Origin of the sequence: Mesorhizobium sp. M1169 (genome assembly GCF_040318345.1) — a bacterium.
Taxonomy (GTDB): domain Bacteria; phylum Pseudomonadota; class Alphaproteobacteria; order Rhizobiales; family Rhizobiaceae; genus Mesorhizobium.
Genome location: NZ_JAMYME010000005.1, coordinates 57,672 through 113,769 on the forward strand (window position 1 = coordinate 57,672; position 56,098 = coordinate 113,769).

Below are 56,098 nucleotides of genomic sequence, written 5' to 3' on the forward strand. Positions count from 1 at the left end.
CGCGAGGCTTTCGACATGCCCGGCGTGCCGATCCGCATCGCCTTGCGCACCTCGGACAATCCTTTCGCCGGCAAGGCAAAGAAGCGCCACTGAACCTCTGCCTTTACGCTACGTTGCGCAGAACGGGCGCCGGTTGCGTCTGCGGCAAGGCTTCCAACGCTGCCTGCAGCAGGATGTCGCCAAGCCGCGCTGCCACGGGGTCGGGCTCGGCCTCCTTGCGATGCAGGAACAGCGCCATCTTGGGCAAGGCGGGCAGCCCGGCGATCTCCGGCGTCATCGCCCTGACGCTGGCCGGCAGGCCGATATCGGTGCGGATCGTCAGTCCGAGCCCGGCGGCGACGGCTGCCCAGATGCCGCCAAGGCTCGGGCTGGAGAAGGCCATCCGCCATGCCAGTCCGGCGCGGTCGAGCGTTTCGGTCGCCACGCTGCGCAGCAGGCACGGCGCTTCGAGCGCCACCAGCGGCAACGCCTCGCCATCGCGCAGGCTGGTCTCGATCTGTTTTGCCGGGCCGATCCAGCGCATCTGGACGTCGGCGACATGCCGGCTGTAGGGCAGCGTCGCGCCATTGTGCCAGGCAAGCGCGATATCGAGGCTGCCCGAAATGATCCGTTCGGCAAGCTCATGGCTGCGTGCGATCCTGGCCTCGATCTTGACCTTGGGATGGGCGCGGGCGAAGCGTCCGAGCACCTCCGGCAGCACCGCCTCGCCGAAATCCTCCTGTAGCCCAAGCCGCACCCAACCCTCCAGCTCGACATCGTGGATGGCGGAGGCGGCCTCGTCATTGAGCTCGATCAGCCGCCTCGCGTAGCCGAGCATGGTCTCGCCCGCGTCCGTCAGCGCCAGGCCACGCCCAGATTTGCGGAAGATCGGCATCGCCGCCTGCTCCTCCAGCTTCTTCAATTGCGCACTGATTGCCGAGGTCGAGCGGCCGAGCCGGTCGGCGGCCTTGGCGAAGCTGCCCAGCTCCATGCCGGTAACGAAGCTGCGCAGAACGTCGAGATCGAATGTCACGCGTCGCATGCCAATAATCCTGATATTCGGGACATTACGTCAAAAACTTCCTGATATTCAGTACGAAGCTATGGCGGTAGAGAGAGCGCGTCAAGACCGAATGCAGCCGACCCATGCAGGAGCTGAACCATGTCCGCTGTCGCCACACGAGCAGAATGCAAACCGCTTCGCCCGGCCGCCGTTACCACCCCGTCAGAGGCGGCGGTGCTTCGAGCCAATCATCGCTGGAAGGTGCTGGGCATCGGCGTCGCCGCCAATGCCTGCTTTTCCGCGACCTTCTCCGGCATTCCGGCCACGGCGGTGTTCCTGCGCTCGGGCTATCATCTCTCCAATGGCGAGCTCGGCCTGGCGCTTGGTCTTCTCGGCCTGGGTGTGGCGCTGAGCGAATTGCCGTGGGGGCTGCTGACCGATCGCTGGGGCGACCGCCGCGTGCTGCTGACGGGGCTCGGCGCAACCGCGGTCTGGCTGCTTGTCATGGCCGCGCTGGTCGTGCCGTCATCGGCCCATATTCCCGGCATCGCGCTTCTCGCCGCTGCCCTGCTGGTCACCGGATTGCTCGGCGGCAGCGTCAACGGCTCCAGCGGCCGCGCCATCATGGCCTGGTTCGGCGAAGGCGAGCGCGGCTTTGCCATGAGCATCAGGCAGACGGCGGTGCCGCTTGGCGGCGGGCTTGGCGCGCTGGTGCTGCCGTCGCTCGCTTCAGCCCATGGCTTCACGGCAGTCTTCGGACTTCTGGCGGCTGCATCCGCGGTCTCGACCTCGCTCGCCTGGCGCTGGCTGCATCAGCCGCCGGCGCATGACGACGCCCGTTCGAGCAGCGCGGCAAAGCCGGCCGGCCCGGCGCCGCTGCGCAACCCAGCCGTCTGGCGCATCGCAACAGCCATCGGCCTGCTTTGCTTTCCGCAGGTGGCGGTGCTCACCTTTGCTTCCGTGTTTCTCCATGATTTCGCCGGCATGGGAACAGCTGTGATCAGCGCTAGCCTGGCTGCCGTGCAGGTCGGCGCCATGGTCATGCGCGTCTGGAGTGGCCGCTACACCGACCGTCACGGCAACCGCCGGTCGTTCCTGCGTCTGTGCAGCATGCTGAGCGTGGCCGCCTTCACCGTGCTTGCGGCGCTCGTCTTGTTTTCGGCCCAATTCTTGTCAGGCCAAGCGCCGATGCTGTCGCCGGCGATCGTCGCGGTGCTGGTCGTGGCCGGCATCTGCGTCTCCTCCTGGCACGGCGTTGCCTACACCGAGCTTGCAACGCTGGCCGGCGCCAGCCAGGCCGGGACGGCGCTCGGCCTCGCCAACAGTCTGGTCTTCATCGCCTTCTTCCTGGTGCCGATCGCCATTCCCGGGCTTCTCGTGCTCTGCTCGTGGGCAGGCGTCTGGCTGGGTGCGGCTATTTGCGCGCTGATCGCGTGGCCGATCTTTCTTCCGCCAACGGATAGCCGCAAAAGCGCCTGACTTCGACACGAGATGGGAAAACAACGTTCTAAGCTGTTAACGCCCCATCAAGGTTAATGCATCATTGTAGCTCTCCAGTGGGGTCCGTCGCGTTTCTGGAGAGTTCCGTGCATCGACGTGTTTTGACGCGGCTTGTCGCCGCCGCCGGTGAGAAAAAGCGTTCCTTCCTGTCTCCCCTCGTTATTGGCCTTGGCATCTGGATCGGCTTTCCGACGGTCGCTGCCTATCAGGACATGACCAGCCTCGTCTCCGGCCTGGAGGCGCCGAGCGTCCGCTGGAACGCCTATGTCGAGAAATCCGTCGCCGGCTCCGTTCACGCAGCCGAAATGCCCTTCCTCGATTCCAGCAGCACCGGCTCACTCTCCGGGTCCGGTGTCCAGTTGCCCGGCATCGGCGCCGTTTCGTTTCGCGGCAAGGGCGGCATCGCCGGCACGACGCCGGACGAGGACCGCATCACGCGCGCCGACAAGAAGGGCCGCATCATCCAGGTCTCGCCCGTCTCGCCGCCGAAGAACTTCAACGCCGGCTCGATCTTCGAGCGCACCTCTTCGCTGCTCCGCCCAAGCATGGACAGCGGCCTGAGGATGGCCTTCGCCAAGCCCGAGATCAAAGGCAAGGAAATCCAGATCGCCGCCGCCTTCCACACGCGCATCGACAAGAAGCCGGATTCCGGCGTACCGGCGATGCTTGCCGCGCTGGTCAACAATGATCATCCTGACGTGCTGGCGACCGCCTACGCCTCGTCCGCTCCCGATTATGCACAGGCGTCGCCCTTCGAGGCCTTGCTGCAGGACGAGGACCCGAACGACGGCCGCTTCATTCCGCCGCTGAGCAAGGGCGATCATTCCTGGATGCAGACGCCGCTGCCGGCGAGCGTCTTTTCCAAGCCGGAGCAGGCCTGTCTCGCCAACGGCATCTATTTCGAAGCGCGCGGCGAATCCGTGCGCGGCCAGGCCGCCGTCGCCCAGGTCATCCTCAACCGCGTCCGCAACCCCGCCTATCCGAACTCGATCTGCGGCGTCGTCTACCAGAACGACAACTGGTTCAACCGCTGCCAGTTTTCCTTCGCCTGCGACGGCAGGAAGAAGCGCATCGACAACCCCGCTGCCTACAAGACCGCCCAGGATGTCGCCATGGCCGTCACAGCCGGCAAGATCTTCATTCCGGAAGTCGGCTCGTCGACCCATTATTACGCCAACTACGTCCATCCGGGCTGGGCGCGGACGATGCAGAAAATGACCAGGATCGGCCTGCACATCTTCTACCGCACCTATGGTGGCGGCTGGAGCTGAGCGCTCGGGCAGCCCTTGCGTCTTTCGCGCGAGAGCGGCCGATCGAAGACGCATCGCCGCGGGGATTCGGCCGCAGCCCGCCAGAGACCGCGTCGGGCACGATGTCGCACCCGAGCAAGTGGCTGATTTATAACGAAAAAATACTTGAGCTTGAACGTCCGCCCGTGGCTTGACGGGCGCGGACCCTCTAACTATGTTGCCGGCGACTTTAAGAAGCGGACGGACGGTGACGGTCTGACCGGGCAGGGGGGTTGCGTGGCCGACAAGAATGGGCCAGACGGAACCGGCAAAACCGGCCGCGGCAAGCAGCATGAAGCCGACATCCGCGACGACGATCTTGAGCGCCGCCGGCGCGACCTTGAAGCATCACTTGCGACAAGGCGGCCGGACCGGCTCGAGGGGAAAGACGACGCGAAAACGGGCAGTGTGGCCGGGTACGGCCAGGCGCTCAAGCTGTCCAGCGAGTTCATCGCCGGGATAGTGGTCGGTGCGGCTCTCGGCTGGTTTATCGATCGCGTGGCGGGGACATCGCCATGGGGTCTGATAGTCGGGCTGCTGCTGGGTTTTGTCGCCGGCGTGCTCAACGTCCTGCGTTCAGCCGGGCTTGTGTCGGAATTCGGAACGGGCGACAAGCCGCGCGATCCGAAAGAATGAATTGAGGCGCCGCATGCCGGCGCATTGAACAGAATGCTGAAGCCGTCTGCGGCTTTGATGGGGATTTAAAGTGGCTGCTGACAAGGTCGATCCGATCCACCAGTTCCAGATCCATCCGATCATTCCGATTCACATCGGCGGCTACGACCTGTCCTTCACCAATTCGGCTCTGTTCATGCTTGCGACGGTCGCTGTCGCATCGGCGTTTCTCTACCTCAGCACGTCGAGCCGCAGCCTGGTTCCGGGCCGCCTTCAGTCGGTCTCGGAAATGGCCTATGAATTTGTCGGCAATATGCTGAGGGACGCCGCGGGCACGCAAGGCATGAAGTTCTTCCCCTTCGTGTTCTCGCTGTTCATGTTCGTGCTTGTCGCCAACCTGCTTGGCCTGTTCCCGTATTTCTTCACCATCACCAGCCACATCATCGTCACTTTCGGCCTCGCTGCGCTGGTGATCGGAACGGTCCTCGTCTACGGCTTCACCAAGCACGGCCTTGGCTTCCTGAAGCTGTTCGTCCCGCATGGCGTGCCGGTCTACCTGCTGCCGCTGGTGGTGCTGATCGAGGTGATTTCCTTCGTCTCGCGTCCGGTCAGCCTGTCGGTTCGTCTGTTCGCCAACATGCTCGCCGGTCACATCACGCTGAAGGTGTTCTCGGGGTTTGTCGTCAGCCTGAGCGCGCTCGGCGCGGTCGGCGTGGCGGGTTCGGTTTTGCCGCTGGCGATGGCCGTGGCGCTGACGGCGCTGGAGCTGCTGGTCGCGTTCCTGCAGGCCTACGTCTTTGCGGTGCTGACCTGCATGTATCTCAACGACGCCCTGCATCCCGGGCACTGACAAGGTTTCCGGCATTGCCGCCGGATCGATTTTGCAACGGAATTTTAGATCCAAAGGAGTTGAACAAATGGACGCAGAAGCAGCAAAGTACATCGGTGCAGGCATCGCATGCCTCGGCATGGGCGGCGCGGGCATTGGCCTCGGCAACATTTTCGGCAGCTATCTGGCGGGCGCGCTGCGCAACCCGTCGGCAGCCGACGGCCAGTTCGGCCGCCTGATCTTCGGCTTCGCCGTGACCGAAGCGCTGGGTATTTTCTCGCTTCTCATCGCGCTTCTCGCCCTGTTCGGCTGAATGCTTGTTCGGCTGAACATTGGGAAGAATTGAACAGGCCGGCCGCGATCCTGCGGCGGGCCTGAATTTCGGGGATAGTCCATGTTCGTGACATCTGCCTTTGCGCAAGAGTCCGCGCCCGCCGTCGAAGGCGGCAGCGCTGGCACCGGCGTGCCTGCCGAGGCGCACGGCACGTTCCCGCCATTCAATCCGGCGACGTACCCCTCGCAGCTTCTATGGCTGGCAATCACCTTCGGGCTGTTTTATCTCTTCTTGAAACGGGTGGTGATGCCGCGCGTTGGCGGCATCATCGACGTGCGCAACGACCGCATTACCCAGGATCTCGACCATGCTGCCCGGCTGAAAAGCGAGGCCGATGCCGCCGTTGCCGCCTATGAGCAGGAATTGGCGGAAGCCAAGGGCAAGGCCAATGCGATCGGCCAGCAGGCCAACGATGCGGCCAAGGCGGAAGCCGAAGCTGCCCGCAAGACGATCGAGGCAGCGCTTGACCAGAAGCTTGGCGAGGCCGAGGCGCGTATATCTTCCATCAAGGCCAATGCCATGAAGGAAGTCGGCACGATCGCCGAGGACACCGCTTCGGCCATCGTCGAGGCGCTTGTCGGCGGCAAGGCCAGCAAGGCCGAAATCGCGGCCGCGGTCAAATCCGTGGCCGGGTGAGGAGCGCATCATGGACGCCACATCTCTCGCGACGCTTTGGGCAACTGTTGCCCTCGTAATCTTCCTCGGCATCGCCATCTACATCAAGGTGCCGGGCATGATCGCCAAGACGCTCGATGCGCGTGCCGACAAGATCAGCTCCGAGCTCGAGGAAGCGCGCCGGTTGCGCGAAGAAGCCCAGCAGCTGCTTGGCCAATACCAGCGCAAGCGCAAGGAAGCCGAGCAGGAGGCCGCGGCCATCGTCGCCGCCGCCAAGCGCGAAGCCGACATGCTTGCCGCCGAGGCGCACAAGAAGACCGAGGACTATGTCGCCCGGCGCACCGCCTTGGCCGAGCAGAAGATCGGCCAGGCCGAGCGCGAAGCGATCGGCGAAGTGCGTGCCAGCGCTGTCGACATCGCGGTCGAAGCCGCGCGGGCGCTGCTGGCCGGCAAGATCGACGCCAAGGCCGGCGCCGACCTGTTCAACGCCTCGCTGCAGGATTTGAAGTCGAAGCTGAATTAAGCGACTTCGTCGGGAAATTCATCGAAAGCCGCCCGGGAAACCTGGCGGCTTTTTTGTGGGCGAAAGCGACTGAGCGCGTGATCTCCCCCTCGAGGGGGAGATGTCGCCAAAGGCGACAGAGGGGGTCGGCACGTCCTGGCGCGACGCCCTATGGAACGAAAGAGAACGTTGGCGCTTCACGCGAGGCGACCCCCTCTGGCCTGCCGGCCATCTCCCCCTCGAGGGGGGAGATCACACCTTGCCGAATCGCTCAATCCAAATCCGAAAAACCCTCTTCCTCCAGCACCTCGGTGCCGCCGAACCGGAACGGCGCGAAGGAGGCGCGGTGCAGCCGTGCCACTGGCCCGTGCAGATCGATCGCCGTGCGATGGCGCACAGTGGCGTAGCCCATATGCAGTTCGAAGCCGTAACGCGCATGATGGCTGCCGCAGCCGCACATCATGCGGTCGCGCATCACCTTGGCGACGATCGAGGCTGCGGCGATCGACTGCGAGCGCTGGTCGCCCTTGATCAGTGCTTTGCCCTCGCAGGGCAGGCCGGACGGCACGTCGCGGCCGTCGGCCAGTGCCAGCTTCGGCCGGATTGACAGGCCGGCCACGGCACGGCGCATCGCCTCCAGGCTGGCCTTGAGGATGTTGGAGGCATCGATGCCTTCGGCGCTGACCGAGGCCATCGATACGGCGAGCGCGGAGCCGAGGATTTTCAGGAACAGCGCCTCACGCTGCAAATGCGTCAGCCGCTTGGAATCGTCGAGGCCGTCGGGGATGTTGGCGGGATCGAGCACCACCGCTGCCGCCACCACCGGCCCGGCGAGCGGGCCGCGGCCGGCCTCGTCCATCCCCGCCACCGGCCAAAGGCCTTCGGCCATCGCCCTCGTCTCGAACGAGAAGTCGGGTTTCTCGACGATTTCGAAGAGAAGCGGAGAATCGGAACGCGGGCGAGCCATGGTGCGGCGAGGTTCGCATCGGCTCCGATTCTCCGCAAGTCCCCTCCGGGTCGGGCGGGGCACCGGACCAGGAGGGGGCTACCGTCTGCAAGCCCGGGGACAGGACAGGCGGGACGGGATTTTTTGCCTGTTGCCGGCCGTTTCAACCGGCTGGCGCGAGACGCTTTGTCACAGCAGCATCAGCTGCTCGGTAGCCTTGGCGGCGGGGACGAACTGGTCGGTCCTGAGCGAGCGCCGCTCGGCGTTGAGGCCGAGCCGTTTGGCAGCGATCTCGAAACGCCGGCCGATCTGCCAGGCATAGGGACCGGAGCCTTTCATGCGCTTGCCCCATTCCGAATCGTAGTCCTTGCCGTCGCGCATCGAACGGATCAGCGACATGACGTGGCGATAGCGATCGGGATAATGGCGCAGCAGCCAGTCCTTGAAGATCGGCGCGACCTCCAGCGGCAGGCGCAGCAGCACATAGCCGGCCTCGCGCGCGCCCGCTGCCTGCGCCGAATCGAGGATGCGCTCCATCTCCGGGTCGGTCAGTCCGGGGATGATCGGCGCGACCATCACCGAGGCCGGAATGCCGGCGTCCGAAAGCTGCCTGATCGCCTCCAGCCGCTTGGTCGGCGTCGACGCTCGCGGCTCCATCGTTCTGGCCAGCATCCTGTCCAATGTCGTCACCGACAATGCCACCTTGGCCAGCCCGCGTTCGGCCATGCGTGACAGAATGTCGATATCGCGTGTCACCAGCGCCGACTTGGTGACGATGCCGACCGGATGGCCGCGCGCCTCCAGCACTTCGAGGATCTCGCGCATGATCCGGTATTGCTTCTCGATCGGCTGATAAGGATCGGTATTGGTGCCGATGGCGATGGTGCGCGGCTGGTAATTATCCCTGGACAATTCCTTGTCGAGCAGCCGCGCCGCATCCGGCTTGGCAAACAGCTTCGATTCGAAATCCAGCCCCGGCGACAGGCCCATGAAGCTGTGCGTCGGCCGCGCGAAACAATAGACGCAGCCATGTTCGCAGCCGCGATAGGGATTGATCGAGCGGTCGAAGGAGATGTCGGGCGATTCGTTGCGCGTGATGATGGTGCGCGGCTTCTCGACCTGTACCTCGGTCTTGAAGGGCGGCAGCTCCTCCAGCGAATTCCATCCATCGTCGAACACATGCCGGCTGACCGGCTCGAAACGGCCGGACGGATTGATGCCCGCCGACCTGCCGCGATTGCGGTCGGGACGGACGCGCATGCCGCTCTGCTCGATCATCGCATTCGCCATCTCGGCCCTGCCAGCGCCGAAGGCTGCAATATCGGCACGCACGATCTGTTCCATCTTGGCCCTTTCCCAGGGACTGTCCGCCCGCTGTCGAATCGCTCTGCTCATGAATGTATTCCTATCGTATCGATGAGAACAAAGCAAGAACTTTCTCGCGGCACGCCGCAAAAACTGGCGCTACCCACCGCTTTCCGCTATTCGGCTAAACATGCTCAGCGTCCTGATCGAAACCCTGAATGACGAGGAGGGCCTTGCCCGCACGCTCGCCTCGCTGATCGGCGGCGCGGTCGAAGGCGTGGTGCGCGACGTTCTCGTCTGCGACACCGGCTCGACCGATCAGACGCACCGCGTCGCCGAACATGCCGGCTGCCACTATGTCAGCGGCGGCATCGCCGCCGGGATCAGGCAGGCCAAGGGCGACTGGCTGCTCTTGCTGGAACCGGGCGCGCGGCTGGGAGAGGGCTGGATCGACGAGGTCGTCGCCCATACCGCCAGGCAAACCATGGCGGCGCGGTTCTCGCGGGCACGCGGCAGCCGCGCGCCGTTCCTGTCGCGTGTCTTTGCCGGAAATCGCGCTCTCGCCGAAGGCCTGGTGATCAGCAAGCGTCAGGCCGCGGCGCTGTCGAAGAACGCCCGCAGCGCCGAAGCGATCGCCCGCGGCCTGGCGACCAGGAGGCTCCACGCCGAGATCTGGGTCGCGCCGCGGAAGTGACGGCTTACCGTCCCGGTTATGGGAACTCCGCCCAAGCACATTTTCTGGCGGGTCGTCGTTTATTGTGCATTGCACAAAATCTGGCCGGGGGTTACCATTCCCGGCGATATGGGCGAATAGGGTTTGGGGTGTGCCGGAGCGGCGACGACTAACGTCGATGCTGTTCCCTCGACATTTTGAGGACCCCGATGACCCTTTCAAGCCCTGACAAGTCCGGCGCTGCAAGCCTCGAGGCGATCGCACGAAACGGCGGCACGCTGCGCCGCATCGCCGCCCGCATCCCGACCTATCTTTCCGACCTTCGCGAGAATCCGGCATGGCTGCCGATGTTCATGCTGGCCCGCACCATGCCGGCGCGGCGCCTGCACTGGCGCGGTGCGAAGCCGGTTCCGCCGGCGCGCAATGTCGGTGAAACGATGTTCGCCGGCGTCGATCGCGATGCCGTCGTCGGCGCGCTGCGGACGGAGGGGCTCTATTCGGGCCTGATGCTGCCGGCCGCCATCCATGACGAGATCGCCCGCTTCGCCGAGCGCACGCCATGCTTCGGCAATTTCGACCGCCGGCTGGAATTCCTGCCCGAAAAACACGCCGATGCCGAAAAGCATTTCGGCCGCCCGCTGCTCAGCGGTCACTATTTCGAACGGGTCCTCGACTGCAACGCTGCGGTCGCCGTGCAGCGGGATCCGCTGCTTCTCGATATCGCAGCGCACTATCTCGGCAGCCAGGCCAAGCTGATCACCACCCGCGTCTGGTGGAGCTTTCCGACCGGTGGCGTCTCGGACGCCGACAAGAACATGGCCTCGCTCGGCAAATACCATTTCGACCTCGACGACTGGCGCATGCTGAAATTCTTTTTCTACCTGGTGCCGGTCGACGCCGACACTGGGCCGCATGTCTATGTCCGCGGCTCCCACAACCGCCGCATCCTGAAGCATCAGCTGACGCTGCTGGTAGGCCATTCGGCGGAAGAGGTGCTGGGCGTCTACGGCGAGCAGAGCCCGGTCACGCTGACCGGGCCGGCCGGCCTCGGCTTTGTCGAGGATCCGTTCGGCTTCCATATGGGCACCGTGCCGACGCGCACGCCGCGGCTGATGATGGAAGTCGGCTTCGGCGTCTCGCCGCCGTCGCGCCGGCGTTTTCACGGCGAGCCGGTCATTCGCTAAACCGACGTCGCTTGGCTGATACCTCGGTTCTCAGCCGCGCCGCAAATGCTCGTCCAGCCGCGGCATGATCTCGACGAAGTTGCAGGGCATGTGCCGATAGTCGAGCTGCGGCTTCAAGATGCCGTCCCAGGCGTCCTTGCAGGCGCCGGGCGAGCCCGGCAGCACGAAGACGAAGGTGGCATTGACGACGCCGCCGGTTGCCCGGCTCTGGATCGTCGAAGTGCCGATCTTATCGTAGGAGATGCGGTGGAACACTTCGGAAAAGCCGTCCATGCGCTTTTCGAAGATCGGCTCCAGCGCTTCCGGCGTCACGTCGCGGCCGGTGAAGCCGGTGCCGCCGGTGGTGATGACGACATCAATCGCTTCGTCCCTTGACCAACCCAGGACCTTGTCGCGGATCTTGTCGCGGTCGTCGGTAACGATGTCGCGGGCGGCCAGGACATGGCCGGCCTCGGCAATGCGGTCGGCCAGCGTCTGCCCGGATTTGTCGTCGGCGAGGCTGCGCGTATCGGAAACGGTCAGTACCGCGATGCGCACGGGAACGAAGGGGCGGCTCTCGTCAATCCTGGCCATGGGCATCAACCTCCGATGTCACGCTTCGCGTCGCCGCGACAAACCAGTCGGGATGGCGGCTGCGAATATCGACGGCCGCGCGCTTGGCCACATTGCCGGTCTCGAACAGCCCGAAGCAGGTGGCGCCGGAGCCGGACATCCTGGCAAAACCGGCTCCGGCCTTGTTGAGCACGGAAAGCGCCTTGCCGATCGCGGGCTGGATTGCGCGCGCCGCAGGCTCGAGATCATTGCGGGTGATCTCCAGCCAGTTGCGGATGCTGTGGAAGTCGAGGTTGCGCGGCAGCGGCGGCAGTCCCGCATTGTCGCGGCGGCCAAGCGCTTCGAACACGTCGGCCGTCGAGACGGCAGTGCCGGGATTGACGAGCACCAGACCCAGCGCCGGGAAACCCGGCACGAGCGTCAGCTCGTCGCCGATGCCGCGGGCTATCAGCGGCTTGGCTGCGAGGCACATCGGCACGTCGGCGCCGAGCGACAGACCGATCCGCGCCAGTTCGGCATCGCCGATGTCGAGGCTCCAGGTCTGGACCAGGGCGCGCAGCACAGCCGCCGCATCGCTCGACCCGCCGCCGACACCGGACGCGACCGGCAGGTTCTTTTCGAGCCTGATGGCGACAGCCGGTGCGTGCTGGGGACCGGCCTCGCGCCGCAGTGCATCGCGCGCTCTCACCACCAGATTATTGTCGTCGACCGGCACCGCGGAGGCGTATTTGCCGGACATGGAAAACCCATCGCTGTCGGCAAGTTCCGTTTCGATGCGGTCGCCGAAGCGCGTGAACACAGCCAGGCTTTCGATCGTGTGATAGCCGTCGGCGCGCTGGCCGGTGACGTGCAGCGCGAGATTTATCTTGGCGTGCGCATGCGACACCCGGATGCCGGCCTCGGCGTTCACTGGCTCGGCCGCGAGGGGGACGACGGTCAATCCTTGGCCAGACGGTATTCGCCGGTCTTCGGGTCCTTGACCAATGTTCCCATTGTACCGTTGGCGGCCTGCCTTTCGGTACGCCGCACCTTGGCGGTCACACGCTCGGCTTCCCTGACGAAGGAGCGGTAGCCGAAATAGGCGGCAATGCCGACGACGGCGAAGAAAATGATCTGCGGCATGTCAAACTCCTCCCTCGCAAGGCCGGCAAGGCCGCCGGTCGGGTCGGTTGATGATTTATGCTAGACGCTTTCACCGGCTTTTCAAAGCCCGAAGCGCGCCCACAGCGCGCGCTCTTCCGCCGCATCGATGACGCCGCTTGCCGCGGCGGCGGCGATATCGGGCGCCGAAAAGCTCGAGCCGAACAGGCCGAAGCGGCCGAACAGGCCGCGCGGCGCGGTGATCAGCTTGAGCTGGGTTTTCGGCCCGAAACGGCTCTTCAGCACGCTGCGCATGTCGCCGAGCGCATCGACCAGTCCGAGTTCAAGCCCCTTCTTGGCCGTCCAGAACAGGCCGGTGAACAGGTCGGGATCGTCCTTGAGCTTGCTGCCGCGCCTGTCCTTGACGAGGTCGATGAAGGTCTCGTGGACCTCGAGCTGCAGCGCCTTCAGGCGCTCGACGTCCTCCTTCTTTTCCGGTTTGAACGGGTCGAGCACCGCCTTGTTCTGGCCGGCGGTGTGGACGCGGCGCTCGATACCGATCTTCTTCAACAGCTCCGGAAAGCCGAACGAGGCCGACACCACGCCGATCGAGCCGACGATGGAGGACGGGTCGGCAAAGATCTCGTCGCCGGCGACCGCAATCATGTAGCCGCCCGACGCCGCCACGTCCTCGACGAAAACCAGGACCTTCTTGTTCTTCTCGCTCGCCAGGTCGCGGATGCGCCTGAAGATCAGCCGCGACTGCACCGGCGAGCCGCCTGGCGAGTTGATCGAGATGGCGACCGCCGGCGCGTCGAAGGAAAACAGCTTTTCGAGAAGGCCGGCGGTGGAAGCGAGCGACAGGCTCGGCCGGAACTGGCCGCCGCCGGGCATGATCGTGCCGTGCAGCCGGATGACCGGAATGGTGACGACGGCGGAGCGCCAGGATTTCGGCAGCAGGCGGTTGAAAAGGCGTTTCACGAGGGGGCGGTCTCCGGTCGATTTGCTTGAGGCATGTAGGAATTCGCCGGCCAACGGCAATGCCGTCACGCCGGCAATCAGAATGGATCAGTCTCCGAACAGCGACGCCAGCCCGTTATTGATCAGCTCTGCCCGCTCCGAAGGGCCATTGCCTGAATAGGCATGCAGCATCAGCGGCGGCTGGATCGACAGTTTGCCGCGTGCGCCGAGTGCTGCCCGGACGACGATGCGGATCGCCGCCGCTTCGGGGCGAGGATGGACGGCCAGCATCTCGGCATCGCCGAAGCGGCCGGCGATGGCATCGAGGATGGCGCCGAGCTGTTCCGGCCGGGCGATGACGGCCAGCCCGCCGCCCGGCCTGACCACCGCGGCCGCGCTGCGGATCCAGCTGTCGAACAGCCCATCCTCCGAGACATGCGCGGCCTTTCTCAGCGGATCGGGCGTCGCGCGATCCTCGGCGGCATTGAACGGCGGGTTCATGATGACGAAATCGAAGCTGTTGTCCTCGAGGCCGGCGGCCGTTCGCGCCCGGCCCGACAGCGCGACATCGGCGACGAGCACCGAGGCGCGGTCGCTGAGATGCGCATTGCCGGGATGGGCAAGCGTGGTGGTGGCGAAGGCCGCCATTTCCGGGGAACGCTCGACAAGCACGGTCTCTGCAGCGGGGCAGCGCGACAGTACCGCCAGGCCGGCGGCACCGGCACCCGCGCCAAAGTCAGCAAGCCGCCCGGCGAAGGAGGACGGCACGGCAGCCGCCAGCATCATCGCATCCATGCCGGCGCGGTGGCCCGCCTTTCTCGGCTGCACCAGCCAGAAGCGACCGCGATGAAAGGCATCGACCGTATGAGCCGGCATGTCCGGGACAAGGGCAGCGGGCGACGCGGACATTATTTTTGGCGGATCTCGTTGGCGATGCCGGCATCCGTCAGGATGCGCCGCGCCGCATCGGCCTTGTCGGCATCCACCATGACACGGCGGGGCAGGATGCCGATCGAGCCGTCGAGGACGCTCATGTTCTGGTCGGCGACGAAACAGCCGATGCCGGCATCGCGCATCAGCGATTCGACAAACGAAATGATGACGGCGTCGTTGGTGCGGATGAGCTCTATCATCGGATTAGGGCCATGATCTATCGATATGGTCGAAATGGCGCCTGAAACGGCAAGAAGATGCGAGGAGAAGCGTGAAGGTCGGGGTCTTTCCCCCGGCCGAGCGGTTCGACGACGCAGCTTGCAGCCGTTTCGGCGTCCGGAGGATGTGGTCCATCTGCCCGGCTACTTTGTCGCGAAGGACTTGAAAGCCGAATGGCTTCCTGCGCCTTCGCTCCGCGTATCCGGACGGATGGCCTCACACCATTTCGATCATATCGATAGATCATGGCCCTAAACTCGCAGTTTGCGGCGTTGATGTAAACGTAGGCGTGATCATGTACCAGAGCCGGCGCGCCAATTCGCCTCTTGCCGCAGCAGTGGGTGACACCCTAGAGTCTGTCCAGGGACCATGTTGCCGTCGTGCATATCGAGGTTGGGAGTTTTGCCGTGGGTGTCGTTCTCAACATTGAAAACGGGAAGCGCGAAGCCGCCTCGATAAAGGACCTCATCGACCTGACCGCGGCCGACATGGGGCGCGTCAACAAATTGATCCTGTCGAAGGCCGGCTCCGATGTCGAGATGATCCCGGAGATTGCCAACCATCTGATCTCGTCGGGCGGCAAACGGCTGCGGCCGATGCTGACGCTCGCCGCCGCCCAGATGTTCGGCTATTCCGGCGACGGCCATGTCAAGCTCGCCACATCGGTCGAATTCATGCATACCGCGACACTTCTCCACGACGACGTCGTCGACGAAAGCGGCATGCGGCGCGGCAAGAAGACGGCGCGTATGATCTGGGGCAACCAGGCCAGTGTTCTGGTCGGCGATTTCCTGCTCGGCCAGGCCTTTCGCATGATGGTCGACGTCGGCTCGCTGGAAGCGCTCGACATCCTGTCCAGCGCCGCTTCGGTCATCGCCGAAGGCGAGGTGATGCAGCTTGCCGCCGCCAAAAACCTCGAGACCACCGAGGACGAGCATTTCGCGGTGATCAAGGCCAAGACCGCGGCGCTGTTCTCCGCTGCCGCCGAGGTCGGCCCGGTCATCGCCCAGGCGACGCGCAATGATCGCGCGGCACTTCGCTCCTACGGCATGAATCTCGGCCTTGCCTTCCAGCTGATCGATGACGCGCTGGATTACGGCGGCACCAGCAAGGATCTCGGCAAGAATGTCGGCGACGATTTCCGCGAGGGCAAGGTGACGCTGCCGGTGATCCTCGCCTATCGGCGCGGCACCAAGGCCGAGCGCAGCTTCTGGAAACGCGCCATCGAGGACAATGCCGCCGACGATGCCGGGCTGGAAAAGGCCATCGGCCTGATGCTCCGCCACGGGGCGATTGCCGACACCATCGGGCGCGCCCGCCATTTCGGCGAGATAGCCCGCGACGCGCTGGCGCCGCTCGAGGCGACGCCGCAGAAGTCTGCACTGATCGACGTCATCGATTTCTGCATCAGCCGGGTGAATTGACAGGCGTCGCGGCGCGAGGCCGGGACGCCGCCTGCTCTCATCGAGCCTTTGCCGGAAGCACTATTGCTGCCAGCAAACTGACGACGATGCCCGCCGCCGCGAGCCGGAAGGCAACCTGGATGCCGTCGGCGACGGCAATTTTCAACGCATCGCCGGACAATTCGCCGATTTGGCTGTTCGCAATCGCAATCAGCACGGCCATGCCGATGGCGTTGCCGACATTGAGCGTCGTCGAAGCCATCCCCGAGGCGACGCCTTGCTGGTCATGGGCAACGCCGGAACCGGCGGCAATCCACATTGCGGTCCAGACGATGCCTTGTCCGACGCCGGAGACGATCAGGCCGAGTACGAGGGGCAGATAGCTGCTGTCGGCAGTCGCGCCTGATACCATCAATGCTGTGCCGACCGCGCCGACGATCATGCCGCCGACCAGGGTTCGGCGCGTCGAAAAGCGCGTTGCCAGACGCTCGCCGAGTTGCGTGCCGGTGGCGATGGCGACCGACGGCACGAGAAAGGCGAGGCCCGTCTGCAAGGCAGTGAAGCCGTGCACGTTCTGCAGCAGCACGGTGAGGAAGTAGGGCAGCGCGCCGAAAGTGGCCATGTAGAGGAAGGTTATCGTCATGCCGGCGACGAGGCTGCGGTTGTGGAACAGGCGCAGCGGCATCAGCGGGTCGGCGCTGTTGGCCTCGATCACGGTGAAGGCGATCAGGAAGAATGCCGCCAGTGCTGCGCTGGCGATGATTGCGCCAGAGCCCCAGCCATATTCGGGCCCCTGAACCAGGGTGAAGACAAGCAGCGTCGCGCCGGCGGTGACGGTCAGCGCGCCCGGCAGATCGAAGCTGCGCTGCTCGTGCCGCTTGCGATCGCGCGGGATGATGGCGAAAGCCGCGATGATGGCGATCCCGGCCAACAGCACGTTGACGTAGAAGACCGACGGCCAGCCGAAGGCGCTGGTCAGAAACCCGCCGGCAAGCGAACCGAGCGTCAGGCCGCTGGCGCCCGCGCCGCCCCAGACGGCGAGCGCCCGGTTGCGTTCCGGTCCCTCGGCGAACAGGCGGTTGATCAGCGACAACGTCGCAGGAAACAGGAACGCGGCGCCGATGCCTTGCACGGCGCGGGCCGCGATGATGATTTCCGGCGACCAGGCGAGGCCGCCGACCAGAGATGAGAGCGCGTAGAGCCAGAGCGCGAAGATGAAGACGCGGCGCTGGCCGATCAGGTCGGCGGCCCGGCCGCCGAACAGCAGGAAGCCGCCGGTGAAGACGGTGTAGGCGCTGACCACCCACTGCAGGGTCTGGCCTGAAAATCCGAGGCCGGCGCCGATCTCCGGCAACGCCACGAAGACTATGTTGAGGTCGAGCGAGATGATGAGCTGCGCGAAGGCGAGCAGCGCCAGCGTTGCGCCATGTTTCGCCCTGCTTGCTCCCTGCGTTATCGCCCCGAGCGGCGCGCCTTGATCCAGTGAACTCATGCCGGTCTCCTTGTCGACAATTATTTAATGATCGACAAAGAATTGAGATTTGCAATCCGAAGTCAAGCGGATTATTTGTTGATCGACAAAAATTGGAGACCGCCATGGCGGGAAGGCCAAGGGAGTTCGACCGCGACCAGGCGCTGGAGAAAGCCCGCGACGCCTTCTGGAGACGCGGCTACGAGGGCACCTCGATGGCCGATCTCGTATCGGCGCTTGGTCTCGCATCGGCGCGCATCTATGCCGCCTTCGGCTCGAAGGAGGATCTGTTTCGCGAAGCGGTGGCACTTTACGAGGCCAATGAGGGCGGCTTCGCCACACGCGCACTGCAGGAAGAACCAAATGTCCGGCGCGTCATCGAGCGCATGCTTCGCGACGCCGTCGAAATCTATACGCGGCCGGGGCAGCCGCAGGGCTGCATGGTGGTGACGGCCGCGACCAATTGCGCCGTCGAAAATGACGCCGTGCTGCAATGGCTGGCGGAGCATCGGCTGGCGCGTACCGCATCGATCGTCGAGCGGTTGAAGCAGGCGGTGCGCGATGGCGAATTGAAGCCGGACACCGACGCCGAGACGTTGGGGGATTATTACGCCACGCTGCTGCACGGCCTTTCGGTGCAGGCACGCGACGGCGTGCCGAAAAAGCGGCTGCACGATCTTGTCACCGTCGCCATGCAGGCGCTTGACGCAAGCCTTTCGCAAACGTCCTGAGTTTCAGGGCCGTGATGCCTCACTTGCCGGCTTGTTCGGCGGCCCTTCTGGGATTGACCGCCGGCGTCGGCGGGTCGGGTATTTCGGTGGCCACAGGCTTTGGCGGTTGCGGCTCCGTCGCCGGCGCTTCGGGGCCGGCCTTGCTGAGCGCGACCGAGATGCCGAACACCTTCCATTGCCGTTCGACCGGCGCAAACAACAGCTCGAAATTGACCTGCATCGGCACCGAGGGAAAGAAACCGGCCATATGCAACATGCCGTTGGACTCGATCTGCGGCAGCAGCGTCAATTGCGGCTCCAGCACCGCGACGCCGCCGAGGTCGATGCCGTCATTGCGGTGGCTGGCGAAGATCTCGGCAAGCTTGGCCGCATTGTTGGTCTGGAAGCCCGGCGCGCCGAGATCGCGCAGCACCGTGTAATTCCCCGTCTTGTTGGCATGGTCGAGCGCCAGCAGCGAGCCGCGCACCAGGATCAGCACGCCGTTGCGGTCGATATTGGCCGGCTTCGGCGCCTGGGGCTTGGCCGATTTCTGGATTTTCGACGTTTGCGCCAGGGCAGGCTGGACAAGCTGCGGAACGGCTGCCGTCAGCACCAAGGCGGCCAGCAACATTCTGCCCGTCGGCCGCACCGATCCCGGCAAGATTGAGGTCATGCCCGCTGCATCAGTTGAGTGTCCACGATGCGCCGACGCTGACGCCGACATCGCCACGGTTGGTGGAGGCCGACACGGCGGCGTTGAGGCGGAAATCCAGGCTCGTGCTATAGCCAAGGCCGAGCGCCAGGCCCGACTGGCCCTTGAAATGGCCAAAGCCGCCGGCCAGCGACAATTTGCCGGGCCTGTCGTCGTAACGCAATCCCGCCGTCGCCAGCGCAAGCGCCGTTCCGGCGCGGGCTTCCGAGCGGTTTTCGCTGACCTGCTCGCCAAGGTTCTGCAACCCGCCCTCCAGCGCGCTGACGCGGCCGTCGAGCAGGGCGATGTTAGCCTCGTTGATCGTGGTGCGACTGTCGAGGCTGAAAATCTGCGCGGTGTGCAGGTTGAGCGTGTTGGTATTGTTGGTGATACGCGCCTCGTGATCGGCAAGCTGGATCGTATGATTGCCGACCGTCGTGTTGAGCGCGTTGATCTGGTTGGTGTTGTTGACAATGCGCGTCTCGTGATCGGCAAGCTGCATCGTGTGGCTGCTTACCGTGGTGTTGAGCGAGGCGATCTGGGTGGTATGGGCTGCAACGTCGTCGGCCAGTCCTTCGAGTTCGTCGATGTTCACGGAAGCGGTCGCCAGATTGCCCGCGGCGTCGGACGTCACCAGGTATTTCGGTCCGCTCTGGGCCTCCCTGCTGGCTGCGCTGTTGATGCCCGACAGAGTGTAGGTGGCGCTGCTGTTGCCGATAGCCACCTGATTGGCGCGTGTCGTGGTCACACCTTGGCCTACGGCGACTGAATCGGCAAAATTGGCCGTCGCACCGGTGCCGAGGGCGGTGGCATTCACCGCATTCGCCTTGGCCGAGGCGCCAAGAGCGGTAGCGTTGGCCTGGTTAGGGCCTCCCGCACCAGCCTGAGCACGGGCGCCGATAGCCGTCGTGCTTGCATTGTTATGGTTGATGGGACCCGAGATTCCCCCGGCCCACGCATCATCGCCAAGAGCGGTACTGAGGTCTCCATCAGAAACGGCTCTACCGCCGACCGCCGTCGAGGATCCGCCCGCAGCTTGGGCGATAGTTCCGCATGCCATACCGGTGGGCGAAGCCCCGGCGCCATCTGCGCCATAATTTATATCTTCACACACAAACGCAGCCGCCGGAGTCGGCGCGAGGGCCACCAGGCCGGCTGCCGCGGCTATCACCAAAGCTCCGGCCCCGCGAACCGGCACGCGGGACGACATCAGGATTCCGGCAGCCCCCAATGCAGCCGACCACTCAAAGCCTTCTACAACACGGCTCTTCATCGAATTATCCCCTTCTTTCCAGAACGGCGCCGGCCGATCGCAAAGCTCCCGATGAGATGGACCATGCATGAAGCCGGCAACGGCCGGACAGTCGGCAAATGCCTACACTTCGCGGCATTCCCCCTGTTCTTGCAGCGTTTTCAGTCCTGGCTGTTGCAATCTTGCAACGTCGGGCCGGTTGACTGACCGAAATCACGAAAACGGCCGCGCGCTCGTCAGCAGCGCCACGAACTGGCTTTGGCGACTGGTTCCGGTTTTCCGAAAAATTCGCTCGAGATAAGTACGGGCCGATTTGACGGCGATACCGATTTCGAGGGCGGCTTCCTGTACGGAACGGCCTGAGGCAAGCACGACGGCGAGCCGGGCTTCCGCCGGCGTCAAGTCGAACAGGCCCGAAAGGATATCGGGCGACGGCACCGTCGCGCTGATGCTGACGGCAGTTGCCGCGACAAGGATATCCGCGCCCGAAAAGATGTCATGTGCGGCACGGCGCAACGGCAAAAGGTGAACGATCAGCGCAGGCCGCCCCTCAACGGCTGGGACAGGGATGGACCGCACAACGCGATGGTCGTCGTTGTGCATGATGGCTTGCTGGAAAAGCGCGTTTGCAGATAGGTCCGCAAGCACCATGCCGCCGCCGGCCTGGGGGATGAACACGTCCTTCATATCTTCCAGCAGGCGGTTGACCGTCAGCACACGGCCTGATCCGCTCATGACAGCGGCCGGCAGTCCGATTTCGCCCAGCGCCGATGCGGCGGTCCTGGCGCGTTCCATGCCAAGACGCGCGGCAACAAGGCCGGCCCGCGCCAGATGCGGACGCAGTCCGTTCAGCAGGTCGATCGCCGCTTGATCGTACTTGCCGTCCTTCAGCCAGCGCTGGAAGACGAACAGCACCAGCTCTCCGCTCGGCATGGGAATCGACGTGCAGACGGGCGATCCGACGCCGAAATTTCTTGCCCATGCGTAGATCGGGTCCCGCTCGATCTCATCGCCGGTCATGAAGTCGTCGACCCGCACAAAGCTTGCCGGCTGAGTGCTGCACATGCGCTGCACGCTCTCGGAAAATTTCCAATCTGCCATGAAAGCGTCGATCAAGGGCTCGGCCTGCGCCTCGCCGATGGCTCGAAGCGGGGAATGATCGCTGATCATGAAAATCGAGCCGCTTGCCGAGCGCGTGATCGCACTGGTCGCTTCCAACGCTCCCGGCCACTGCTCGGCGGCGAACGCTGCTTCGTAGATACGATCGACGATGGCGAAGGCTTCTTCGTCGCGCGGCACTTCCAGCATCGGCGCCCCCATGGCTGGCGAAGCAAGAATTGAAATCTCATCCTGCCACGCAAAGTTGCATGGCGGAAGCTTTCAACCGCTGGCGCTTAGGGATCGCTTACGGCGTCGGGAAATAGCACCGCGCAGGCACCGCCAAAGCGGACGCCACGCGGTCAAGAGTCGCAGTTCAGGCCCTTTCGGCATGGTTTATTAATTGCTTGACCCGATTGTGAATTCGGGCCGGGTTGAAGCACGACCCCAAAAAGGCCATGCTTTACCTGTAAAAATCGAGTCTACGGCGATCCCGCTGACGCGGAGATGGCGTTTGGCTGAAAGGGATATGATGCGGCAAGGATATGCGCGCTGGCTGACGGGGCTGGCAATCGCGACGGGCATGGCGATCTCGGCTTTGCCGGCGCATGCCAAACAGACCGCCGAGCCGGTCAGGATCACATCCTTCTCGGGGGCCTATCTCGCCGCCAGGATTGCCGACGGCGACAACGACCTCGACAGCGCCATTTCCTATTACAAACAGGCGCTTGCCTTCGATCCGAACGATACGGGACTGCAGCAGAGCCTGATGCTGTCGCTGATCGCGCAGGGGCGCTTCGACGAATCCCTGGTCTATGCCGACAAGCTCAAGGCGGTTCCCGATGTCGAGCGCTTCTCGCGCCTGGCGCTGGCCATCGATTCCTTCCACAAGAAGGATTTCTCCAAGGCCGAATACTGGCTCAAGCTGTCGCTCGAGTCCGATCTCGACCGGCTGATCTCCGGCGTCATGACCGGCTGGGCCAAGCAGGGTGCGGGTGACGCCGGCGAGGCCATGGCTTCCATCGACAAGCTGCAAGGCCCCGACTGGTTCAGCCTGTTCAAGTCCTTCCACCGCGCCTTGATTGCCGACGCCTCCGGCCTGCCCGACAGGGCGGATGCGCTCTACACCGCCACCGTGCAGGACACGGCCGCCGGCGGTGCGGCCCCCGAAACATGGATGCGCAACGCGCAGGCCTACGCCTCTTTCCTCGCCCGCAAAGGCGACAAGGCCAAGGCGCTGTCGGTGCTCGACAAGGCCGAGGCGTTTGCGCCCGGCAAGGTCGAGATTGCGGCCCTTCGCGACAAGATCAACAAGGGCGAAAAGATCGAGCCCTTCGTTGCCGGTCCGTCGGACGGCGCCTCGGAAATCCTACTCGATCTCGCCACCGCGCTCAACCGTGGCGGCGGCGAGCCGTTCGTGCGGCTTTATCTGCAATATGCCCTGGCGCTGCGGCCCGACAACGACGCGGCGCTCGTTCAGCTTGCCGCCGTTGCCGAGCAGTTGAAAGATGGCGAGGGCGCCATCGCGCTCTATCGCCGCATTCCCGCCGGCTCGCCGCTGAAGCAGCTTTCGGACCTGCAGCTTGGCCTCAACCTTGCCGATCTCGACCGCAACGACGAGGCGATCACTCACCTCAAGGCCATCGTCGATGCGCATCCAGACGACATGCGCGCCTATCTGGCGCTCGGCGGCGTCTATTCCTCGAAGGAGGATTTCCGCTCCGCCGCCAATCTTTACGACAAGGCAGTCGAGGTGCTGAAGACGCCGACCGCCGCCAACTGGAACATCTTCTACCAGCGCGGCATCGCCTATGAGCGGCTGAAGGAATGGCCGAAGGCCGAGCCGAATTTCCGCAAGGCGCTGGAGCTCTACCCCGACCAGCCGCAGGTTCTGAACTATCTCGGCTATTCCTGGGTCGACAAGAACATGAACCTCAAGGAAGGCCTCGCGATGATCCAGAAGGCCGTCGACCTGAGGCCGAGCGACGGCTACATCGTCGATTCGCTGGGCTGGGCCTATTACCGCCTTGGCCAGTTCGACGATGCAGTGCGCGAAATGGAACGCGCCGTTTCGTTGAAGCCGGAGGATCCGGTGCTCAACGATCACCTCGGCGACGCTTACTGGCGCGTCGGCCGCAAGCTGGAAGCCACCTTCCAGTGGAATCAGGCGCGCGACCTGAAGCCGGACCCGGATGTGCTTGCCGCCTTGCAGCAAAAGCTGATGAAAGGCCTGCCGCCGATCGAATCCAACACGGCGCAGGAAACCCCGAACGTAAAGCCCTTGCCGGCGCCCGCCCCTAAGGGGTGACCCTTCTTTCCTTCTCCCCTTGTGGGAGAAGGTGGATCGGCGCGCAGCGCCGAGACGGTTGAGGGGTGTCGGACGGATTGCCGTCGGTGCCAAGCTGGAACACCCCTCATCCGACCGAGCTTCGCTCGGCCACCTTCTCCCACAAGGGGAGAAGGGAACACCTTCAAAGGCCTGACCCCCTCTGCCTTGACGCTTGCTGGCCAGGCATCTAGGACGTGCCGGCATCCCGCCTTTCCCGCCGAGGCCGCCGTGACCATTCCTGCCCACATGCACCCCAGCCGCTCGTTCCAGGGGCTGATCCTGACGTTGCATAATTACTGGGCGGACTATGGCTGCGTCGTCCTCCAGCCTTACGACATGGAAGTCGGCGCCGGCACATTCCATCCGGCAACGACATTGCGCGCGCTCGGTCCAAAACGCTGGAATGCCGCCTATGTCCAGCCCTCGCGCCGCCCCAAGGACGGCCGCTATGGCGAGAACCCGAACCGGCTGCAGCACTATTACCAATACCAGGTGATCCTGAAGCCCAATCCGCCCAATCTGCAGGAGCTTTACCTCGGCTCGCTGGCCGCGATCGGCATCGATCCGCTGCTGCATGACATCCGCTTCGTCGAGGACGACTGGGAAAGCCCGACGCTGGGCGCCTGGGGGCTGGGCTGGGAGTGCTGGTGCGACGGCATGGAGGTGTCGCAGTTCACCTATTTCCAGCAGGTCTGCGGCATCGAATGCGCCCCGGTGGCGGGCGAGCTCACTTACGGGCTGGAACGGCTGGCCATGTATGTGCAGGGCGTCGACAATGTCTACGACCTCAACTTCAACGGCCGCGAAGGCGCCGACAAGGTGACCTATGGCGACGTCTTTCTGCAGGCCGAGCAGGAATATTCGCGCCACAATTTCGAATTCGCCAACACCGCAATGCTGCTCAGGCATTTCGAGGACGCCGAAGCCGAGTGCAAGGCGCTGCTCGAAGCCGGCGCGCCTGTCTCCCCCCTTGAGGGGGAGATGCCCGCGAAGCGGGCAGAGGGGGCCACCTCAGAAGGCACCACAAGTAAAACGTCGAGCACTGCACGAGCGACCCCTCCCGGCCAGACCTTGTCTGGCCACCTTCCGCTCAAGGGGGAGGGATATCACCGCCTTGTATTCCCCGCCTACGACCAGTGCATCAAGGCCAGCCACGTCTTCAACCTGCTCGATGCCCGCGGCGTCATTTCGGTCACCGAGCGCCAGAGTTATATTTTGCGGGTGCGCAATCTGGCCAAGGCCTGCGGCGAGGCGTTTTTGCTGACCGAGGCGGGCGGAATGGCGGCTTAGCTCCAGGCGGTTTCGGCAGGGGCGCTGATTGGCAACGTGCCTTGGCCACTTGCACCGGATATTGTCCGCAGCGCCTGCCTGACGCCGGGCATCGAGAACGTGCCATGAACTTGCGCCGTGAAGCAGGCGCTGAGCGCGAGGATCTGCAGGAATGTCGATGCCGTTCTCATGGTCGGTCAGCCAATAGCTCTCTGCCTGAGCGTTGGTCGCTTCAGCGCTGCGTTCGGTTCAGGGAAATCTTTGATCCAAGGACGGGCGGACCGGCGCGTGTCCGACAGGCGGCTGAATTTTTTCGGAAATCGCCGTTAGATGTCCCGATCGAGCGGGGAAGGGTGACAGCGGCCAGCCGAGTTGCTATGCCCCCGCTTACCTCCCCCTCGATGGGGGAGGTCGCCGCGAAGCGGCGGCTATTTTTGTCCATGAGTTCCTTCGATGCCCGACCTGCTTTTAGAACTCCGTTCGGAAGAGATTCCCGCCCGCATGCAGCGCAAGGCTGCCGGCGATCTCAGGAAGCTTTTGACCGACGGGCTGGTCGACGCCGGGCTGACCTACGAGGCGGCGCGCGAATATTGGACGCCGCGCCGGTTGACGCTCGACATTCGCGGCCTGACCGCCCGCTCGAAGGACATCAGCGAGGAGATCAAGGGGCCTTCGACCAAGGCGCCCGAGCCGGCGGTGCAGGGTTTTCTGCGCAAGGCCGGCCTTGCCTCGATTGCCGAGGCGCATGTGCATTCCGATCCGAAGAAGGGCGACTTCTACGTCGCCCATATTTCCAGGCCGGGCAGGCCGGCGGAGCAGATCATCGCCGAGCTGGTGCCGGGCATCATCCGAAACTTCCCCTGGCCGAAATCGATGCGCTGGGGGCCGGCTTCGGCCAAGCCCGGCTCGCTGCGCTGGGTGCGGCCGCTGCAATCGATCCTGTGCACCTTCGGCCCCGAAACCGAGGAGCCGGTGGTGGTCGATTTCGAGATCGACGGCATCCGCTCCGGCAATGTCACCTACGGCCACCGTTTCCATGCGCCGGGCGCCATCACGGTGCGCCGCTTCGACGATTATGTCGCCAAGCTTGAGGCGGCCAAGGTCGTGCTCGATGCCGACAGACGCAAAGAGATCATTCTCGCCGATGCCAGGAACCTCGCCTTCGCCAGCGGGCTCGATCTCGTCGAGGACGAGGGGCTGCTGGAGGAAGTGTCGGGCCTGGTCGAATGGCCTGTCGTGCTGATGGGCGAATTCGAACAGGATTTTCTCGCCATTCCGGCCGAGGTGATCCGGCTCACCATCCGCGCCAACCAGAAGTGTTTTGTGACGCGGCCACATGGCGCGGGCGAAGAGCTCTCCAACCGCTTCATCCTGACCGCCAACATCGACGCCAAGGACGGCGGCAAGGAGATCGCCCACGGCAATGGCAAGGTGGTGCGCGCGCGCCTGTCCGACGCGCTCTATTTCTGGAGAACCGACCAGGGCGACCTGCCGGATCTCGACCAGCTGCAGGCATCGGCGCAAAAGTTCGGACTCGATCTGAACAAACCGCTCGACCAGCGCATGGCCCGCCTCGACCACCTCAATGTAACGTTTCATGCCAAGCTCGGCACGCAGGGCGAGCGGGTGGAGCGGATTGCCAGGTTGGCCGAAGAATTGGCGCCGCTCGTGGCGCAGTCGATCTCCCCCCTTGAGGGGGAGATGGCCGGCAGGCCAGAGGGGGTCGCCTCGGCTGGCGCGACGCGACCTGACGTTTCGAAGCAAGAGGAAGTTGGCGCTCCACGCGAGATGACCCCCTCTGTCGCCTTCGGCGACATCTCCCCCTCGAGGGGGGAGATTACCGCGCTGGCGCGCCGCGCCGCCGTGCTCGCCAAGGCCGACCTCACCACCGAAGTGGTTGGCGAGTTCCCGGAACTGCAAGGCGCCATGGGCCGCAAATACGCACTGCTGCAGGGCGAGCATCCTTCCGTTGCCGCGGCGATCGAGGAACACTACAAGCCGCAGGGACCGTCCGATCGCGTGCCAACCGATCCGGTTTCAGTGGTCGTGGCGCTTGCCGACAAGCTCGACACGCTGGTCGGGTTCTGGGCTATTGATGAAAAGCCGACCGGATCGAAGGACCCCTATGCGCTGCGTCGTGCAGCACTGGGAGTGATCAGAATCTTGGTCGAGAATGAGGTCCGATTGGAGATTGCTATGCAGTTTATCCGTTCAGGGCGTCATCTAATGGCGCAACTGCTTCAAAAGGAGGCCGGCAAAGCCGAGGCTCGGCTTGCACCCATGCGAGCAATGGAAGAACTGTCCGGAAAAGGCTTGTTGAGCCAACTGACCAGCCTATCCGAACGCGCCTCTCAACTGATGTTTAGCGACGCCGATGTACCGCCTCAGGATTGGGAGATTGATCGCGCCCGCGACCTCCTGTCTTTCTTCCACGATCGCCTAAAGGTCTATCTCCGCGATCAGGGCGCGCGGCATGATCTGATCGACGCGGTTCTGGCGGCAGGTTCGCGCCCGATCTCCCCCCTAGAGGGGGAGATGTCGGCGAAGCCGACAGAGGGGGGCGCTGTCCCGCCAGCCTCTCATTCTGTCGCGCCCCCCTCTGCCCTGCCGGGCATCTCCCCCTCTAGGGGGGAGATCGGCCAATCGTCCAACGACGACCTCCTGCAAATCGTCCGCCGCGTCGAAGCGCTTGGCTCCTTCCTCGACAGCGAGGACGGCAGGAACCTGCTTGCCGGCACCAAGCGCGCTGCCAACATCGTGGCTGCCGAAGAGAAGAAGGCGACGGCGATCGCAAGCAGCGTTTCGCCGGCGCTGTTCCGGGAGGACGCGGAGAAAGCCTTGTACGCCGCGGTCAATCAGGCCGAGAGGCAAGCCGGCGAAGCAATTCAAAACGAAGACTTTTCCGCCGCCATGCTGGCGCTTAGCGTGTTGCGCGAGCCGGTTGATTCATTCTTTGAGAAAGTCCTCGTAAACGATCAGGATCAGGCCGTGCGCGCCAATCGCCTGGCATTGCTCGCCCGCATCCGCGCGGCGACCGACCGGGTCGCGGATTTCTCCAAGATAGCCGGCTGACGTCCGGGAAGAAATCCTCGCTTATGCTTCAGGCGCTATTTCGGCTGGTCGGGAGCTGCTAGCGGGGCAGGCTGCTGCGCAGCCGGTTCAGGGGTTTTGCTGGCGACCTTTGGGTCGGCTTTGCTGTCCGCGGCGGGCGCGGCAGCGATGGCCGGCGCGACCTTGGGCGCCGGCGTTGCAAAGGCATCGCCGACGATACCGCCGCGAATGATCATCGGGCTTCCGTCGAAGCCATGACTCGGCTGGCTCGGGATCGCCGCGACCTTTTCATCGGTGACGTTTTCATTGACGTCAGGCAACTTCTCGCCGAGCGCGACGATCGACGGTGTTTTTGCCCGTTCGAGCGCGCCGGCACTTACAACCGAAGGCGTCGCCGTCGTTTGCCCGAGAAAAACGAGCGACGAGGCCTGTGCCGTGCCGGCCATAAACGCCAGACCAAGCGCTCCAAGGATACGCATCGAAAGCATGATAATTCCCCTTGCCCAACAAGACGGCACCGTAGCCGAGGGCAGTTGATGCCGGCTTGCGGGGAAACGGAGCATTTTAGTGATTTGCGATTCGCCTACGCCCGGACTTGCTCCGTCGGCGTCAGCGTATTAGGCACCCGCATCCGTGAGGTGACGACAGTGGCTGAAATTCGTGCCGTCGGCGAGGCGATGGAAAGGGCGTTGGCGCTGCTCGAGAGCGGCGATGTCGTCGCCATCCCGACCGAGACCGTCTATGGGCTGGCCGGCGACGCGACCAATGGCGTTGCCGTGGCCCGCATCTTCGAAGCCAAGGGCCGCCCTCGCTTCAACCCGCTGATCGCCCATATAGCTGACCCGGCGATGGCCGAGCGCATCGCGCTGTTCGATCCGCTGTCGGAAAGATTGGCGCAGGCATTCTGGCCGGGGCCGCTGACGCTGGTGCTGCCGCAACGGCCCGGCAGCGGCATTCATCCGCTGGTCACCGCCGGTCTGGAAACGATCGCGCTGCGCATGCCGCAAGGCTTTGGCGGCGAGCTGATCGCCAGGTTCGGCCGCGCGCTGGCGGCGCCAAGCGCCAATTTCTCGGGCAGGATCAGCGCCACGACGGCCGAGGCCGTGGCCGCCGATCTCGGTCCCCGGATCAAGCTTGTGGTCGATGGCGGCGCGACGCCGGTCGGGCTGGAATCGACCATTGTCAAGGTCGAAGCTGGAAAGCTGCGGCTGCTGCGGCCGGGCGGCATTGCCGCCGAAGAGATCGAAGCAGTGGCCGGGTCAAAGTTGCTGCGCGGCGCTTCGGTCATCGAGGCACCTGGCATGCTTGCCTCGCACTATGCGCCAGGTGCGGCGGTGCGGCTCAATGCTGCGGAGGTCGCACCGGGCGAAGCCTTGCTGGCCTTCGGCCGCCGCCGTGCCGAAGGCTGGCGCGACGCAGCCGCCCTGCGCAATTTGTCGGAGACCGGCGACCTGCGCGAGGCGGCAAGCAATCTCTTCGCTCATCTGCAGGATCTCGATAGCAGTCGCGCCAAAACCATCGCCGTCGAGCCGATCCCGTTCGACGGGCTGGGCGAGGCGATCAATGACCGGCTTTCGCGCGCCGCCGCCCCGCGTGACAAGATCGCCCCGCGTGACAAGATGGATTGAGCACCATAGTTTCCACCCATGAACGACATTTCCCCCGATCTCGACCCCGCCGTCGTCGCGCGCTTTGCGGCAATCGTCGGCGACAAATATGCGCTGCGCGATCAGCGGGACATCGCACCGTACCTCACCGAGCGGCGCGGACTTTGGCACGGCAGGACGGCTTTGGTGCTGAGGCCGGGGAGCGTCGAGGAGGTCAGCCGCATCCTGCGGCTGGCAACCGAAACCGGCACGCCCATCGTGCCGCAAAGCGGCAACACCGGCCTGGTCGGCGCCCAGGTGCCGGACGCATCCGGCCGCGAGATCGTGCTGTCGCTGTCGCGGCTGAACCGCATCCGCGAGATCGATACGCTGTCCAACACGGTGACGGTCGAAACCGGCGTCATCCTGCAGACGCTGCAGGAAGCGGCCGATGCCGCCGACCGGCTGTTTCCGCTGTCGCTTGCCGCGCAAGGCTCCTGCCAGATCGGCGGCAATCTCTCGTCCAACGCCGGCGGCACTGGCGTGCTTGCCTACGGCAATGCGCGCGAGCTGTGCCTCGGCGTCGAAGTGGTGCTGCCGACCGGTGAAGTGTTCGACGATCTGCGCAAGCTGAAAAAAGACAATACCGGCTACGATCTGAAGAACCTGTTCGTCGGCGCCGAGGGTACGCTCGGCATCATTACCGCCGCCGTGCTCAAGCTGTTCCCCAAGCCCAAGGGGCGCGAGGTGGCGTTTGCCGGCCTGTCATCGCCGGAGGCGGCATTGTCGCTGTTCAGCCTGGCGATGGACCGTGCAGGGGCAGCGCTCACCGCCTTCGAGCTGATCGGCCAGAGGCCTTACGACTTCACGCTTGCCCACGCACAAGGCGCGGTGCGGCCGCTTGCCGGCGATTGGCCGTGGTATGTGCTGATGCAGATCTCGTCGGGCCGTTCGGCCGACGATGCGAGGGCGCTGATCGAGGAGGTGCTGAAGGCAGGCCTCGAGCAAGCGATCGTCGGCGATGCGGTGATCGCGGCAAGCATGGCCCAGGGCGATGCGTTCTGGAATTTCCGCGAGGTGCTGCCCGAGGCGCAGAAACCGGAAGGTGCCTCGATCAAGCACGACATCTCGGTGCCGGTGGCGTCAATCCCGCCCTTCATTGAAAAGGCCGCCGGCGCCGTGCAATCGGTCAGTCCCGGCGCGCGCGTCGTCTGCTTCGGCCACATGGGCGACGGGAACCTGCACTATAACATCTCCCGGCCGGCCGACGGCGATGACGAGGCGTTTCTCGGCCTTTACCACGTAATGAACAAGGCCGTGCACGACGTCGTGCGCGCGTTTCATGGCTCGATCTCGGCCGAGCACGGCATCGGCCAGTTGAAGCGGGACGAATTGATCGCGACGGCGCCGCCGATGGCGATCGAGCTGATGCGCAGGGTGAAGGCCGCCTTCGATCCGGCCGGCATCATGAATCCGGGTAAGGTTATCTGATCCTTTCGCCGGCCTGCGCCGGTTGGCATTCCGATAACCATCCGCCCCGGATCAGCAAAATTTAACCGACTTTCTTAAGCGCGAGGATAAGAAGCCCGCGCTAATGTTTCTCCACAAACGAGGCTGGGAAAACCGGCCCGGAGAACCGGAAACACCGGCTCTCAGGAGAAACAGGAAAGGCACGATATGAACACTGGACTGAAGCCAGTCTGGGCCGGGCGCAATATGCGCCTCGACCCATTCCGCCTGCCGCAGGTGGTGAGCTACGCCACGCGCGACGACTATGGCGAGGTTACCTTCACCATCGACCAGCGCGGCGCGGTTATCCGCCGCACGCTGGAGATGAGCGGCGTGCCGGCGATCATCGCTCTGCCCGCCAACGCGTTTCGCGGCGTCGCCGCCCGCGCGATGGAGGATCCGGATGGCAATGTCACAGTGACGCTTGAGCTTCTGCACAATGACCCGATGCTGTCGGTGCCGCTGCTGGTCGCCGACGATCTCGACGACGTCGCCGCCGACTGGCGCGCCTGGGCCGACGCCTACCGCCTGCCGATGCTGCTGATCGAGGCCGACGGCATCGCCCGCACGCTGGAAGAATCGCTCGGCGCCGCCATCAAGGCGCTGCCGGCGCAGGACCGCCGCAAGGGTCGCGTCTCGACCATGCGCCGCCCGCGCTTCCTCGCCCGCCGCCGCGCCGGCGACCTCGGCCTCAGGCTGGTCATCGGCGGCGAAGAGCTTATTTCGCGGGAATAGCTAAACCAGCGGCTTCAGCGCCACCCAGACCGCGCCGCCGATCAGGCCGAGGAAGATCAGCCAGCCGACCTGGTTGTTCGATCTGAACAGCCTCAGGCACTGGTCCGGATCGTCGATGTCGAGCACGCCGATCTGCCGCGCCAGATTCGCGCCGGCGGCGATCAGCCCGGCAAGTGCAGGCACCGGTGCCTGTGCCGAGGCAAAGGCGATGGCGAAGCAGACCAGCGCTCCGCCATAAAGCCCGGCCAGCCAGACCTTGGTATTGTCGCCGAACAGGCGCGCCGTCGAGCGCACGCCGACGATGGCGTCGTCTTCCTTGTCCTGATGCGCATAGATCGTGTCATAGCCGATCACCCACAGGATCGAGCCGATATAGAGCATGATTGCCGGCCCATCGAGATCGCCGAACTCGACCGCCCATCCCATCAGCGCTCCCCAGGAAAAGGCAAGGCCGAGAACGAGTTGCGGCCAATTGGTGTACCGCTTCATGAACGGGTAGACGGCGACGATGACCAGCGAGCCGATGCCGAGCAAGATGGCGAAGCTGTTGAACTGCAAAAGCACGGCAAGGCCGACCAGTGCCTGCACGACAACAAACATCCAGGCCTGCCGGCGCGTGACCTTGCCGGCCGGCAGCGGCCGCGAGCGCGTGCGTTCCACCTGGTTGTCGATGTCCTCGTCGACCAAATCATTGTAGGTGCAGCCGGCGCCGCGCATGGCGAACGCGCCAAGAAAAAACAGCAGCAGATACCACGGCGACGGCAGCAGAGAGAGCAGCGGGTCCGTCGGACGCGGATAGGCGCTCGCGGCAAGCGCAGCCGACCACCAGCATGGCCACAGCAGCAATTGCCAGCCGATCGGCCGGTCCCACCGGGCAAGCTGCGCATAGGGCCACAACCGCCGCGGCAGCACGCGATAGACCCAGTGGCCGCTCGGCGCATCGGCGACGCGGCCCTGGGCCGCTTTCGACTGGACGGTTTCCATTTTGCTGGAGTGGCAGCAGAGGCGAATGCCGTCAAGCGTCAAGCAGCCCCCGCACGCTCGCCACGCGCAATCGGCGCTTCGGCAGCCAAATGTCTTGACCCGTCGCGCGCGGCGCAATAGCGCAGTCCTGGTCTTGGAATGACGAGGAATCTGGGCATGCGTGTTTTGCTGATCGGCTCCGGCGGACGAGAACATGCGCTTGCCTGGAAGATCGCGGCGTCGCCGCTGCTGACCAAACTCTACGCGGCGCCCGGCAATCCGGGCATCGGCCGCGAAGCCGAGTTGGTGAGGCTCGATATTGCGGATCACACGGCGGTGGCCCGGTTCTGCCGCGAGAATGAGATAGGCCTCGTCGTGGTCGGGCCGGAAGGGCCGCTGGTCGCCGGCATTGCCGACGACCTGCGCGCCGAGGGCATCCGCGTCTTCGGACCGTCAAAGGCAGCGGCACGGCTGGAAGGCTCGAAAGGTTTCACCAAGGACCTCTGCGCCAGATACGGCATCCCGACCGCCGCCTATGGCCGCTTCGACGATCTGGCTTCGGCCAGGACCTATGTCGAGAAGACGGGTGCGCCGATCGTCATCAAGGCCGACGGCCTCGCTGCCGGCAAGGGCGTCACCGTCGCCATGACGCTTGACGAGGCGCTGGCCGCGCTCGACGCCTGTTTTGACGGCTCCTTCGGCCAGGCCGGCGCGGAAGTGGTGGTCGAGGAGTTTCTCGTCGGCGAAGAAGCAAGTTTCTTCTGCCTGTGCGACGGCACCACCGCGCTGCCCTTCGGCACCGCGCAGGACCACAAGCGCCTCAGTGACGGCGACACCGGCCCGAACACCGGCGGCATGGGCGCCTATTCGCCGGCGCCGGTGATGACGCCGGAAATGATCGACCGAACCATGCGCGAGATCGTCGAGCCGACCATGCGCGGCATGGCTGAAACAGGCGCTCCGTTTTCCGGCGTGCTGTTTGCCGGGCTGATGATTACTGACAAGGGGCCGAAGCTGATCGAATACAACACCCGTTTCGGCGACCCGGAATGCCAGGTGCTGATGATGCGGCTGAAGGACGATCTGCTCGTCCTGCTCAACGCAGCCGCCGACGGCCAGCTGGCGCACACCTCGGTGCGCTGGCGCGACGAGGCGGCGCTCACCGTGGTGATGGCAGCCAGGGGTTATCCCGGCACGCCGGAAAGGGGCTCGGTCATCCGCGGCGTCGAGGCGGCGGCGGGTGAGGGCGTCGAGATATTTCATGCCGGCACCGCCATCAACGGCGGCGCCCTCGTCGCCAATGGCGGTCGCGTGCTCAACATCACGGCGACCGGCCGCACGGTCGGCGAGGCGCAGAAGAAGGCTTACGCCGCGCTCGAGCGGATCGACTGGCCGCAAGGCTTTTGCCGCCGCGACATTGGCTGGCTGGCGGTGGCGCGCGAGCAGGCGGACTGATGCTCGGGCGGCCTTCGGCCTCAGCGCAAGCCGTGGTCGAATTCGGTCGAGACGCTGCTGACCGCATCGGCGGTGGAGACAAATCCTGGCACCGATGCCGCACGCTTTTCGTTTCGCGTCCAGGCGACATATTCGGCAATCCCGCGCGGCAGGGCCGGCGCCGCCTTCACCGCAGCCATTTGAAAGCCGCTGCTGAACCTGGCCAGGCGCGCCCTGAATACCGCGACCATCTCCTCGAAGCTTGCTGGCGTCACGCTGGCGTAAGTGATGGTGCCGCCGGCGAGCCCGGCTTCGCGTGAGAGCGGCACCGGTATCGAGGCGAGATAATCCGGCTGCACGTCGATCAGGCCGCCGAACGGCCACTGCGCGCGCAATTCCGTGGCGTTCATCGGCGCGACGCTGACGTCGATATCGTTGGGTGTGCCCGCGACCCTGTAAGGGCAGCGGAACCGGCCGCAATTTGCTCGCGCCGAAAACTGCCAGAGCGCATAACCCTGCCAGTTGCCCATCGGAAAATGCACGCCGATGTCTGGCTTGTAGCGCGCATACCACAGCGGCAGCCGCGACAGCAGCTGGTATTTGTATCTGTTGTCGGCGATGTGCCGGGCGGTCGTTCCATTGGTGTAGAGCACCGGAAAGCGGCCGAGCCGCCGATGCACCTGACGGACGAATTCTTCGGCGTCGTCCAGCGACATCCACTGCGTCGGGTCGTCGTCCTCGATGTCGAGGGCAAGCAGGTCGTCCGGCCCGGGTTCGGCGAACTCGATGAAATGATTGGCCTGGCCGACCGGGTTGCCGGGGCGGGCGAGGTGATAGGCGCCCCATTTCAAGCCAAGCGCCTTGGCCACAACCTTGCGCGTCTGGAACAGCTCACGCGCCACCGCATGGCGCTTCCAAAGCGTCTTGCACAGCCGCGTCTCGGTCTCGTCGCCGAAACAGAAATATGGTGGCGGCATTCCGTCGGATGCCTTGTTGATGAAGCCGACAAGACGCTTGTCGGCGGCTAGCCGGGTCCAGTCGATGGAATTGTATTCGTAGGCGTCGACGACCAGCGCCCGGTCGGCATCCTTCCAAGGTTCGGAGAAATCCGAGGCCTTTGCCGGCGTCAGCGCCAGGGTCATCGCGGCCGCGACAACGAGAAGCGCTGAGCGGACAAGGGGGCGCGCCGGCGTTTTCAAACAGCACATCCTTGCTGGCCAAAGCCAAATCCTGAACCGCCCTGGTTAAGGAAATGCTTTCGATCGCGGCCCGCGCATGCCACGGCTCGGTCAGCTTCTCCGTCGATGGTCTTGATGGTTGTCACTGGCGAGAGGGGATATGAAACGGGTCGAGCGCCGGCACTTGCAACAGCGTTCCCTCGGCCTCGCGTTTGCGATGAGGGGTCAGCGAACATGGTGGTGAGCACAATATGCCGCGATCCGACCAATAGGCTGCACCGTTCTCGACCTTACCTTCATGATAGCAAAAACCGGCCGTCCGCCAGAGCAGGCGCATTCGCTACAGCGATAGGTGTCAGGTCGTGCGAGCACGAGGCAATCCTATTTCGGTGTTCTGCTCTATCTTGCCGAATTTAGCCTGCGTCGTGGCAATTGCAAAATCCGCGTGACAAAGTTTGACGTTTACGTAAAAAGAAGATGGACAGGGAACTCCGAAAGCAGATGATTTTGCATCGGCACCAGTCTTAAGTAGACCTGCCAGACTGGGGAGGGCCGGACAGAGAAGGAGCGAGCGCCATGTATCGGGCACCGGTCGAGGAAATCGCCTTCACCCTGAAGCATGTCGCCGGCTTGAAGCCGGCGCTCGATGCCGGCACTTTTGCCGATCTCGGTGAGGACCTCGTCGACGCCATTCTGGCCGAGGCCGGCCGCTTCGCCAGCGAGGAGGTGGCGCCGCTCTACACGATCGGCGACCAGCACGGCGCGGTGCTCGACGGTGCTGCCGTCACTACCCCGCCCGGCTGGAAGGAACTTTATCGCCGCTGGATCGGCGGCGGCTGGAATGCGCTGTCGGCGCCTGAAGCGTATGGCGGCCAGGCGCTGCCGGCCATGCTCGGCGTCGCCGCGCTCGAAATGTGGAACTCCGCCTCGATGGCGTTCGGCATCGCCCCGACGCTGACCATGGGCGCGGTCGAAGCACTCGACAAGCATGGCTCGCAGGCACTCAAGGCCAAATATCTGGAAAAGCTGGTCTCCGGCGAATGGATGGGCACCATGAACCTGACCGAGCCGCAGGCAGGCTCGGACCTGAATGCCTTGCGAACCCGCGCCGAGCCGGCCGGCGACGGCACTTACCGCATCTTCGGGCAAAAGATATTCATCACCTATGGCGAGCACGATTTCACCGACAACATCATCCATCTGGTGCTGGCGCGGCTGCCGGACGCGCCGGCCGGCACGCGCGGCCTGTCTTTGTTCCTGGTGCCGAAATTCCTCGTCGGAGACGATGGCGCGCTGGGCAGGCGCAACGACGTCTTCTGCTCCGGGCTGGAGCACAAACTGGGCATCCACGCTTCGCCGACCTGCACGATGATTTATGGCGATGGCTTCGAAGGCACCGCGCCCGGCGCGATCGGCTGGCTGGTCGGCGGGGAGAACAAGGGCCTCGCCTGCATGTTCACCATGATGAACAATGCGCGCCTTGCCGTCGGCATTCAGGGTGTCGCGGTCGCTGAGGCGGCGACGCAGAAGGCGCTCGCCTATGCAAACGATCGCCGGCAAGGCAAGGCGGCAAGCTATGGCGGTGCCGGCATGGCGCCGATCGTGCATCACCCCGACATCCAGCGCAGTCTTCTGACCATGAAGGCGCTGACCCAGATTGCCCGTGCCATCTGCTATTCCTGCGCCCACGCCATCGATCTTGCGTCGCAGAGCGAAGATGCAAAGCACTGGCAGGAACGCGCCAATCTGTTGACGCCGCTGGCCAAGGCCTTTTCGACCGACGTCGGCGTCGAGGTCGCCTCGCTTGGGCTGCAGGTGCATGGCGGCATGGGGTTCATCGAGGAGACAGGGGCCGCAGCACTTTATCGCGACGCGCGCATCGCGCCCATTTACGAAGGCACCAATGGCATCCAGGCGATCGATCTGGTGACACGCAAGCTGCCGCTCGGCGGCGGTCGGCATGTGCATGGCTACATCGCCGAACTCAAGGCCGTCGCCGATGCGGTGCGAGCGTCGAACCTTGAAGGCTTCGGCCGCACCGCCGATCGCCTCGACCAGGCGCTCGACGAGCTCTCCCAGGCAACCCGTTTCCTGCAAGACCTGCAAGCCGAAGGCCGATCGGACGAGGCGCTGGCCGGCGCCACACCCTATCTCAGGCTGATCTCGCTTGCCGCGGGCGGGGCCTATCTGGCGCGCGGCGCGCTTGCCGACCAAAACCGCATCGCGCTTTGCCGGTTCTTCGCCGAGAACCTGCTTGGCGAAGTGGCCGCGCTCAAAGAGCGCGTCGTCGGCGGCGCCGACAGCCTTGCCGTTGCCGGCAAGGCGCTGATTTCAGCCTGACGTTCGCACGCGCCGAAATTCACAAAGGCCCGAAATTCACAAAGGACCAATCCGTGACAGACCACATCCTCGTCGAGCGCCAGGGCGCCATCCAGATCATCCGCATGAACCGTCCGGACAAGAAGAACGCCCTGACCCGCGCCATGTACGCGACGATGTCGGCGGCTCTTGCCGGCGGCGACGCCGATCCGGCGATCCGCGTCCATGTCTTTCTCGGCGTCCCCGGTGCCTTCTCGTCCGGCAACGACCTTGCCGATTTCATGGTCGTCGCCTCGGGCGGCGAAGGCGGTTCCGAGGTCTGGGATTTCCTGATGGCGCTGGCCAAGGTGGAAAAGCCGATGGTTTCCGGTGTCGACGGCATTGCGGTCGGTATCGGCACCACGCTCAACCTGCATTGCGACCTGACCTTCGCCACGCCGCGCACACTATTCCGAACGCCCTTCGTCGATCTCGGCCTTGTGCCGGAGGCCGGTTCGAGCCTGCTCGCGCCGCAGATCCTCGGCCGCCAAGGCGCCTTCGCGCTGCTTGGCCTCGGCGAGGGCTTTTCGGCCGAGCGGGCGAAGGCCGCCGGGCTGATCTACGAGGTGGTCGAGGAAGAGGCACTCGAAGCATCGGTATTGGCGGCGGCGGGCCAGATCGCTGCCAAACCGCCGCAAGCGCTGAAGATCGCGCGCGACCTGATGCGCGGCTCGCGCGACGCCCTTGTCGAGCGCATCGGCCAGGAAAGCCAGCATTTCCGCGAGCGGCTCAAATCCGACGAGGCCCGCGCAGCCTTGACGGCCTTCATGACCAGGAAGAAGGCCTAGACCTTCTGGCCTTGTCTCGCATCGTGGACCCGCCGGCAGCAACCGGCGGGTTTTCTTGCCATGATCTCTTTGTCACATCGCCATTTTTTTACATTCGGCCTGGGCCTTTGCCGAAGACGTGTCGATCATGAATGTCTTGCCTTTGGCGTCGGTCATCAACATCATGCAATGCTTGATCGGTTTCGCCATTTTCATCATTTCGGCGCTCATCTTCGCGTCGGGCATCATGGTGCCCATATGCCCATCGGGCATGATCGCCATGACCTCCCCACCCTTCATCACCGTCATTGTCCCCATCGCGTCCTCCGCAAAGGCTTGCGAAGCGAAAAGGCAGGCAAGACCGGCCATCGTGACCAACCTGAGTGAATGCATTGTTTCCTCCTGAATTTGCGCCAGCGGCGCGTTGAGCCCTTTCCTGGTTCGTTCCGGCAAGCTGGAACGTTTCACTCACACGAGATCGTGATCGTGGGAATTGGAAATCCGCCAGAAGCGGCCCGGCCTTGGCCGCCTTCATGACCAGGAAGAAGGGCTGAAAAAAATGGGCGCCGGTGCGGAAGCTGCCTGTCTCCCTACAAGGGGGAGATCGGCGGTCCACCGTCGTCCCCTAGGGATAAAGCCTCACCTTGTCCCAGCCGCCCTCGGCGTTGCGCGAAAACACGACACGGTCGTGCAGCCGGAACGGACGGTCGTGCCAGAACTCGATGGTCTGCGGCACGATGCGAAAGCCCGACCAGTGTTTTGGCCGCGGGATGTCGCCGATCGCGTGGCGCGCCGTATATTCGGCAACCGCCTTTTCCAGCGCGAAGCGGCTTTCCAGCGGCCGCGACTGCTTGGAGGCCCAGGCGCCGATGCGGCTGCCGCGCGGACGGGTCGCGTAATAGGCATCGGCTTCGGCCTCGGTGACGATCTCCACCGGGCCGCGCGCCCGCACCTGCCGGCGCAACGATTTCCAGTGGAAGCAAATCGCCGCTTTCATGCTGCCAAGAATCTCGCGGCCCTTGGCGCTTTCGAAATTCGTGTAGAAGACAAAGCCGCCCTCATCGACCCCCTTGAGCAGCACCATGCGGACATTCGGCATGCCCTCGGCGTCGACCGTCGCCAGCGCCATGCCGTTGGGGTCGTTGATTTCGCTCTTCGTCGCGTCGTCGAGCCACGCCGCAAAGAGCCGGAACGGCTCCGCCGCCTCGGTAAAGTCACTGCTTGTTAACCCGGTTTCGCTCATAGTTTTCCCAAATTTGTCGCCGGCTGGGGAGATTGCCGATTGTCGCGTATCGCGCAAGCTTTTGACAGTGGGCAATGGAGCGTTATCGCTTCGGCCAGCGCCAAAGCCATGATCGTGACAATCATCCTGCCGCTTGCCGCCTGTGGCGGGGGCGGCTTCAGCCTGGAGCAGGCGGAGGTCGACCGCTCGATACTGACCTCGAGCACGCCGGCCTCAGTCACGCCGCTCGATCAGGACCGCGCTTCCGACCAGGCTACGATCCGCAACGCCGTGTCCTCCGCCGACGTCGAGCAACTGGCCGGGCAGGCCATTCCCTGGGCGAATGCCGACACCGGCTCGCGCGGCTCCATCACCGAGCTCGCAGAATTCAGGGCTAGCGGTGAGACATGCCGTCGCTTCACCGCGTCGCGCGAGAGCTTCGACGGCGTCGCGCTGTTCAAAGGCGAAGTATGCCTGGCCGGCGGCAGCGCCTGGCGAATGCAGGACTTCAAGGCGCTCTGATTTTCCGCCGGCTATATAGCGGTAAGCCACTGGAATTTCTTCCTATGCAAGCGCATATAGGAGGCGATCATGGAACCACTCCTTCTCCAGGGCAGTAAGCATGCGCGACCCCTATGAGGTGCTGGGCGTTGCCAAGAACGCATCGGCCAAGGACATAAAATCGGCGTACCGGAAGCTCGCCAAGAAGTATCATCCGGACCAGAATCCGGATCCCAAGGCAAAGGAGCGTTTTGCCGCCGCCAACCAGGCTTACGAGATCGTCGGCGACGAGAAGAACCGGGCGGCTTTCGATCGCGGTGAGATCGACGCCGAAGGCAAACCGCGGTTTCAGGGTTTCGAGAGTGCGGCCGGCGGCGCCGATCCTTTCGCCGGTTTCCGCCGGCAGCAAGGGCCGGGCGGCGCGCATTTCGAATTCCGCACGGGCCGTCCCGGTGGTGACCCGTTCGACGGCAACAGCGACATCTTCAGCCAGATCTTCGGCGATGCTTTCAGCCAGCAGCGCGGTTCCGGCATGGGCGCCGGCCGCCGGATGCCGACCGCAGCCGACCTCAACGTGACGCTGGACGTCACCATCGAGGAGGCCGCAACCGCCGAGAAAGTGACGGCGATGTTCCCCGACGGCCGCAAGATGGCGGTCAAGTTGCCGGCCTATGTCGAGGACGGCCAGACCATCCGGTTGAAAGGCCAGGGTGAGCAAGGACCGGGGCAGCCGGGCGATGCGCTGGTCAAGATCCGTTTCCGCCGGCACCCGCGCTACCGCGTCGAAGGCCGCGACCTGCATGTCGACCTGCCGGTGGAACTGGCCGATGCGGTGCATGGCGCCAAGGTGGCGGTCGAAACCCCGACCGGCAGGATTGCGGTCAACGTTCCCCCTTGGTCGAGCTCGGACAAGGTTCTGCGGCTGAAGGGCAGGGGCCTGCCGGAAAAGGCCGGCGGTCACGGCGATCTCTACGCACATGTGCGGCTGATGCTGCCGGAGGGCGGCGACGCCGAGCTCGAGGCACTGATGCGCAGGCGAAAGGGCTGACGGTCGAAAAGGCTGGCGCTTGACGTCGTAAGCGGGCGTGAGTGGTTTCATGCCGCGTCGGTTATTGACAGGAAACGAGCAACCAGCGCCACTGGGCTGGCCGACCACAACTCGCGATCGGCCATGCGCGCACTAGCGTCTATCAGTCGCCAAGTCTTCCCCCGCGGTGCCCCATCATCATTCGGGACGCGTACATTGTGGGCGAGCTTTTGCCCGGTAGATTCGCGTCAAGAACAATCTGCTCGACGAAACCCTGATTCACTTCAATCTCCACGCATTTGTCGAGCTTATCAACGATCCAGACGGCGTATCCTTCACTCTCCTTAGATTTATAGTTGGAGTCGTCTTCAGGAATATCTGCCTCCGGATTTGCTGGAATCAACATTACCTTGGGCTTCGGGAGATCATAAGTATGACCCTCGTAGGCATATCCAAATATTACACCGCAACTAAGTATTTCTTCATCACCATTTGCCGGGTTTATATCAATCGCCCCAAGCATAAGCATAAACCTATTTACGATCGAATTAACAAACACATAACTGCTATTGTTAGGTGGTGTTTTACTAAGATATTTCTTAAACCGTAAAATTCTTTTGTCATCAGGATCGCCGTCATCAAGTATCTTTGCGATTATTATAGAATGATTCTTGTATTTTCCTGTTGTTGGCTCCAATGTCTTTTTCTTTTTGCTTGATATAGGAAGACCAAGACCAGGTATTCCATAGAGGCGCACTTGTGTGGCGTTAAATGCTCCATGGGGATCTTTCGTGGTGTAAGTCGGTCGGTGAAAATCGTCGCTCATGTTGTTACCCTCCGTTGCAATCACCAATTATAAAATTTCCCGCCACCTGAAATTCTCTTCGAAGCTTGCCGCTATGGCCGGGCGGATGCGGTCGGACACTTCGATGATGGTGGAGGCTGCGACTGCGAATGTGAGATGATCGGCATCGAGGCGTGTCCACGCGCGCGCAAGCCCAAGCGCGACATCGTCGCGCGCCTTGATTAGCTCGGTCTTGAAAAGGAACGGACGGGCCCGGAATGCATCGCCCGTGAAGTCGGAGATGTGCCGCATGTCGGCTTCGCCAACCTGCCTGATGTCGAAGCCAAGCAGGCGCTCGTCGGCCAAGCCCTGCCGCACCAGGCCGGCATGGTAGAGATCGACCAGGGTATCGAACACCGCTCCCGTGAATGGGCGAGACCGGTCATGAATCTCTTCGGTCACTTCCGTCATCTTGCGCGAGTTACTGGCAAGGCGGATCTGGCGGTCGCCCGTCAGTTCGGCGATGCGGTTGAGCTCGTTGAGGACAAGCAGGTTTGCCTGGCTGTGCCGTAACAATCGATCCATCCCGCTGTCGAAATGCAGGAACGAAAGCAGCGAAATAAGATCGGCGTTGGCTTCGTGGAACGGCCCGAAGTCGCCGTCCTGCAGGCCTTGCGCGGGCACTCCGAAGAGAGAAAAGAGTATGGCGTGACCCATTTCGTGCGCGATCACGTCGAAGTTGAGGGCGTACGGATGGCCGCGCCCGTCGGCTCCACGCTCGCGGCCAAGCTCCAGATATCCAAACCCCGATTGCGCATTCTCCCAGTCAAGCCAGGGAATGATCTCAAGCCGCTCGTATGTTTCGGCGAAGTACCAGACAATCGGCTTGCCCAGATAGCTTTCCCAGATGTCCAGCACCCGGCTCGCGGCCGCGAACGCATGCGCTGCCAGGAACTGGCGCGACTGAAGAGAGAGGTGGTCGAAATGACCATCAAAGCCGGGTTCGGCTGGTGGGAAATACGCGCCAACAAAGGGCGGCAGGTAAGGATACTCGTACGGCTGCTTGTCCAGCACGGGATCACGCACGTATATGCGATGATCCTCCGGGCCCGGATGGATCAAACCAGGCGATGTTGAAATCCAGACCGCCTCGGGTTTCTCGTACCCAGAAACGTGAGGCGCTTGTGGGTATAGCAGGAAGCGCGTTCCAGCCGACATCCCCGCCCGACCGGCGACATCGAGCGCGTTCAACTGCGCGGCCCCTCTCATAGTCGGCAACACTAGCACGAAGCCTGCACTTCGTAAATTGCACCAGGTATCACCGGCAACTCTGTCGTCAGATTGCTAAGCCGGCGTCCTCCAAATCCTGGACAAACGCGACCGTCATTCTGAAATTCTTCAATTCCGCCGGCACCAATGCCTTTTCTCTCATAAGTTGCAGAGCCGACAGTGCGTCGCGTTTCTTTTGCTGAACGAAAGCTCCTGCGAGAATTTGCCGGCAGGCTTCGATATCATGGTCACCGGCTTCCGGTAATGTCTCGCGGACCATTCGCGACAGCGTACGTTCCCTAAAATTGAGGTTCCGGGCCGTATTCTCAAGCTTTCCTGACAAATCGGTGGAGATCAGGTTCCGCCTCCGAGCGGCGCGGACGGTTATTCGCAAATCAACCAAAGCGTGCGTTAGTGACGAAAAATTCACCGCCTTCGGACCGTACAGCACTGCCACTGCGTCATCAGGCAGGAAAGCGAAGCGGCGATACCATCGATAGATAAGGCCAACGCCGTGCATGTACGGGTAAAGCTCGGCGGCGCGCAAGGCTCCCATGCTTCCAGCACCAATTACCGGGATGGCCTGGCTGATCGCCCACAGTATCTCCTTGTGCCTCACTGCCGGCTCAGCCTGGAAAGCGCCGTCTATGATGACAATTGCAGCCGGGTCATAACGCTGCACCGCGGCTATGATCGAGCCTTGCACCGCGGGCGCCAGGCAGATCACGTCGGCCACCTGCTGTGCCTCTGGATGCGATAGCGTGGGGCCGGTGAAAACGAGCCGAGGTCGCATCCGGTCACTCCACTAAAGGGTACAATTGCGGGATAACTATCCTGACGGACGACAGTCGGTTCCAAGGGCTGGTGTTGAGGCGGATCAGATACGCTGCGCTGATTCCGCTTTCCTCCAGTCTTGCGAGAAGGCTGCCACGCAAGGTCTGCCCGCTCGCCGCTCGACAGGCAGGCTGGCGGGCGAAGCTCACGTCCTTGCGGCCGCCGGTGATCAGCTGGCGGTGCGCCTCGATAAGCTGCCAGTCGGGATATTTCGGATAAGACGCCCGGGTCATGTCGTCACGCGCACCCGAGATCGCCGCAAGCCGCGCCTGCGCCGCCTCATGGATCGCTTGGACGGCAGCTGCCGCCGGATCGAATGCAGCGGCCGAGCCGTCGGCTGGCAGATGGAGCAATGCCGTCTCGCGAGGATTGCTCTCCATCAGATGGCACCAAATCACAGGCAGGCCAACAGGCGACGGCGCTAGCCAAAGGCCGACGATCATGTCCTTTCGTGCAAGTTCATCCAATAGGGCCAAGACCCTTGCGTCATCTATGGTCGCTGGATCGATTCGCTGGTGTTGCAGAAAACCATGCGTCTTGAGAGCGCGGGCGATCGCATCGCGTTCGACGCATTCCAATATGCCGTGTGTGATGGCGTCTGCTTCATCAAGCGCGGCCGCCAGTCCGGTTGTCGTTGGCGTGAAAATTCCGTCACGGGGGCTGGGCGGTACGAGATAGGCCGTGTGCACCAATTCCAGCGGAACGAAGTCGCGGCCGCCGCCCAGCAGGTTCTCCGCCTCCACCCAAGCGATTTCTCGGCCGCGCCAATTAGCAGGTGCGGACTCTCGCAGCCACGTCTCAAATCGCCCGTAGGGTATTCCGAGTAACTTGGCCGAAGCGTAAGCTGCATCAAGATGTTCGATGCGCTCGGCGAAAAAGCTCTCAGCGGATTCCAAAATGGCCGATATCCCAGCGCGAGCCAGGCTGGCACCCTTTCCCTGGGCGACCGCGTTTGAAAACGAGAACGGCCTCGTTGCCTGCACGACCGGGATACCGACACGGTCCAGGCCGGTAATGTCCGCAATACGGGTGATGCCCAACGCTTGTCGCATCGACATCAGATAGGTCAGCGCTTCGTCTGCCGGAGGACCAACGCGCTCATATTGTTCCACTATCGACTGGCCCGCAGTTCCGGCTCAGGGTTGACGATCAGCGGTTCGCCGGGCTCAACCGACTTCCTTGCCGCTTCGACACGATCGTTGTAGCTCCGAAGCAGTACGGGCGAGAGATTTGACGCGCTGAGCGTCTCATAGGCCGCGATGAGGATAGGCACGGCATTTTGCTCGGCTGCGGTATTGAGGCTCTTCTCAAGGGCATCTGCCACCCGGCCAGTTGCCGCCCTGTCAAGAACGAGAAGTTGTGCAATTCGCCGGTGTAGTTCCGCCAGCCAATATCGGCTGCCACCTGCCTCGGCCTGCGCCACCGCCGAATGAAGCAGGGCAAGCGCGTGACTGATCTCACCCGAGCGGGCGAGAAGTTCCGCCAGCATGCCGCAATAGACGGGCTCGTCCTCGGGTGTCTGCACTTGTCCATGCAGGCCGAGGGCCTCACGCATCTTGTCCTTGCCCCGCTCGAGTTGGCCGGCGTTGCCATCGCACCAGCCCTCGAAGATTTGTGCCGAGACGACTAGCGAAGGCAGGTGATGAAGCGCGGTCAGCTGTCGCAGATCCTCAATCACGTCACGCAACGAAGCGAAGTCGCGGCGATAGCAACTCAGCATCGCGCCGTTGATACAGGCATGCGCGATGCTGCTGACATGGCCAGTCTGCTGAGCCCAGCGGCGGGCCTCCGACATGGAGCGGAGAGCGCTCGTTGCACGTCCCGAGAACCACAGCGACAATGCACGATGCGCCAAGCCGCACACGCGCGCGTCGTGCCCCCCAAAACGCGTGGCATTCGCGTGCCCCTGGCCCACGTCATAGTGCGGCAAGCCAGCATCAATCGCGGCTATGCATCCACCATGGTCTCCGCGATTGAAATCGACTGCCCACAAGCAGTGCCTAGCCTGAAGCTGAACCTCGGGGTCGTTAACCTCCTTTAGATCACTGACGACGGCCTGCGCCCGCTCGCCATCAACGACCGAACCCGTGAACCACCAACCCCAATAGATCGGGAACCACTTGGCGCGCTCCGCTATCGGCCGACGCCGTGCGATATTTACGCCTTCGTCATAGAGCCTGCGGGCGTGCTCGGAATTTGGCCCCTCGACGGCGGTCAGTATCGGCCCGAGCGCCACCATCGCCGAGAGCCGCAGCGCATCCCGTTTGTCATGATCAGAAACATGCCCGCAAAGCGCAATAGCATGCTCGAGCAGCTGCCTCGCCTCAGCCATGGCCGAGCGGGACGAGCTTTCCATGCCGGCATTGACGAACTCGCCGATCGCTTCGTCAAGCAGGCCGCCTCGCTCAGCATGATCGGCAAGAGCTGCCGTTGTTAGCCAGCCAACGAGGCTGCGGTTGCCACTAGCCACCGCATAAAGACGCTGATGCAGGGTCTGGCGCCGTTTCCGCAGTGTTCCATTATAGATCGTCTCTTGGATAAGCGCATGCCGAAACGCGTACACTGTTGCCGCTGCGTGCCTGGCGCGTACGAAGCCTGCCTCAGCCAGAGCATCGAGCGCCGCAGAGATTGTGCCCGGGTCAAATTCCGGCAAGAGCGCCGACAGCAAGTCCAGGCTGAATCTGTTGCCGGCGACGGCGGCCGCGCGCGCCACCTCGCGGGCGCGGCCGAGAGGCTCCAGCCGGGCGTCCAACACTGTCTCCAGCACCGCCGCGCGGCCGAGCGAAACGCCCTGTGGCAGCTGCTCAGTACCGCTAGCGGCATTCTCCGCCACCCATTGGCAAACCTCCTCGATGAACAGGGGTACACCGCCGGTGACGCGCTCGACCAACTCTATCAGCTCAGGCGCGGGCGCTCGCTTGCCTTGAGGCCACATCGTCGCGATTGCCCGCAATGTGTCGGCATGCTCAAGGGGAGCGAGCAGGACATGCTTGCTATTTTCGTCCAGCCAGTCGCCAGATCCCGGCCTCGTCGTTGCGATCAAGAGCACCGGGGAACTAGGAACCAGCTTTGCAAGTTCACCCAGCAGTTGCTTCGACGTAAGGTCGATCCAGTGAATATCTTCAACGATCAAGATCACTGGGCCACTGGCGCACGTTGCTTGTAACGCATGGCGCGCAGCCCAACCGGCCTTCTCTCGGATCACTTCCGGATCCATCTCATGGAAACCGGACCTCGCGCCTTCCACGCCGAGCAGAAAAGAAAAGATGTCGACGACTTCGGCGTCGTGAATGTCATATGCTGCGAGCACCTCGGCTACAAGTGCAGGGGTGAGTGCACGCTCGCCGTCGTCGAAATTGCCCAGCATCGCCTGCCGCAGTGGATACAGCGTCGAACGCGAGTCGCCTGGCATACATTGGAAGAGGAGCAACCTGTTGCGTTGGAAGCGCGTTCGCCGGCGCACCTCGTGTAGGATGCGCGACTTGCCAATGCCGGCGTCGCCCTCGATCACTACGACTTGGCCACGTCCCGAAACGGCCTCATTCCAACATTCGTGGATCAGCTCGGCCTCATCCGTACGGTCGATCAAAGGGCTGGTGAGGCGTCCGAATGCGGAGAAACGGTCTACTCCCCGCTTGTGACTCAGCGCCTGCCAGACCTGCTCGGGTTGCGCGAAGCCTTTGATGACGTGAGAACCGCAGAAGCTAAATACGTGTGAGCGCCGTGCCAGATTGCGCGTCTCGTTGCACACGACGACGGTATCCGGCCGGGCGATTGCCTGCAGCCTGGTTGCCAGCGCAAATGCAGGGCCGGTTACCGTGTCCTGCGCTACAGCGGTATGCCCCTTCAGGATTAGCGTCATTGAGGTCGCCACGCCAACCCTTACATGCAGGTCGCTCCTCCCTTTCTCCGCGGCAAGGAGCTTGCACGCCCTGACGATCTCAAGTCCCGCGCTGATCGTCAGCGACGCCGCATCCTTTGCACCCAGATCGACTGGGAACACGGCGACACCGCCGTCGCCGACCTCGACCCTCACGGTTCCGGAGCACGATACGATTGCTTTCTTGGCGGCCATTTGAAACGCCAAGATAAGTTCCTCAAAATCTTCGATGCCGAGCAGGCCGAGCAGCTCGGTGGAGCCGACGAGATCATAGCAAAGGGCGGTTAGTACGCGCCGCTCGTGACGGGCCTCGACGCCGTCGTCCATCAACTCCCTGCCGATCGGAAGGCGCGAGCCAGTCCCCGCCTTCGGAACATCAACTCGGCTCTTATGCGACATGTCACCCTCGCTGACAGAGCATACTATCAAAAGTATGACAGAGCACAAATTACTGAGCGGCGATCGCCGGAACGTGCGACGGCTGCTCAGGACCTCTCGCCTGTGGGTTGGCGGACTCAACGTCAAATTTTTGTCCAAAGGCAGACATTCGACGGCCTAAGCCAGACGTCCGCTCCCGGCGCACCGCAAAGCGGTCGTCCACGGCCCAAAGTATGGAAGTCGGCTCGGGGTCATGAGCGTGACTTCGGCCGCTGGCCAACGAACTTCCGCCAAAGGGTCCTCTTCCGCCGTGCCACACGGACACCCAGTGTCGGATTTTCCCACCGGCCCATGACTGCAAGGTCAAAGCGCTACAGCGTCCTTTGCACGTCCAAAGGACGCGCGGCGCTGTTGAGCAAACGCTTTTGTCCCCCGAACTGTCCGCTTTGAACGCTTGAAGGGGCACTGTGGCTGTGCGATAGGCACTCCACAAAGCAGAGAACCTTTCGGAGAGCGCTGACATGGCGGGTGGACGGGGCCTTATGGCCGGCAAGCGCGGCCTTATCCTTGGCATCGCCAACAATCGCTCGATCGCTTACGGCATCGCCAAGGCCTGTGTCGACCATGGCGCCGAGATCGCGCTGACCTATCAGGGCGAGGCGTTCAAGAAACGCGTCGAGCCGCTCGCGGCGGAACTGGGCGCGCATGTCGCCGGCCATTGCGACGTGACCGACCCGGCCAGCCTCGATGCGGTGTTCGAAAATGTCAGCAAGCACTGGGGTGGCAAGCTCGATTTCCTCGTCCACGCAATCGCCTTTTCCGACAAGGACGAACTGACCGGCCGCTATGTCGAGACGACGCGCGACAATTTCCTGCGCACCATGGATATTTCGGTCTATTCCTTCACCACCATCGCCAAACGTGCCGAGGCGCTGATGACCGACGGCGGCTCGCTGCTCACGCTGACCTATTACGGTGCGGAAAAGGTGATGCCGCACTATAACGTCATGGGTGTCGCCAAGGCGGCACTCGAAGCCAGCGTGCGCTATCTGGCCGTCGACCTCGGCGCCAAGAAGATCCGTGTCAACGCGATCTCCGCCGGCCCAATCAAGACGCTTGCCGCATCCGGCATCGGCGATTTCCGCTATATCCTGAAATGGAACGAATACAATTCGCCGTTGAAGCAGACGGTCACGCAGGAGGAGGTCGGCGATTCCGGCGTCTATTTCCTGTCCGACCTTTCGCGCGGCGTCACCGGCGAGATCCATCATGTCGATTCCGGCTATCATGTCGTCGGCATGAAGGCGGTCGACGCGCCGGATATTTCGACGGTCAAGGACTGACGCCACCGCCTGACCTCTTCCGGAAGACCTGATGTACCCGCTCGTCTATATCGTGCGCCACGGCCAGACGGCGTGGAACGCCGAGGCCCGGCTGCAGGGGCAGGCCGATACCGACCTCAACGAGCTCGGCCGCGAGCAGGCTAGCCGCAACGGGCGCAGGCTGGCCGAACTCATCGACAAGCCCGAAGATTTCGATTTTGTCGCCAGCCCGATGCGGCGCACGCGCGAGACGATGGAGCGCCTGCGCGCGGCGATGAAGCTCGATCCGCACGCCTATCGCACCGAGCCGCTGCTCGTGGAATTGAGCTTTGGCGACTGGCAGGGTTTCACCTTTGCCGAACTCGAGGCGAACAATCCCGGTTCGACCAGGCGCCGCCGCCTCGATAAATGGAACTTCCAGCCGCCCGGCGAGGGCGCCGAAAGCTACCAGATGCTGTTCGAACGGGTGAAGCCGTGGTTCGACGCGCTCGATCGCCAGACGGTCTGCGTGACCCATGGTGGCATCATGCGCGTAATGTTCCGCTTGGTACTGGGGATGTCCGAACAAGATGCGGTCAGCATGGAAGTGCCGCAGGATCGCGTGCTCAGACTGGACGGCCGGCGCCTGGAGTGGCTCTGAGACCGATGACCTAGCGTATGTTGAGATCAGGTCGGGCCGGCATCAGCTGAATATCGACGCGTCCTACTCGGTCGATCCGGTGTCCGGCAATTCCATGTCGGTGACGACGTTCTCGCCATTGGTCACGTCGTAGGCGAGGACGATGTCCATGCCTGGCTTCAGCGCATCGAGGTCGGTTTCGGCGTTCAGCCTGTAGGACTTGCCGTCGTCCAGCGTCAGCGTCAGCGCATCCTTGTCGACCTTCTTGATCAGGCCTTCGGTCTGGCCGGCGAAGGCGGCGGTGGAAATCAACAGCGTGGCGGCAACAGCGCCAATCAGGATACGCATCATCGTCCTCTTTAATCATTGCCGGTACAGCGGCTCGGTCCAACGGAACGGAACTGAGCAGAAACCAATCGAATGTGTCAAAACTAAATCCGCGGGATCACAGTTTGACCACTGTGGAAAACGCCAATAGAAGGCAGGCGACAGTGTCGCGCGTCCTCCTGGACGCGCAAGGGACGCTGTAGCACTTTTGATTTTGTGCATGATCCTTTCCGAAAATCGCTCCGATTTTCGGGCTCATGCGCTGAGCCGGCTCCGACGCCGGCAGGGCTGGTTCCATGTCGCACAACACGTTCGGCCATCTTTTCCGCGTCACCACCTGGGGCGAAAGCCACGGGCCGGCGCTGGGCTGCGTCGTCGACGGCTGTCCGCCAGGCATCCGCTTCACTCGCGACGAAATCCAGGCCGAACTCGACAAGCGCCGCCCGGGCCAGTCACGTTTTGTAACGCAGCGTCGCGAACCTGACGAGGTCAAGGTCCTGTCCGGCTTCATCCTCGACGAGGACGGTGAGACGATGATCACCACCGGCACGCCGGTGTCGATGCTGATCGACAATGTCGACCAGCGCTCCAAAGATTATGGCGACATCGCCCGTCAGTTCCGGCCGGGCCATGCCGATTACACTTACGAGGTCAAATACGGCCTGCGCGATTACCGCGGCGGCGGCCGCTCCTCGGCGCGTGAGACAGCGGCGCGGGTGGCGGCCGGGGCGCTTGCCCGCAAGGTCGTGCCCGGCATGGTGGTGCGCGGCGCGCTGGTGTCGATGGGCGATAAATCGATCGATCGCGCCAATTGGAACTGGAATTTCATCGGCGACGCCGAAAACCCGTTCTTCACGCCTGATCCGGCGTCCGTCGCCGTCTTCACCAAATATCTGGACGGCATCCGCAAGGCGGGCTCCTCGGTCGGTGCGGTCATCGAGATCGTCGCCGACGGCGTTCCGGCGGGGCTTGGCGCGCCGATCTATGCCAAGCTCGACCAGGACATCGCCGCCGGCCTGATGTCGATCAACGCCGTCAAGGGCGTCGAGATCGGCAACGGTTTCGAGGCCGCCCGCATCACCGGCGAGGAGAATGCCGATGAGATGCGCATGGGCAATGACGGCAAGCCGGTCTTCCTGTCCAACAATGCCGGCGGTATCCTCGGCGGCATCTCGACCGGCCAGGCGATCGTCGCGCGTTTCGCCGTCAAGCCGACCTCGTCGATCCTGACGCCGCGAAAGTCGATCGACAAGGACGGTAACGACGTCGAGATCATGACCAAGGGCCGGCACGATCCATGCGTCGGCATCCGCGCAGTACCGATCGGCGAGGCGATGGTTGCCTGCGCCATTGCCGATCATTATCTGCGTCATCGGGGACAAACGGGAAGGGAGTAGGGGAGTAAGGGAGTAGGGCAGTAGGGGAGTAGGTTACGCAGCTCCCACGACAGCATTTTTTCCTTTTCCCTACTCCCGTACTGCCCTACTCCCTTACTCCCCTGTTCCCGCGAGCGAAGCGAGCACTTATGCCTTACGACCAGAAGAAGATCGTCGAAGCCCTGCGCGCCTTCGAGCGCGGCGAGATCGTCGTCGTCATGGACGATGACGGCCGCGAGAACGAGGGCGACCTGATCGTCGCCGCCGTCCATTGCACGCCGGAAAAGATGGCGTTCATCGTCCGCAACACGTCGGGCATCGTCTGCACGCCGATGCCGCGCGAGGAAGCAAAGCGGCTCAACCTCTCGCCGATGGTGGCCGACAATGATTCCGCCCACACCACTGCCTTCACCGTCAGCGTCGACTTCAAGCACGGCACCACGACCGGCATTTCGGCCGACGACCGCACGCTGACGGTGCGCAATCTGGCCAACGGCAATGTCGGCGCCTCCGATTTCGTCCGCCCCGGCCACATCTTTCCGCTGATCGCGCGTGAAGGCGGCGTGCTGATGCGTTCGGGCCATACCGAAGCCGCTGTCGACCTCTGCAAGCTCGCCGGCCTGCCGCCGGTCGGCGTCATTTCCGAGCTGGTCAACGATGACGGCACCGTTATGCGTGGCCCGCAGGTGCAGGCCTTCGCCGAAAAGCACGGGTTGAAGCAGATCTCGGTTGCCGACCTTATTGGCTACCGGCAACGCAAGGAAACGCTGGTCGAGCGCGTCGCCTGTTCCGACATCGAGACGCCGGGCGGCAAGGCGCAGGTCTTCACCTACACGCTGCCCTGGGATTCCATGCATCACGTGGCGGTCGTCTTCGGCGATATCCGCGACGGCGTCGAGGTGCCGGTGCGCCTTCATTCCGAGGACGTGGTCAGCGACGTCTTCGGCACCAGCCACAGGCTGGACGCCATCATGAAGGCAATGGGCGAGCGCCAGCGCGGCGTCATCGTCTATCTGCGCGAAGGCTCGGTCGGCGTCGCCCATCAGGAGCGCAAGCGCCCGGCTGCCGGCGACCGCGAGGACCATGAAGAGGCTCGTCGCCGCGAAAACGAATGGCGCGAGATCGGCCTCGGCGCGCAAATCCTCAAGGATCTCGGCATTTCCTCGATCAATCTGATCGCCTCGCGCGAGCGCCATTATGTCGGCCTCGAAGGTTTTGGCATCCACATCGCCAAGACCGAGATTCTTTAGGCCATGCTCACGGTGCTGGTATGCGTCCGGCCCCGGCTCGGGCCGGACGCACCGGAAACTATTCCGCAGCGACCGCGGCTGCGTCGCATGCAGCTATGTCGCAGTCCGGCGCGGCAAGGCTGCGCTGGCCGGCGAGCACGATGACCAGCGCGATTGTGCCCGATGCCACCGATACCCAGAACCCGTTCTGCGCGCCGAAAGCGTCCACCACCCAGCCGGCGGCGAACGAGCCGAGCGCCATGCCGATGCCGATGCCGGTCATCACCCAGGTCACGCCTTCGGTCAGCACCGCCTCGGGCACGCGCCGCTCGATCAGGCCGAATGCTGTGATGAAGGTCGGCGAGATTGCCACGCCGCTGACGAAGACGGCCAGTGCCAGCAGCGGCACGGTGTCGGCGACGAGCAGCGGCAGCGTGGTAAGCGCAATGATGGCGATTGCGATGGCAAGCTGAATCTGCAGCGGCACTTTCAGGTTCAGGGCGCCGATGATGATGCCGACGACGAACGATCCGAGCGCGTAGACGCCGATGACGAAGCTGGCGGCGCCCGGCTGGGCAAGCTCCTTGGTGATCGCCACGGTGCTCACCTCCGTGGTGGCAAAGGTCGCGCCGATGAAGATCAGGGCCAAGGTGATGATCTGGACCGGCCGCAGGCGGATTGCCGAGCCGCCTGAACCATGTTCCACCGGTCGGGCTCGCGGTTCGGTCGAGCGCTGCAGGATGAAGGCCGTCGAACCGAAGGCGAGGAACAATGTGCTCGCGAGCACTCCCGCTTCCGGGAAAAGCGCGACGCTCAGCCCTACCGACAGCGATGCGCCGGCGATGTACACCAGTTCGTCCGCCGCCGACTCGAAGGCGAACGCCGTGTTCAACTCGGGGCGGTTGCGAAAAATCTCGGTCCAGCGTGCGCGCACCATTGCCGGTATGCTGGGCATGACGGCGGCGAGCAGCGCCGAGACGAATAGCGTCCATATCGGCCAATGCTGATTGGCCGCTGCAATCAGGATCGCAAAAGCGAGCGTGGAAATCATGGTGGTCGGCACCACAATCCGCGTCTGGCCGAGCCGGTCCACCAGTCGCGATACCTGCGGGGCGACGAAAGCGTTGGCCAGCGCATATGTCGCGGAGACGGCACCGGCCAGCCAGTATTCGCCATCGGTCTGCGACAGCATCGCGACGATCCCGATCGGAGCCATGGCCATCGGCAGCCGGGCAACGAAGCCGGCGGCGGCAAAGCCCTTGGCGCCCGGCGCGCGAAAGATCTGGGAATAGGGATTTTGCATGGTCTGGCTCCTCGACAACGGCCGGTTCGGCGATTACATACGTGGCGTATGAGTTTAAATAGATCATACGCGGCGTATGTCAATTGGCATACGAGACGTATGGTAATAGGGCCAGAGCATGCATAGACCACGCAAGGAGATGATTGCCCAAACCCGCGCCAAGCTGATCGGGGCGGCGCGCCAGGCCTTCGGCACGCTCGGCTATGCCGAAGCCTCGATGGATGATTTCACGGCATCGGCCGGGCTGACGCGCGGTGCGCTCTATCATCACTTCGGCGACAAGAAGGGCCTGCTCCAGGCGGTCATTGCCGAGATCGATGCCGAAATGTCGGCCCGGCTGAAGGTCGTTTCGGCCAAGCCGGACAATCTCTGGCAGGGCTTTGTCGACGAATGCACCGCTTATATCGAGATGGCGCTGGAGCCGGAGATCCAGCGTATCGTGCTTCGCGACGGGCCGGCGGTGCTCGGCGATCCATCGCAATGGCCAAGCCAGAGCACATGCATCCGCTCGATGACAGAGAGCCTGCAAAGACTGAGCGACGAGGGGACAATTCTCGCCGTCGATCCCGAAGCCGCGGCAAGGCTGGTCAGCGGCGCCTCGTTGCATGGGGCGCAGTGGATCGCAAATTCGAACGATCCCGAAGCGACGTCGAAGAAGGCAGTGAAGGCGTTCAAGGTTCTTCTGGAAGGGCTGCTCAATCGCACCGGCAAGCTGCCTAAGCCTGATCGATCGTCAGCGAAGCAGCCCCAGATTGACCGATCACCGGCCTGAGGTCATTCTTTTCGCCGATCCCAGGCGGCTCGCGGTGGGCTCAGCCGACGCCGGTTGCCTAAACCCTGTTGAACATCGCCTCACCAGCGCGCGAAAACATGGCCAAAGCGGCGAGGCGCGCCTATATCGGGGCATGGTCACGAGACTTTACACCCACCCGGTTTTCCTCGAGCACATAACACCGCCCGGTCATCCGGAGCGGCCGGACCGTTTGCGCGCCATAGAGCGTGTGCTTGACGACGAGGCGTTCGCGGCGCTCGATCGCGTCCAGGCGCCGGAAGGCAACGAGGCAACCATCCTCTACGCACATCCGCCCGAATTCGTCGAACGGGTCCGTGCAGCGATACCGGACACCGGCATCGCCCGTATCGATGCCGACACCACCGCCAGCCCGAAGAGCTGGCAGGCGGCCGTGACCGCGATCGGCGCAGCCAACGCCGCGGTCGACGACGTCTTCACCGGCCGTGCCGAAAACGTCTTCGTCGCCGCACGGCCGCCCGGCCATCATGCCGAAAAGACCACCTCCATGGGTTTTTGCCTGTTCAACACCGCCGCGATCGCGGCACGCTACGCGCAGAAGAACCATGGCGCCGACCGTGTCGCCGTCGTCGACTGGGATGTACATCACGGCAACGGCACGCAGGACATTTTCTGGGACGATCCATCGGTGCTCTATTGCTCGACACACCAGATGCCGCTTTACCCGGGAACCGGGGCTGTGAGCGAAACCGGCGCCGGCAACATCGTCAACGCGCCGCTGGCGCCGCAGAGCGGCAGCGATAGTTTTCGCGACGCCTTTCTGTCACGCATCCTGCCGGCGCTCGACAATTTTGCGCCCGATCTCATCATCATCTCCGCCGGTTTCGATGCCCACCACCGCGATCCGCTGGCCGAGATCAACCTGACTGAGGATGATTTCGACTGGGCGACCGG

55 protein-coding genes (2 of these 55 only partly in view) are annotated in these 56,098 nt (G+C 63.6%); 29 read left to right on the forward strand and 26 right to left on the reverse strand.

All coding sequences use genetic code 11. The annotated features are described in order from the left end of the window. Positions 1 to 93 carry the 3' portion of a ribosome biogenesis GTPase Der gene (gene der, locus NKH41_RS07000; protein ID WP_352682787.1) on the forward strand. The gene continues 1,341 nt to the left of window position 1, outside the view, so the window shows 93 of its 1,434 coding nt (coding positions 1,342-1,434); its start codon lies off the left edge, out of view; it ends in the stop codon at positions 91 to 93. Positions 94 to 103: 10 nt separating this feature from the next. Here der and NKH41_RS07005 read toward each other — a convergent pair whose 3' ends face one another. Further along, on the reverse strand, positions 104 to 1,021 hold the full coding sequence (locus NKH41_RS07005; RefSeq protein WP_352768811.1) for a LysR substrate-binding domain-containing protein: 918 nt from the start codon (positions 1,019 to 1,021) through the stop codon (positions 104 to 106). A 120-nt stretch (positions 1,022 to 1,141) separates the two neighbouring features. On the opposite strand from NKH41_RS07005, the gene NKH41_RS07010 reads away from it, so the two are divergent. The 7 genes from NKH41_RS07010 (at position 1,142) to NKH41_RS07040 (ending at position 6,687) form a co-directional block, all read left to right on the forward strand. Next, the gene (locus NKH41_RS07010) at positions 1,142 to 2,461 is read left to right on the forward strand and encodes an MFS transporter (protein ID WP_352768810.1); all 1,320 of its coding nucleotides are present in this window, start codon (positions 1,142 to 1,144) and stop codon (positions 2,459 to 2,461) included. 107 nt (positions 2,462 to 2,568) lie between these two features. After that, positions 2,569 to 3,753 (forward strand): cell wall hydrolase, encoded by a 1,185-nt coding sequence (locus NKH41_RS07015; protein WP_352768808.1) that lies wholly within the window; start codon positions 2,569 to 2,571, stop codon positions 3,751 to 3,753. A gap of 255 nt (positions 3,754 to 4,008) precedes the next feature. After that, complete coding sequence (locus tag NKH41_RS07020) at positions 4,009 to 4,407, forward strand: AtpZ/AtpI family protein (RefSeq protein ID WP_352501994.1); 399 nt, start codon at positions 4,009 to 4,011, stop codon at positions 4,405 to 4,407. 70 nt (positions 4,408 to 4,477) lie between these two features. Further along, entirely contained in the window at positions 4,478 to 5,236 is a 759-nt protein-coding gene (locus NKH41_RS07025) for a F0F1 ATP synthase subunit A (RefSeq protein WP_352501993.1), read from the forward strand. A gap of 67 nt (positions 5,237 to 5,303) precedes the next feature. Next, a complete protein-coding gene (locus tag NKH41_RS07030; protein WP_006206606.1) occupies positions 5,304 to 5,528 on the forward strand; it encodes a F0F1 ATP synthase subunit C in 225 nt (74 codons plus the stop codon). An 81-nt stretch (positions 5,529 to 5,609) separates the two neighbouring features. Beyond that, positions 5,610 to 6,185 (forward strand): F0F1 ATP synthase subunit B, encoded by a 576-nt coding sequence (locus NKH41_RS07035; RefSeq protein WP_352449932.1) that lies wholly within the window; start codon positions 5,610 to 5,612, stop codon positions 6,183 to 6,185. A gap of 10 nt (positions 6,186 to 6,195) precedes the next feature. Further along, positions 6,196 to 6,687 carry a F0F1 ATP synthase subunit B gene (locus NKH41_RS07040; protein WP_352768805.1) on the forward strand — a complete coding sequence of 164 codons (492 nt, stop codon included), beginning with the start codon at positions 6,196 to 6,198 and terminating at the stop codon, positions 6,685 to 6,687. A gap of 250 nt (positions 6,688 to 6,937) precedes the next feature. Here NKH41_RS07040 and rnhB read toward each other — a convergent pair whose 3' ends face one another. Then, positions 6,938 to 7,633: a ribonuclease HII gene (gene rnhB / locus NKH41_RS07045; protein WP_352768803.1), complete on the reverse strand. Its 696-nt coding sequence runs from the start codon at positions 7,631 to 7,633 to the stop codon at positions 6,938 to 6,940. Positions 7,634 to 7,801: 168 nt separating this feature from the next. After that, positions 7,802 to 8,956 (reverse strand): PA0069 family radical SAM protein, encoded by a 1,155-nt coding sequence (locus NKH41_RS07050; RefSeq protein ID WP_254818651.1) that lies wholly within the window; start codon positions 8,954 to 8,956, stop codon positions 7,802 to 7,804. Positions 8,957 to 9,107: 151 nt separating this feature from the next. Here NKH41_RS07050 and NKH41_RS07055 point away from each other — a divergent pair, with 151 nt between their 5' ends. Beyond that, positions 9,108 to 9,611, forward strand: a complete 504-nt coding sequence (locus tag NKH41_RS07055) for a glycosyltransferase (RefSeq protein WP_292664385.1) — start codon at positions 9,108 to 9,110, stop codon at positions 9,609 to 9,611. Positions 9,612 to 9,799: 188 nt separating this feature from the next. After that, positions 9,800 to 10,774, forward strand: coding sequence for a phytanoyl-CoA dioxygenase family protein (locus NKH41_RS07060; protein WP_352540122.1), 975 nt, complete (start codon positions 9,800 to 9,802; stop codon positions 10,772 to 10,774). A gap of 30 nt (positions 10,775 to 10,804) precedes the next feature. Here the strand turns inward: NKH41_RS07060 and moaB are convergent, their stop codons facing one another. The 6 genes from moaB to NKH41_RS07090 all read right to left on the reverse strand — a co-directional run bounded on the left by moaB (position 10,805) and on the right by NKH41_RS07090 (position 14,499). Beyond that, positions 10,805 to 11,347, reverse strand: a complete 543-nt coding sequence (gene moaB / locus NKH41_RS07065) for a molybdenum cofactor biosynthesis protein B (protein WP_352489568.1) — start codon at positions 11,345 to 11,347, stop codon at positions 10,805 to 10,807. Then, complete coding sequence (locus NKH41_RS07070; protein WP_352540158.1) at positions 11,334 to 12,236, reverse strand: 4-(cytidine 5'-diphospho)-2-C-methyl-D-erythritol kinase; 903 nt, start codon at positions 12,234 to 12,236, stop codon at positions 11,334 to 11,336. Before NKH41_RS07070 ends, moaB begins: the two co-directional genes overlap by 14 nt. 26 nt (positions 12,237 to 12,262) lie before the next feature. Further along, on the reverse strand, positions 12,263 to 12,448 hold the full coding sequence (locus NKH41_RS07075) for a hypothetical protein (RefSeq protein ID WP_352540120.1): 186 nt from the start codon (positions 12,446 to 12,448) through the stop codon (positions 12,263 to 12,265). A gap of 81 nt (positions 12,449 to 12,529) precedes the next feature. Further along, entirely contained in the window at positions 12,530 to 13,387 is an 858-nt protein-coding gene (locus NKH41_RS07080; protein ID WP_352501988.1) for a S49 family peptidase, read from the reverse strand. A gap of 87 nt (positions 13,388 to 13,474) precedes the next feature. Then, on the reverse strand, positions 13,475 to 14,275 hold the full coding sequence (locus NKH41_RS07085; RefSeq protein WP_352768801.1) for a tRNA1(Val) (adenine(37)-N6)-methyltransferase: 801 nt from the start codon (positions 14,273 to 14,275) through the stop codon (positions 13,475 to 13,477). Continuing rightward, positions 14,275 to 14,499 carry a putative signal transducing protein gene (locus NKH41_RS07090; RefSeq protein ID WP_023674082.1) on the reverse strand — a complete coding sequence of 75 codons (225 nt, stop codon included), beginning with the start codon at positions 14,497 to 14,499 and terminating at the stop codon, positions 14,275 to 14,277. Before NKH41_RS07090 ends, NKH41_RS07085 begins: the two co-directional genes overlap by 1 nt. A gap of 426 nt (positions 14,500 to 14,925) precedes the next feature. Here NKH41_RS07090 and NKH41_RS07095 point away from each other — a divergent pair, with 426 nt between their 5' ends. Beyond that, positions 14,926 to 15,942: a polyprenyl synthetase family protein gene (locus NKH41_RS07095; protein WP_292663011.1), complete on the forward strand. Its 1,017-nt coding sequence runs from the start codon at positions 14,926 to 14,928 to the stop codon at positions 15,940 to 15,942. Positions 15,943 to 15,979: 37 nt separating this feature from the next. On the opposite strand, the gene NKH41_RS07100 is transcribed toward NKH41_RS07095, so the two are convergent. Further along, positions 15,980 to 17,413: an MFS transporter gene (locus NKH41_RS07100; protein WP_352768800.1), complete on the reverse strand. Its 1,434-nt coding sequence runs from the start codon at positions 17,411 to 17,413 to the stop codon at positions 15,980 to 15,982. 104 nt (positions 17,414 to 17,517) lie between these two features. On the opposite strand from NKH41_RS07100, the gene NKH41_RS07105 reads away from it, so the two are divergent. Then, entirely contained in the window at positions 17,518 to 18,123 is a 606-nt protein-coding gene (locus NKH41_RS07105; RefSeq protein ID WP_352768798.1) for a TetR/AcrR family transcriptional regulator, read from the forward strand. A gap of 19 nt (positions 18,124 to 18,142) precedes the next feature. Here NKH41_RS07105 and NKH41_RS07110 read toward each other — a convergent pair whose 3' ends face one another. The 3 genes from NKH41_RS07110 to NKH41_RS07120 all read right to left on the reverse strand — a co-directional run bounded on the left by NKH41_RS07110 (position 18,143) and on the right by NKH41_RS07120 (position 21,353). After that, positions 18,143 to 18,775 carry a hypothetical protein gene (locus NKH41_RS07110; protein ID WP_352470686.1) on the reverse strand — a complete coding sequence of 211 codons (633 nt, stop codon included), beginning with the start codon at positions 18,773 to 18,775 and terminating at the stop codon, positions 18,143 to 18,145. Positions 18,776 to 18,785: 10 nt separating this feature from the next. Further along, positions 18,786 to 20,135 (reverse strand): YadA-like family protein, encoded by a 1,350-nt coding sequence (locus NKH41_RS07115; protein ID WP_352768636.1) that lies wholly within the window; start codon positions 20,133 to 20,135, stop codon positions 18,786 to 18,788. 123 nt (positions 20,136 to 20,258) lie between these two features. Beyond that, on the reverse strand, positions 20,259 to 21,353 hold the full coding sequence (locus NKH41_RS07120; protein WP_352768796.1) for a helix-turn-helix transcriptional regulator: 1,095 nt from the start codon (positions 21,351 to 21,353) through the stop codon (positions 20,259 to 20,261). 322 nt (positions 21,354 to 21,675) lie between these two features. Here NKH41_RS07120 and NKH41_RS07125 point away from each other — a divergent pair, with 322 nt between their 5' ends. After that, on the forward strand, positions 21,676 to 23,451 hold the full coding sequence (locus tag NKH41_RS07125) for a tetratricopeptide repeat protein (protein ID WP_352470709.1): 1,776 nt from the start codon (positions 21,676 to 21,678) through the stop codon (positions 23,449 to 23,451). 267 nt (positions 23,452 to 23,718) lie between these two features. Further along, complete coding sequence (locus tag NKH41_RS07130; protein ID WP_352768940.1) at positions 23,719 to 24,762, forward strand: glycine--tRNA ligase subunit alpha; 1,044 nt, start codon at positions 23,719 to 23,721, stop codon at positions 24,760 to 24,762. On the opposite strand, the gene NKH41_RS07135 is transcribed toward NKH41_RS07130, so the two are convergent. Beyond that, complete coding sequence (locus NKH41_RS07135) at positions 24,759 to 24,932, reverse strand: hypothetical protein (protein WP_352768793.1); 174 nt, start codon at positions 24,930 to 24,932, stop codon at positions 24,759 to 24,761. The two genes, NKH41_RS07130 and NKH41_RS07135, sit on opposite strands and share 4 nt — an antisense overlap. A gap of 262 nt (positions 24,933 to 25,194) precedes the next feature. Here NKH41_RS07135 and glyS point away from each other — a divergent pair, with 262 nt between their 5' ends. Continuing rightward, positions 25,195 to 27,813: a glycine--tRNA ligase subunit beta gene (gene glyS / locus NKH41_RS07140; protein WP_352932338.1), complete on the forward strand. Its 2,619-nt coding sequence runs from the start codon at positions 25,195 to 25,197 to the stop codon at positions 27,811 to 27,813. A gap of 35 nt (positions 27,814 to 27,848) precedes the next feature. Here the strand turns inward: glyS and NKH41_RS07145 are convergent, their stop codons facing one another. Further along, positions 27,849 to 28,280 (reverse strand): hypothetical protein, encoded by a 432-nt coding sequence (locus NKH41_RS07145; protein WP_352470682.1) that lies wholly within the window; start codon positions 28,278 to 28,280, stop codon positions 27,849 to 27,851. 159 nt (positions 28,281 to 28,439) lie between these two features. On the opposite strand from NKH41_RS07145, the gene NKH41_RS07150 reads away from it, so the two are divergent. The 3 genes from NKH41_RS07150 to NKH41_RS07160 all read left to right on the forward strand — a co-directional run bounded on the left by NKH41_RS07150 (position 28,440) and on the right by NKH41_RS07160 (position 31,622). After that, positions 28,440 to 29,420 carry an L-threonylcarbamoyladenylate synthase gene (locus NKH41_RS07150; RefSeq protein ID WP_352768787.1) on the forward strand — a complete coding sequence of 327 codons (981 nt, stop codon included), beginning with the start codon at positions 28,440 to 28,442 and terminating at the stop codon, positions 29,418 to 29,420. Between the two features lie 18 nt (positions 29,421 to 29,438). Next, positions 29,439 to 30,869 carry an FAD-binding oxidoreductase gene (locus tag NKH41_RS07155; protein WP_352768785.1) on the forward strand — a complete coding sequence of 477 codons (1,431 nt, stop codon included), beginning with the start codon at positions 29,439 to 29,441 and terminating at the stop codon, positions 30,867 to 30,869. Between the two features lie 186 nt (positions 30,870 to 31,055). Next, a complete protein-coding gene (locus NKH41_RS07160) occupies positions 31,056 to 31,622 on the forward strand; it encodes a DUF6101 family protein (RefSeq protein WP_352768782.1) in 567 nt (188 codons plus the stop codon). Here NKH41_RS07160 and ubiA read toward each other — a convergent pair whose 3' ends face one another. Beyond that, positions 31,623 to 32,606, reverse strand: coding sequence for a 4-hydroxybenzoate octaprenyltransferase (gene ubiA / locus NKH41_RS07165; RefSeq protein WP_352470707.1), 984 nt, complete (start codon positions 32,604 to 32,606; stop codon positions 31,623 to 31,625). 156 nt (positions 32,607 to 32,762) lie between these two features. Here ubiA and purD point away from each other — a divergent pair, with 156 nt between their 5' ends. Then, positions 32,763 to 34,040 carry a phosphoribosylamine--glycine ligase gene (gene purD / locus NKH41_RS07170; protein ID WP_352768780.1) on the forward strand — a complete coding sequence of 426 codons (1,278 nt, stop codon included), beginning with the start codon at positions 32,763 to 32,765 and terminating at the stop codon, positions 34,038 to 34,040. Positions 34,041 to 34,060: 20 nt separating this feature from the next. On the opposite strand, the gene NKH41_RS07175 is transcribed toward purD, so the two are convergent. Continuing rightward, positions 34,061 to 35,218, reverse strand: coding sequence for a glycoside hydrolase family 25 protein (locus NKH41_RS07175; RefSeq protein WP_502900165.1), 1,158 nt, complete (start codon positions 35,216 to 35,218; stop codon positions 34,061 to 34,063). Between the two features lie 555 nt (positions 35,219 to 35,773). Between NKH41_RS07175 and NKH41_RS07185 the strand changes: the two genes are divergently transcribed. Both NKH41_RS07185 and NKH41_RS07190 read left to right on the forward strand, forming a co-directional pair. Further along, positions 35,774 to 37,537, forward strand: coding sequence for an acyl-CoA dehydrogenase family protein (locus NKH41_RS07185; RefSeq protein ID WP_352768777.1), 1,764 nt, complete (start codon positions 35,774 to 35,776; stop codon positions 37,535 to 37,537). A gap of 53 nt (positions 37,538 to 37,590) precedes the next feature. Next, positions 37,591 to 38,343, forward strand: coding sequence for a crotonase/enoyl-CoA hydratase family protein (locus tag NKH41_RS07190; protein WP_352768775.1), 753 nt, complete (start codon positions 37,591 to 37,593; stop codon positions 38,341 to 38,343). Positions 38,344 to 38,415: 72 nt separating this feature from the next. Here the strand turns inward: NKH41_RS07190 and NKH41_RS07195 are convergent, their stop codons facing one another. After that, complete coding sequence (locus tag NKH41_RS07195) at positions 38,416 to 38,691, reverse strand: hypothetical protein (RefSeq protein WP_023674100.1); 276 nt, start codon at positions 38,689 to 38,691, stop codon at positions 38,416 to 38,418. A gap of 256 nt (positions 38,692 to 38,947) precedes the next feature. Next, complete coding sequence (gene pdxH / locus NKH41_RS07200) at positions 38,948 to 39,565, reverse strand: pyridoxamine 5'-phosphate oxidase (protein WP_352768772.1); 618 nt, start codon at positions 39,563 to 39,565, stop codon at positions 38,948 to 38,950. Between the two features lie 39 nt (positions 39,566 to 39,604). Here pdxH and NKH41_RS07205 point away from each other — a divergent pair, with 39 nt between their 5' ends. Both NKH41_RS07205 and NKH41_RS07210 read left to right on the forward strand, forming a co-directional pair. Beyond that, positions 39,605 to 40,066 (forward strand): RT0821/Lpp0805 family surface protein, encoded by a 462-nt coding sequence (locus NKH41_RS07205; RefSeq protein ID WP_352768769.1) that lies wholly within the window; start codon positions 39,605 to 39,607, stop codon positions 40,064 to 40,066. Positions 40,067 to 40,166: 100 nt separating this feature from the next. Next, positions 40,167 to 41,093 carry a DnaJ C-terminal domain-containing protein gene (locus tag NKH41_RS07210; protein ID WP_352540107.1) on the forward strand — a complete coding sequence of 309 codons (927 nt, stop codon included), beginning with the start codon at positions 40,167 to 40,169 and terminating at the stop codon, positions 41,091 to 41,093. 142 nt (positions 41,094 to 41,235) lie between these two features. Here NKH41_RS07210 and NKH41_RS07215 read toward each other — a convergent pair whose 3' ends face one another. The 5 genes from NKH41_RS07215 to NKH41_RS07235 all read right to left on the reverse strand — a co-directional run bounded on the left by NKH41_RS07215 (position 41,236) and on the right by NKH41_RS07235 (position 48,166). Further along, positions 41,236 to 41,898 (reverse strand): hypothetical protein, encoded by a 663-nt coding sequence (locus NKH41_RS07215; protein ID WP_352768766.1) that lies wholly within the window; start codon positions 41,896 to 41,898, stop codon positions 41,236 to 41,238. A 27-nt stretch (positions 41,899 to 41,925) separates the two neighbouring features. Beyond that, a complete protein-coding gene (locus tag NKH41_RS07220) occupies positions 41,926 to 43,107 on the reverse strand; it encodes a gluzincin family metallopeptidase (RefSeq protein WP_352768763.1) in 1,182 nt (393 codons plus the stop codon). A gap of 85 nt (positions 43,108 to 43,192) precedes the next feature. Continuing rightward, positions 43,193 to 43,861: a TfuA-like protein gene (locus NKH41_RS07225; protein ID WP_352768760.1), complete on the reverse strand. Its 669-nt coding sequence runs from the start codon at positions 43,859 to 43,861 to the stop codon at positions 43,193 to 43,195. Between the two features lie 61 nt (positions 43,862 to 43,922). Then, positions 43,923 to 45,071: a YcaO-like family protein gene (locus NKH41_RS07230; protein WP_352768757.1), complete on the reverse strand. Its 1,149-nt coding sequence runs from the start codon at positions 45,069 to 45,071 to the stop codon at positions 43,923 to 43,925. Then, entirely contained in the window at positions 45,071 to 48,166 is a 3,096-nt protein-coding gene (locus NKH41_RS07235; RefSeq protein ID WP_352768755.1) for an ATP-binding protein, read from the reverse strand. The genes NKH41_RS07230 and NKH41_RS07235 overlap by 1 nt, the downstream gene beginning before the upstream one ends. A gap of 572 nt (positions 48,167 to 48,738) precedes the next feature. On the opposite strand from NKH41_RS07235, the gene fabI reads away from it, so the two are divergent. Beyond that, positions 48,739 to 49,560 (forward strand): enoyl-ACP reductase FabI, encoded by an 822-nt coding sequence (fabI, locus tag NKH41_RS07240; protein WP_352449903.1) that lies wholly within the window; start codon positions 48,739 to 48,741, stop codon positions 49,558 to 49,560. 31 nt (positions 49,561 to 49,591) lie between these two features. Then, positions 49,592 to 50,179: a histidine phosphatase family protein gene (locus tag NKH41_RS07245; protein ID WP_352768753.1), complete on the forward strand. Its 588-nt coding sequence runs from the start codon at positions 49,592 to 49,594 to the stop codon at positions 50,177 to 50,179. A 63-nt stretch (positions 50,180 to 50,242) separates the two neighbouring features. Here NKH41_RS07245 and NKH41_RS07250 read toward each other — a convergent pair whose 3' ends face one another. Then, a complete protein-coding gene (locus NKH41_RS07250; RefSeq protein WP_352768750.1) occupies positions 50,243 to 50,506 on the reverse strand; it encodes a DUF1344 domain-containing protein in 264 nt (87 codons plus the stop codon). Between the two features lie 275 nt (positions 50,507 to 50,781). Between NKH41_RS07250 and aroC the strand changes: the two genes are divergently transcribed. Both aroC and ribB read left to right on the forward strand, forming a co-directional pair. After that, positions 50,782 to 51,882 (forward strand): chorismate synthase, encoded by a 1,101-nt coding sequence (gene aroC, locus NKH41_RS07255; protein WP_352768747.1) that lies wholly within the window; start codon positions 50,782 to 50,784, stop codon positions 51,880 to 51,882. 128 nt (positions 51,883 to 52,010) lie between these two features. Continuing rightward, positions 52,011 to 53,111 carry a 3,4-dihydroxy-2-butanone-4-phosphate synthase gene (ribB, locus tag NKH41_RS07260; protein ID WP_352449900.1) on the forward strand — a complete coding sequence of 367 codons (1,101 nt, stop codon included), beginning with the start codon at positions 52,011 to 52,013 and terminating at the stop codon, positions 53,109 to 53,111. A gap of 58 nt (positions 53,112 to 53,169) precedes the next feature. On the opposite strand, the gene NKH41_RS07265 is transcribed toward ribB, so the two are convergent. Further along, positions 53,170 to 54,393 (reverse strand): MFS transporter, encoded by a 1,224-nt coding sequence (locus NKH41_RS07265; RefSeq protein ID WP_352768745.1) that lies wholly within the window; start codon positions 54,391 to 54,393, stop codon positions 53,170 to 53,172. A gap of 118 nt (positions 54,394 to 54,511) precedes the next feature. On the opposite strand from NKH41_RS07265, the gene NKH41_RS07270 reads away from it, so the two are divergent. Further along, positions 54,512 to 55,165: a TetR/AcrR family transcriptional regulator gene (locus NKH41_RS07270; RefSeq protein ID WP_352768742.1), complete on the forward strand. Its 654-nt coding sequence runs from the start codon at positions 54,512 to 54,514 to the stop codon at positions 55,163 to 55,165. Positions 55,166 to 55,298: 133 nt separating this feature from the next. Next, on the forward strand, positions 55,299 to 56,098 hold the 5' portion of the coding sequence (locus NKH41_RS07275; RefSeq protein WP_352768694.1) for a histone deacetylase family protein. 127 nt of this gene lie beyond the right edge of the window; 800 of the gene's 927 nt are visible here — the first part of the coding sequence; the start codon lies at positions 55,299 to 55,301; its stop codon lies off the right edge, out of view.

Excerpts from the sequence above, each read along its gene's own strand:
- NKH41_RS07185 (WP_352768777.1), top strand. The coding sequence starts at position 35,774 with ATGTATCGGGCACCGGTCGAGGAAATCGCCTTCACCCTGAAGCATGTC.
- NKH41_RS07270 (WP_352768742.1), top strand. The coding sequence starts at position 54,512 with ATGCATAGACCACGCAAGGAGATGATTGCCCAAACCCGCGCCAAGCTG.
- NKH41_RS07100 (WP_352768800.1), bottom strand. The coding sequence starts at position 17,413 with ATGAGTTCACTGGATCAAGGCGCGCCGCTCGGGGCGATAACGCAGGGA.
- glyS (WP_352932338.1), top strand. The coding sequence starts at position 25,195 with ATGCCCGACCTGCTTTTAGAACTCCGTTCGGAAGAGATTCCCGCCCGC.
- NKH41_RS07055 (WP_292664385.1), top strand. The coding sequence starts at position 9,108 with ATGCTCAGCGTCCTGATCGAAACCCTGAATGACGAGGAGGGCCTTGCC.
- NKH41_RS07135 (WP_352768793.1), bottom strand. The coding sequence starts at position 24,932 with ATGAGAACGGCATCGACATTCCTGCAGATCCTCGCGCTCAGCGCCTGC.
- NKH41_RS07245 (WP_352768753.1), top strand. The coding sequence starts at position 49,592 with ATGTACCCGCTCGTCTATATCGTGCGCCACGGCCAGACGGCGTGGAAC.
- NKH41_RS07155 (WP_352768785.1), top strand. The coding sequence starts at position 29,439 with ATGAACGACATTTCCCCCGATCTCGACCCCGCCGTCGTCGCGCGCTTT.
- NKH41_RS07005 (WP_352768811.1), bottom strand. The coding sequence starts at position 1,021 with ATGCGACGCGTGACATTCGATCTCGACGTTCTGCGCAGCTTCGTTACC.
- NKH41_RS07110 (WP_352470686.1), bottom strand. The coding sequence starts at position 18,775 with ATGACCTCAATCTTGCCGGGATCGGTGCGGCCGACGGGCAGAATGTTG.
- NKH41_RS07265 (WP_352768745.1), bottom strand. The coding sequence starts at position 54,393 with ATGCAAAATCCCTATTCCCAGATCTTTCGCGCGCCGGGCGCCAAGGGC.
- NKH41_RS07060 (WP_352540122.1), top strand. The coding sequence starts at position 9,800 with ATGACCCTTTCAAGCCCTGACAAGTCCGGCGCTGCAAGCCTCGAGGCG.
- rnhB (WP_352768803.1), bottom strand. The coding sequence starts at position 7,633 with ATGGCTCGCCCGCGTTCCGATTCTCCGCTTCTCTTCGAAATCGTCGAG.
- NKH41_RS07040 (WP_352768805.1), top strand. The coding sequence starts at position 6,196 with ATGGACGCCACATCTCTCGCGACGCTTTGGGCAACTGTTGCCCTCGTA.
- NKH41_RS07085 (WP_352768801.1), bottom strand. The coding sequence starts at position 14,275 with ATGTCCGCGTCGCCCGCTGCCCTTGTCCCGGACATGCCGGCTCATACG.
- ubiA (WP_352470707.1), bottom strand. The coding sequence starts at position 32,606 with ATGGAAACCGTCCAGTCGAAAGCGGCCCAGGGCCGCGTCGCCGATGCG.
- moaB (WP_352489568.1), bottom strand. The coding sequence starts at position 11,347 with ATGGCCAGGATTGACGAGAGCCGCCCCTTCGTTCCCGTGCGCATCGCG.
- purD (WP_352768780.1), top strand. The coding sequence starts at position 32,763 with ATGCGTGTTTTGCTGATCGGCTCCGGCGGACGAGAACATGCGCTTGCC.
- NKH41_RS07160 (WP_352768782.1), top strand. The coding sequence starts at position 31,056 with ATGAACACTGGACTGAAGCCAGTCTGGGCCGGGCGCAATATGCGCCTC.
- NKH41_RS07030 (WP_006206606.1), top strand. The coding sequence starts at position 5,304 with ATGGACGCAGAAGCAGCAAAGTACATCGGTGCAGGCATCGCATGCCTC.
- NKH41_RS07120 (WP_352768796.1), bottom strand. The coding sequence starts at position 21,353 with ATGCTGGAAGTGCCGCGCGACGAAGAAGCCTTCGCCATCGTCGATCGT.
- pdxH (WP_352768772.1), bottom strand. The coding sequence starts at position 39,565 with ATGAGCGAAACCGGGTTAACAAGCAGTGACTTTACCGAGGCGGCGGAG.
- NKH41_RS07105 (WP_352768798.1), top strand. The coding sequence starts at position 17,518 with ATGGCGGGAAGGCCAAGGGAGTTCGACCGCGACCAGGCGCTGGAGAAA.
- NKH41_RS07010 (WP_352768810.1), top strand. The coding sequence starts at position 1,142 with ATGTCCGCTGTCGCCACACGAGCAGAATGCAAACCGCTTCGCCCGGCC.
- NKH41_RS07215 (WP_352768766.1), bottom strand. The coding sequence starts at position 41,898 with ATGAGCGACGATTTTCACCGACCGACTTACACCACGAAAGATCCCCAT.
- NKH41_RS07050 (WP_254818651.1), bottom strand. The coding sequence starts at position 8,956 with ATGGAACAGATCGTGCGTGCCGATATTGCAGCCTTCGGCGCTGGCAGG.
- NKH41_RS07210 (WP_352540107.1), top strand. The coding sequence starts at position 40,167 with ATGCGCGACCCCTATGAGGTGCTGGGCGTTGCCAAGAACGCATCGGCC.
- NKH41_RS07195 (WP_023674100.1), bottom strand. The coding sequence starts at position 38,691 with ATGGCCGGTCTTGCCTGCCTTTTCGCTTCGCAAGCCTTTGCGGAGGAC.
- fabI (WP_352449903.1), top strand. The coding sequence starts at position 48,739 with ATGGCGGGTGGACGGGGCCTTATGGCCGGCAAGCGCGGCCTTATCCTT.
- NKH41_RS07250 (WP_352768750.1), bottom strand. The coding sequence starts at position 50,506 with ATGCGTATCCTGATTGGCGCTGTTGCCGCCACGCTGTTGATTTCCACC.
- aroC (WP_352768747.1), top strand. The coding sequence starts at position 50,782 with ATGTCGCACAACACGTTCGGCCATCTTTTCCGCGTCACCACCTGGGGC.
- NKH41_RS07125 (WP_352470709.1), top strand. The coding sequence starts at position 21,676 with ATGCGGCAAGGATATGCGCGCTGGCTGACGGGGCTGGCAATCGCGACG.
- ribB (WP_352449900.1), top strand. The coding sequence starts at position 52,011 with ATGCCTTACGACCAGAAGAAGATCGTCGAAGCCCTGCGCGCCTTCGAG.
- NKH41_RS07130 (WP_352768940.1), top strand. The coding sequence starts at position 23,719 with ATGCACCCCAGCCGCTCGTTCCAGGGGCTGATCCTGACGTTGCATAAT.
- NKH41_RS07145 (WP_352470682.1), bottom strand. The coding sequence starts at position 28,280 with ATGCTTTCGATGCGTATCCTTGGAGCGCTTGGTCTGGCGTTTATGGCC.
- NKH41_RS07235 (WP_352768755.1), bottom strand. The coding sequence starts at position 48,166 with ATGGACGACGGCGTCGAGGCCCGTCACGAGCGGCGCGTACTAACCGCC.
- NKH41_RS07035 (WP_352449932.1), top strand. The coding sequence starts at position 5,610 with ATGTTCGTGACATCTGCCTTTGCGCAAGAGTCCGCGCCCGCCGTCGAA.
- NKH41_RS07115 (WP_352768636.1), bottom strand. The coding sequence starts at position 20,135 with ATGCATGGTCCATCTCATCGGGAGCTTTGCGATCGGCCGGCGCCGTTC.
- NKH41_RS07090 (WP_023674082.1), bottom strand. The coding sequence starts at position 14,499 with ATGATAGAGCTCATCCGCACCAACGACGCCGTCATCATTTCGTTTGTC.
- NKH41_RS07075 (WP_352540120.1), bottom strand. The coding sequence starts at position 12,448 with ATGCCGCAGATCATTTTCTTCGCCGTCGTCGGCATTGCCGCCTATTTC.